This window comes from Pseudomonas sp. PDM22, from assembly GCF_014851965.1.
Taxonomy (GTDB): Bacteria; Pseudomonadota; Gammaproteobacteria; order Pseudomonadales; family Pseudomonadaceae; genus Pseudomonas.
Genome location: NZ_JACVAR010000011.1, coordinates 1 through 54079, shown reverse-complemented (window position 1 = coordinate 54079; position 54079 = coordinate 1). Strand labels below are relative to the sequence as shown.

At 65.9% G+C, this 54079-nt stretch carries 61 protein-coding genes and 1 tRNA gene (1 of these 62 cut by a window edge); 27 read left to right on the top strand and 35 right to left on the bottom strand.

Annotated elements, in window-relative coordinates:
* Positions 1-171, bottom strand: the 5' portion of a protein-coding gene (locus IB255_RS28885; RefSeq protein WP_081520074.1) for a carbon starvation CstA family protein. 1896 nt of this gene lie to the left of the window's left edge; 171 of the gene's 2067 nt are visible here — the first part of the coding sequence; it begins with the start codon at positions 169-171; its stop codon lies beyond the left edge, outside the window.
* A gap of 185 nt (positions 172-356) precedes the next feature.
* Complete coding sequence (locus tag IB255_RS28880; protein ID WP_081520073.1) at positions 357-866, bottom strand: DUF3015 domain-containing protein; 510 nt, start codon at positions 864-866, stop codon at positions 357-359.
* Positions 867-1045: 179 nt separating this feature from the next.
* Here IB255_RS28880 and IB255_RS28875 point away from each other — a divergent pair, with 179 nt between their 5' ends.
* Positions 1046-1414 carry a PilZ domain-containing protein gene (locus tag IB255_RS28875; protein ID WP_081520072.1) on the top strand — a complete coding sequence of 123 codons (369 nt, stop codon included), beginning with the start codon at positions 1046-1048 and terminating at the stop codon, positions 1412-1414.
* 68 nt (positions 1415-1482) lie between these two features.
* On the opposite strand, the gene radA is transcribed toward IB255_RS28875, so the two are convergent.
* From radA to IB255_RS28860, 3 genes are all read right to left on the bottom strand, one after another.
* Positions 1483-2862, bottom strand: a complete 1380-nt coding sequence (gene radA, locus IB255_RS28870; RefSeq protein ID WP_081520071.1) for a DNA repair protein RadA — start codon at positions 2860-2862, stop codon at positions 1483-1485.
* A 199-nt stretch (positions 2863-3061) separates the two neighbouring features.
* Positions 3062-3304: a hypothetical protein gene (locus IB255_RS28865; RefSeq protein WP_081520070.1), complete on the bottom strand. Its 243-nt coding sequence runs from the start codon at positions 3302-3304 to the stop codon at positions 3062-3064.
* A gap of 76 nt (positions 3305-3380) precedes the next feature.
* Entirely contained in the window at positions 3381-3623 is a 243-nt protein-coding gene (locus tag IB255_RS28860; RefSeq protein WP_081520069.1) for a YdcH family protein, read from the bottom strand.
* A 182-nt stretch (positions 3624-3805) separates the two neighbouring features.
* Here IB255_RS28860 and mscL point away from each other — a divergent pair, with 182 nt between their 5' ends.
* Positions 3806-4222: a large-conductance mechanosensitive channel protein MscL gene (gene mscL, locus IB255_RS28855; protein WP_045216609.1), complete on the top strand. Its 417-nt coding sequence runs from the start codon at positions 3806-3808 to the stop codon at positions 4220-4222.
* 36 nt (positions 4223-4258) lie between these two features.
* Here the strand turns inward: mscL and IB255_RS28850 are convergent, their stop codons facing one another.
* From IB255_RS28850 to IB255_RS28840, 3 genes are all read right to left on the bottom strand, one after another.
* Positions 4259-5809, bottom strand: a complete 1551-nt coding sequence (locus IB255_RS28850) for a TerC family protein (protein WP_192211220.1) — start codon at positions 5807-5809, stop codon at positions 4259-4261.
* A gap of 229 nt (positions 5810-6038) precedes the next feature.
* A complete protein-coding gene (locus IB255_RS28845) occupies positions 6039-6815 on the bottom strand; it encodes a ferredoxin--NADP reductase (protein ID WP_081520067.1) in 777 nt (258 codons plus the stop codon).
* A gap of 120 nt (positions 6816-6935) precedes the next feature.
* Positions 6936-7928 (bottom strand): TRAP transporter substrate-binding protein, encoded by a 993-nt coding sequence (locus IB255_RS28840; protein ID WP_081520066.1) that lies wholly within the window; start codon positions 7926-7928, stop codon positions 6936-6938.
* A 337-nt stretch (positions 7929-8265) separates the two neighbouring features.
* On the opposite strand from IB255_RS28840, the gene IB255_RS28835 reads away from it, so the two are divergent.
* Positions 8266-9390, top strand: a complete 1125-nt coding sequence (locus IB255_RS28835) for a methyltransferase (protein WP_081520065.1) — start codon at positions 8266-8268, stop codon at positions 9388-9390.
* Between the two features lie 65 nt (positions 9391-9455).
* The gene (locus tag IB255_RS28830; protein WP_081520064.1) at positions 9456-10316 is read left to right on the top strand and encodes an alpha/beta fold hydrolase; all 861 of its coding nucleotides are present in this window, start codon (positions 9456-9458) and stop codon (positions 10314-10316) included.
* 100 nt (positions 10317-10416) lie between these two features.
* Here IB255_RS28830 and IB255_RS28825 read toward each other — a convergent pair whose 3' ends face one another.
* Genes IB255_RS28825 through IB255_RS28805 form a run of 5 tightly spaced genes read right to left on the bottom strand, consistent with a single transcriptional unit; the run spans position 10417 to position 16532 of the window.
* Entirely contained in the window at positions 10417-10983 is a 567-nt protein-coding gene (locus IB255_RS28825) for an NTP transferase domain-containing protein (RefSeq protein ID WP_192211219.1), read from the bottom strand.
* Positions 10980-11951 (bottom strand): XdhC family protein, encoded by a 972-nt coding sequence (locus IB255_RS28820; RefSeq protein WP_192211218.1) that lies wholly within the window; start codon positions 11949-11951, stop codon positions 10980-10982. The genes IB255_RS28825 and IB255_RS28820 overlap by 4 nt, the downstream gene beginning before the upstream one ends.
* Before the next feature lie 3 nt (positions 11952-11954).
* A complete protein-coding gene (locus IB255_RS28815) occupies positions 11955-13166 on the bottom strand; it encodes a cytochrome c (protein WP_192211217.1) in 1212 nt (403 codons plus the stop codon).
* A gap of 2 nt (positions 13167-13168) precedes the next feature.
* Positions 13169-13708: a (2Fe-2S)-binding protein gene (locus IB255_RS28810; protein WP_192211216.1), complete on the bottom strand. Its 540-nt coding sequence runs from the start codon at positions 13706-13708 to the stop codon at positions 13169-13171.
* Positions 13701-16532, bottom strand: a complete 2832-nt coding sequence (locus IB255_RS28805) for a xanthine dehydrogenase family protein molybdopterin-binding subunit (protein WP_192211215.1) — start codon at positions 16530-16532, stop codon at positions 13701-13703. The genes IB255_RS28810 and IB255_RS28805 overlap by 8 nt, the downstream gene beginning before the upstream one ends.
* Before the next feature lie 321 nt (positions 16533-16853).
* Here IB255_RS28805 and IB255_RS28800 point away from each other — a divergent pair, with 321 nt between their 5' ends.
* On the top strand, positions 16854-18065 hold the full coding sequence (locus IB255_RS28800; RefSeq protein WP_151188407.1) for an MFS transporter: 1212 nt from the start codon (positions 16854-16856) through the stop codon (positions 18063-18065).
* Between the two features lie 83 nt (positions 18066-18148).
* Here IB255_RS28800 and IB255_RS28795 read toward each other — a convergent pair whose 3' ends face one another.
* Genes IB255_RS28795 through IB255_RS28785 form a run of 3 tightly spaced genes read right to left on the bottom strand, consistent with a single transcriptional unit; the run spans position 18149 to position 20757 of the window.
* Positions 18149-18298, bottom strand: a complete 150-nt coding sequence (locus tag IB255_RS28795; RefSeq protein WP_081520058.1) for a DUF2474 domain-containing protein — start codon at positions 18296-18298, stop codon at positions 18149-18151.
* Between the two features lie 11 nt (positions 18299-18309).
* Positions 18310-19317, bottom strand: coding sequence for a cytochrome d ubiquinol oxidase subunit II (cydB, locus tag IB255_RS28790; protein WP_138214178.1), 1008 nt, complete (start codon positions 19315-19317; stop codon positions 18310-18312).
* 3 nt (positions 19318-19320) lie between these two features.
* Positions 19321-20757 (bottom strand): cytochrome ubiquinol oxidase subunit I, encoded by a 1437-nt coding sequence (locus IB255_RS28785; protein WP_081520056.1) that lies wholly within the window; start codon positions 20755-20757, stop codon positions 19321-19323.
* A 477-nt stretch (positions 20758-21234) separates the two neighbouring features.
* On the opposite strand from IB255_RS28785, the gene IB255_RS28780 reads away from it, so the two are divergent.
* From IB255_RS28780 to IB255_RS28770, 3 genes are all read left to right on the top strand, one after another.
* Positions 21235-22014, top strand: a complete 780-nt coding sequence (locus tag IB255_RS28780; RefSeq protein WP_081520055.1) for a MetQ/NlpA family ABC transporter substrate-binding protein — start codon at positions 21235-21237, stop codon at positions 22012-22014.
* A 118-nt stretch (positions 22015-22132) separates the two neighbouring features.
* Positions 22133-23323, top strand: coding sequence for a trans-sulfuration enzyme family protein (locus IB255_RS28775; RefSeq protein ID WP_192211214.1), 1191 nt, complete (start codon positions 22133-22135; stop codon positions 23321-23323).
* A 19-nt stretch (positions 23324-23342) separates the two neighbouring features.
* Complete coding sequence (locus tag IB255_RS28770) at positions 23343-24320, top strand: sigma 54-interacting transcriptional regulator (protein WP_192211213.1); 978 nt, start codon at positions 23343-23345, stop codon at positions 24318-24320.
* 68 nt (positions 24321-24388) lie between these two features.
* Here IB255_RS28770 and IB255_RS28765 read toward each other — a convergent pair whose 3' ends face one another.
* Entirely contained in the window at positions 24389-24724 is a 336-nt protein-coding gene (locus IB255_RS28765; protein ID WP_015478994.1) for a hypothetical protein, read from the bottom strand.
* 772 nt (positions 24725-25496) lie between these two features.
* Here IB255_RS28765 and betT point away from each other — a divergent pair.
* Positions 25497-27455 carry a choline BCCT transporter BetT gene (gene betT, locus IB255_RS28760; RefSeq protein ID WP_139791660.1) on the top strand — a complete coding sequence of 653 codons (1959 nt, stop codon included), beginning with the start codon at positions 25497-25499 and terminating at the stop codon, positions 27453-27455.
* Positions 27456-27720: 265 nt separating this feature from the next.
* Here betT and IB255_RS28755 read toward each other — a convergent pair whose 3' ends face one another.
* The 9 genes from IB255_RS28755 to yedA form a co-directional block, all read right to left on the bottom strand.
* The gene (locus IB255_RS28755) at positions 27721-28086 is read right to left on the bottom strand and encodes a type II toxin-antitoxin system VapC family toxin (RefSeq protein WP_081520051.1); all 366 of its coding nucleotides are present in this window, start codon (positions 28084-28086) and stop codon (positions 27721-27723) included.
* Positions 28080-28295 carry a ribbon-helix-helix protein, CopG family gene (locus IB255_RS28750; RefSeq protein ID WP_081520050.1) on the bottom strand — a complete coding sequence of 72 codons (216 nt, stop codon included), beginning with the start codon at positions 28293-28295 and terminating at the stop codon, positions 28080-28082. Before IB255_RS28750 ends, IB255_RS28755 begins: the two co-directional genes overlap by 7 nt.
* A 133-nt stretch (positions 28296-28428) precedes the next feature.
* Positions 28429-30468, bottom strand: coding sequence for an OPT family oligopeptide transporter (locus IB255_RS28745; RefSeq protein WP_081520345.1), 2040 nt, complete (start codon positions 30466-30468; stop codon positions 28429-28431).
* Positions 30469-30704: 236 nt separating this feature from the next.
* A complete protein-coding gene (tauD, locus tag IB255_RS28740) occupies positions 30705-31541 on the bottom strand; it encodes a taurine dioxygenase (RefSeq protein WP_081520049.1) in 837 nt (278 codons plus the stop codon).
* Between the two features lie 85 nt (positions 31542-31626).
* Positions 31627-32445: an ABC transporter permease subunit gene (locus IB255_RS28735; RefSeq protein ID WP_081520048.1), complete on the bottom strand. Its 819-nt coding sequence runs from the start codon at positions 32443-32445 to the stop codon at positions 31627-31629.
* Positions 32435-33238 carry a taurine ABC transporter ATP-binding protein gene (locus IB255_RS28730; RefSeq protein WP_081520047.1) on the bottom strand — a complete coding sequence of 268 codons (804 nt, stop codon included), beginning with the start codon at positions 33236-33238 and terminating at the stop codon, positions 32435-32437. The genes IB255_RS28735 and IB255_RS28730 overlap by 11 nt, the downstream gene beginning before the upstream one ends.
* 113 nt (positions 33239-33351) lie before the next feature.
* The gene (gene tauA, locus IB255_RS28725) at positions 33352-34371 is read right to left on the bottom strand and encodes a taurine ABC transporter substrate-binding protein (RefSeq protein ID WP_081520046.1); all 1020 of its coding nucleotides are present in this window, start codon (positions 34369-34371) and stop codon (positions 33352-33354) included.
* A 205-nt stretch (positions 34372-34576) separates the two neighbouring features.
* On the bottom strand, positions 34577-35479 hold the full coding sequence (locus IB255_RS28720) for an acyl-CoA dehydrogenase family protein (protein WP_081520045.1): 903 nt from the start codon (positions 35477-35479) through the stop codon (positions 34577-34579).
* A gap of 171 nt (positions 35480-35650) precedes the next feature.
* Entirely contained in the window at positions 35651-36538 is an 888-nt protein-coding gene (gene yedA, locus IB255_RS28715) for a drug/metabolite exporter YedA (RefSeq protein ID WP_081520344.1), read from the bottom strand.
* Between the two features lie 165 nt (positions 36539-36703).
* Here yedA and IB255_RS28710 point away from each other — a divergent pair, with 165 nt between their 5' ends.
* On the top strand, positions 36704-37150 hold the full coding sequence (locus IB255_RS28710) for an Lrp/AsnC family transcriptional regulator (RefSeq protein WP_081520044.1): 447 nt from the start codon (positions 36704-36706) through the stop codon (positions 37148-37150).
* 332 nt (positions 37151-37482) lie between these two features.
* On the opposite strand, the gene IB255_RS28705 is transcribed toward IB255_RS28710, so the two are convergent.
* Positions 37483-38760 carry an acetyl-CoA C-acetyltransferase gene (locus IB255_RS28705; RefSeq protein ID WP_192211212.1) on the bottom strand — a complete coding sequence of 426 codons (1278 nt, stop codon included), beginning with the start codon at positions 38758-38760 and terminating at the stop codon, positions 37483-37485.
* 166 nt (positions 38761-38926) lie between these two features.
* Between IB255_RS28705 and IB255_RS28700 the strand changes: the two genes are divergently transcribed.
* Positions 38927-40282, top strand: a complete 1356-nt coding sequence (locus IB255_RS28700) for a 3-oxoacyl-ACP reductase (protein WP_081520042.1) — start codon at positions 38927-38929, stop codon at positions 40280-40282.
* Positions 40283-40416: 134 nt separating this feature from the next.
* Here the strand turns inward: IB255_RS28700 and IB255_RS28695 are convergent, their stop codons facing one another.
* Both IB255_RS28695 and IB255_RS28690 read right to left on the bottom strand, forming a co-directional pair.
* Positions 40417-40821 carry an EF-hand domain-containing protein gene (locus IB255_RS28695; protein ID WP_081520041.1) on the bottom strand — a complete coding sequence of 135 codons (405 nt, stop codon included), beginning with the start codon at positions 40819-40821 and terminating at the stop codon, positions 40417-40419.
* 64 nt (positions 40822-40885) lie between these two features.
* Positions 40886-41893, bottom strand: coding sequence for an AraC family transcriptional regulator (locus IB255_RS28690; protein WP_081520040.1), 1008 nt, complete (start codon positions 41891-41893; stop codon positions 40886-40888).
* Between the two features lie 205 nt (positions 41894-42098).
* Between IB255_RS28690 and IB255_RS28685 the strand changes: the two genes are divergently transcribed.
* The 4 genes from IB255_RS28685 to IB255_RS28670 are packed head-to-tail and all read left to right on the top strand — an operon-like array spanning position 42099 to position 44722.
* Positions 42099-42956: a MaoC family dehydratase gene (locus tag IB255_RS28685; protein WP_081520039.1), complete on the top strand. Its 858-nt coding sequence runs from the start codon at positions 42099-42101 to the stop codon at positions 42954-42956.
* Positions 42957-43002: 46 nt separating this feature from the next.
* Positions 43003-43320 (top strand): nucleotide pyrophosphohydrolase, encoded by a 318-nt coding sequence (locus tag IB255_RS28680; RefSeq protein WP_017520638.1) that lies wholly within the window; start codon positions 43003-43005, stop codon positions 43318-43320.
* Positions 43317-44087 carry a methyltransferase domain-containing protein gene (locus IB255_RS28675; RefSeq protein WP_192211211.1) on the top strand — a complete coding sequence of 257 codons (771 nt, stop codon included), beginning with the start codon at positions 43317-43319 and terminating at the stop codon, positions 44085-44087. Before IB255_RS28680 ends, IB255_RS28675 begins: the two co-directional genes overlap by 4 nt.
* 53 nt (positions 44088-44140) lie before the next feature.
* Complete coding sequence (locus tag IB255_RS28670; protein WP_192211210.1) at positions 44141-44722, top strand: DUF4136 domain-containing protein; 582 nt, start codon at positions 44141-44143, stop codon at positions 44720-44722.
* Here the strand turns inward: IB255_RS28670 and IB255_RS28665 are convergent.
* Complete coding sequence (locus IB255_RS28665) at positions 44707-45633, bottom strand: glycerophosphodiester phosphodiesterase family protein (RefSeq protein WP_192211209.1); 927 nt, start codon at positions 45631-45633, stop codon at positions 44707-44709. The two genes, IB255_RS28670 and IB255_RS28665, sit on opposite strands and share 16 nt — an antisense overlap.
* A gap of 144 nt (positions 45634-45777) precedes the next feature.
* On the opposite strand from IB255_RS28665, the gene IB255_RS28660 reads away from it, so the two are divergent.
* Genes IB255_RS28660 through IB255_RS28640 form a run of 5 tightly spaced genes read left to right on the top strand, consistent with a single transcriptional unit; the run spans position 45778 to position 48360 of the window.
* On the top strand, positions 45778-46338 hold the full coding sequence (locus IB255_RS28660; RefSeq protein ID WP_412548099.1) for a DUF4136 domain-containing protein: 561 nt from the start codon (positions 45778-45780) through the stop codon (positions 46336-46338).
* A gap of 28 nt (positions 46339-46366) precedes the next feature.
* Complete coding sequence (locus IB255_RS28655) at positions 46367-46861, top strand: GNAT family N-acetyltransferase (protein WP_081515753.1); 495 nt, start codon at positions 46367-46369, stop codon at positions 46859-46861.
* Complete coding sequence (locus tag IB255_RS28650) at positions 46848-47222, top strand: DsrE family protein (RefSeq protein WP_081515751.1); 375 nt, start codon at positions 46848-46850, stop codon at positions 47220-47222. Before IB255_RS28655 ends, IB255_RS28650 begins: the two co-directional genes overlap by 14 nt.
* Complete coding sequence (locus IB255_RS28645) at positions 47219-47680, top strand: glycine cleavage system protein H (protein WP_151188423.1); 462 nt, start codon at positions 47219-47221, stop codon at positions 47678-47680. Before IB255_RS28650 ends, IB255_RS28645 begins: the two co-directional genes overlap by 4 nt.
* Positions 47677-48360: a M15 family metallopeptidase gene (locus tag IB255_RS28640; RefSeq protein WP_192211208.1), complete on the top strand. Its 684-nt coding sequence runs from the start codon at positions 47677-47679 to the stop codon at positions 48358-48360. Before IB255_RS28645 ends, IB255_RS28640 begins: the two co-directional genes overlap by 4 nt.
* A gap of 30 nt (positions 48361-48390) precedes the next feature.
* Here the strand turns inward: IB255_RS28640 and IB255_RS28635 are convergent, their stop codons facing one another.
* The gene (locus IB255_RS28635) at positions 48391-48816 is read right to left on the bottom strand and encodes a hypothetical protein (protein WP_192211207.1); all 426 of its coding nucleotides are present in this window, start codon (positions 48814-48816) and stop codon (positions 48391-48393) included.
* A 179-nt stretch (positions 48817-48995) separates the two neighbouring features.
* Between IB255_RS28635 and IB255_RS28630 the strand changes: the two genes are divergently transcribed.
* The 5 genes from IB255_RS28630 to IB255_RS28610 all read left to right on the top strand — a co-directional run bounded on the left by IB255_RS28630 (position 48996) and on the right by IB255_RS28610 (position 51307).
* Complete coding sequence (locus IB255_RS28630; protein ID WP_151188425.1) at positions 48996-49412, top strand: anti-virulence regulator CigR family protein; 417 nt, start codon at positions 48996-48998, stop codon at positions 49410-49412.
* A gap of 274 nt (positions 49413-49686) precedes the next feature.
* The gene (locus tag IB255_RS28625; RefSeq protein WP_192211206.1) at positions 49687-50310 is read left to right on the top strand and encodes a GrpB family protein; all 624 of its coding nucleotides are present in this window, start codon (positions 49687-49689) and stop codon (positions 50308-50310) included.
* A gap of 71 nt (positions 50311-50381) precedes the next feature.
* Positions 50382-50585, top strand: a complete 204-nt coding sequence (locus IB255_RS28620) for a hypothetical protein (RefSeq protein WP_045216516.1) — start codon at positions 50382-50384, stop codon at positions 50583-50585.
* An 83-nt stretch (positions 50586-50668) separates the two neighbouring features.
* A complete protein-coding gene (locus IB255_RS28615) occupies positions 50669-50884 on the top strand; it encodes a DUF6434 domain-containing protein (RefSeq protein ID WP_081515737.1) in 216 nt (71 codons plus the stop codon).
* Positions 50885-51307 carry a hypothetical protein gene (locus IB255_RS28610; protein ID WP_192211205.1) on the top strand — a complete coding sequence of 141 codons (423 nt, stop codon included), beginning with the start codon at positions 50885-50887 and terminating at the stop codon, positions 51305-51307. It abuts the gene before it with no gap.
* Here IB255_RS28610 and IB255_RS28605 read toward each other — a convergent pair.
* From IB255_RS28605 to IB255_RS28595, 3 genes are all read right to left on the bottom strand, one after another.
* Positions 51269-51706 carry a hypothetical protein gene (locus IB255_RS28605; RefSeq protein ID WP_192211204.1) on the bottom strand — a complete coding sequence of 146 codons (438 nt, stop codon included), beginning with the start codon at positions 51704-51706 and terminating at the stop codon, positions 51269-51271. The two genes, IB255_RS28610 and IB255_RS28605, sit on opposite strands and share 39 nt — an antisense overlap.
* 62 nt (positions 51707-51768) lie before the next feature.
* Positions 51769-52011: a DNA-binding protein gene (locus IB255_RS28600; RefSeq protein WP_192211203.1), complete on the bottom strand. Its 243-nt coding sequence runs from the start codon at positions 52009-52011 to the stop codon at positions 51769-51771.
* 13 nt (positions 52012-52024) lie between these two features.
* Complete coding sequence (locus tag IB255_RS28595; protein ID WP_192211202.1) at positions 52025-52447, bottom strand: Arc family DNA-binding protein; 423 nt, start codon at positions 52445-52447, stop codon at positions 52025-52027.
* Between the two features lie 373 nt (positions 52448-52820).
* On the opposite strand from IB255_RS28595, the gene IB255_RS28590 reads away from it, so the two are divergent.
* A complete protein-coding gene (locus tag IB255_RS28590; RefSeq protein ID WP_192211201.1) occupies positions 52821-53117 on the top strand; it encodes a hypothetical protein in 297 nt (98 codons plus the stop codon).
* A gap of 133 nt (positions 53118-53250) precedes the next feature.
* Here the strand turns inward: IB255_RS28590 and IB255_RS28585 are convergent.
* Positions 53251-53346, bottom strand: a tRNA-Sec gene (locus tag IB255_RS28585).
* A gap of 145 nt (positions 53347-53491) precedes the next feature.
* On the opposite strand from IB255_RS28585, the gene IB255_RS28580 reads away from it, so the two are divergent.
* Complete coding sequence (locus IB255_RS28580) at positions 53492-53710, top strand: carbon storage regulator (protein ID WP_081515725.1); 219 nt, start codon at positions 53492-53494, stop codon at positions 53708-53710.
* Positions 53711-54079: the final 369 nt, after the last annotated feature.

Here is a 54079-nt window from a genome sequence, read left to right as displayed (position 1 = left end):
CAGGCTGTAGTAGCGGTAGGCGACCAGGTAGATGGCAACCGCCGCGACGACGATCCACAGTGCGTTGATGGCTTCGCCGCGACGTAGTGCCACGACTCCCAAGGCAAATGCACCGACTATCGCCACCGCCAGCCAGGCGAGGTGACGTAGCAGGCTGTTGTTATTGTTCATAGCGAGGCTTCCGACAGTTTGAAGGCGAGAATTCGCAGAAAAATTCTAGTCTTTTCCGGCGACCCATTCATACGACCTTAGTCTAGGGCGGTTACGCGCTTATTGCCGGAGGTCAACGCGCTCGACCGCAGGGTCAGGAAATGAAAAGGCCCGCCTGGGGCGGGCCTTTTGCGGCGTAGCGGTCGTCAGGCCGGCTGCTTGGCGTACTGTGCCAGGGTCTGGTCACGGCTCATCACCGCCAGGGTGTTGTTGAGCACCTGCTCGCCGGTGGCGTCCTTGGACGTGAAGATCTCACCGAAGTGCTGCTGGGTGACCTGGGCGAAGTGCGCGCGGTCCTGGGTCGGGATGCCGAGCAGGACGGCGTAGGCGTCCAGCGCCTCGCCGTGGCCCTGGGCCATGTTCTCGGCGATGTTGTCGAGCATGCCGTTCATGGCGAAGATCGAGCGGCCGCCGTAGGAAATGCGCTGGCTGGCGTCACAGCCGTTGGTGCCGGAGGTCAGGCCGAAGGTTGCGTTGCCCGAGGTGCCGTTGGTGGTGGTGGCCAGCAGGTGCGGGAACAGGCCGCGCTGACCGTCGAAGACCATGTTGCCCCAACCGCAGCCCTTGCCGCTCTGCCCGGCTTCATCTGCGTGCGCCGCCAGACTGGCAACGCTGATAACCCCAAAAATCAGACCCTTGATCACTTTATTGTCCATGCTCTGCACTCCGCAGTTGTAGTGGTTAAACGCACATGGAGCTTTGGCGAGGGTCTGCAGGCTGTCAAACCCGTGCGGGCTGTGTCTGACGGACGAAACATCAGCAATCGGTGTACGACGCGTCGGCAATGGCTTGCGTCTATAGTGAGGCGAAGCAGAAACGGCCGGAGAGCCACGACATGACTGACGATCACGACGAGCGCCGGCGCTTCCAGCGCATCGCCTTCGACGCCGGCACCGAGATCAGCCAGGGCGACCAGCGCTGGAAGGTGACGCTGCTCGACCTGTCCCTGCAGGGCCTGCTGGTGCAGCGGCCGGAACACTGGAGCATCGTCGCGCAGGAACCGGTGCAGGTGCGCATCTACCTGGGCTTCGACGTCAACGTCTATATGGAGGCCGACCTCGCCTGGGAGCGCGAAGGCCTGCTGGGCTTCAACTGCCGGCACATCGACCTGGATTCCATCAGCCACCTGCGGCGCCTGGTGGAGCTGAACCTGGGTGACGAGTCACTGCTGGAGCGGGAGCTGACGCTGCTCAGCGAACACTGAAACTCCCTGCAGGAGCGCCTCATGGGCGTGAACGCGGGCTTGGCCCGCTCCTGCAGGAGCACGACGATCTATTCGAACAACGCATCCAGCGCCTGCTCCAGGCGCGTCACGGCGATCACCTGCAGGCCGGGCGGCGATTCCTTCGGCGCGTTGCCCTTGGGCACGATCGCGCGCTTGAAGCCGTGCTTGGCCGCTTCCTTCAGACGTTCCTGGCCGCTGGGCACCGGGCGCACCTCGCCGGACAGGCCGACCTCGCCGAACACCAGCAACTGGTGATCCAGCGGGCGGTTGCGCAGGCTGGACATCACCGCCGCCATCAGCGCCAGGTCCGACGCCGTCTCCAGAACCTTCACACCGCCGACCACGTTGAGGAACACATCCTGGTCGTAGGTCGGGATGCCGCCGTGGCGGTGCAGCACCGCCAGCAGCATGGCCAGCCGATTCTGGTCCAGGCCCAGGGTCACGCGGCGCGGGTTGGCCAGGTGACTGGTGTCCACCAGCGCCTGCACCTCCACCAGCATCGGCCGCGAGCCTTCCCAGGTGGCCATGACCACGCTGCCCGGCACCGATTCCTGGGCGCGGGTGAGGAAGATGGCCGACGGGTTGGAAACCTCCTTCAGACCACGGTCGGTCATGGCGAACACGCCCAGCTCGTTCACCGCGCCGAAGCGGTTCTTCACCGCCCGCAGCAGGCGCAGGCGGCCGTCGGATTCACCCTCGAAATACAGCACGGTATCGACCATGTGCTCCAGCACACGCGGGCCGGCCAGGGAGCCTTCCTTGGTGACGTGGCCGACCAGGAAGATCGCCGTGCCGCTCTGCTTGGCGAAACGCACCAGCAGCGCCGCACTTTCGCGCACCTGAGCGACGCCGCCGGGTGCGGATTGCAGCTGTTCGGTGAAGATGGTCTGGATCGAGTCGATCACCATTACCTTGGGCTGCTCCTGGCGCGCCGTGGCGATGATGGTCTCGATGCAGGTCTCGGTCATGACCTTGAGCTTGTCCTCGGGCAGGCCCAGGCGGCGGGCGCGCATGGCGACCTGCTGCTGGGATTCCTCACCCGTGACATAGAGCGCCGGCAGGCGCGTCGCGATGTTGCAGAGGGTCTGCAGGAGGATGGTGGACTTGCCGATGCCGGGGTCGCCGCCGATCAGCACCACCGAGCCGTCGACCAGGCCGCCGCCCAGGGCGCGGTCCAGCTCCGCCGAGGCGGTGGAGAAGCGCGGCATTTCCTCGACGCTGACTTCGGCGAGGGTCTTGATGTTGGCCTGCTGGCCGGCCCAGCCGCCACGGCCGGAGGAGCTGCTGGCCGAGCCGCCGGTGGGGGTGGTGTCGATGACGGTTTCGACCAGGGTGTTCCAGGCGCCGCAATCAGGGCATTGACCGGCCCATTTCGGGTAGGTGGCGCCGCACTCGGTGCAGCCGTACATGCGCTTGGCCTTGGCCATGGGGGACTTCCGTCGAATGCAAAGTCCCCATCATAAGCCAATCGGGTGGAGCGGTTCAGAACCTATTTACGGTCTCGCGAGCTAGAGCAGAAGTGCGCTGAAATCGGTTGAGGGAGCGGAGTTTACACGCAGTAAATGAGCCCCCCGAGGCCGATTTCAGCGCGGTTCTGCCGACGCGCAGCAGGCCGTAGACAGGTTCTTAGCTCGCCAGGCGGCGATACTGACTTTCCATATCGTGCTTGAGGCTTTCGCGGCGCATCAGCAGCGAGGCCAGGGTGCAGTCGGGGCGTTCGATGCCCTCTTCCACACGACCGATGCGCTGGTCCAGCAGCTCGTACTGCAGCTTCAGGCGGACCAGGCGCTCCTGGGCGCGCAGGGCTTCGGCGTTGCGTTTGGGGAGCTTGGTGACGGACTTGCCAGAGGACGAAAGGGCTTTACGCATGGCGGTGGCACCGGTTGGAAAGAGATGACGGGAGCCTACGCCTCGCGCAGGCGGCCACCCTTGACTCTGGTCAAGCTCAACCGGATCGCTTGAGCAGGTCGGAAATCTCGTCCTTCAGCGCCACGCGCTGCAGCTTGAGGGAGTTGAGGGCGAGGTCGTCCATCGCCTGGCGGCCGTCCTCGATGTCGTAGATCTTCTTGTCCAGCTCCTCGTAGCTGGCGGCCATGCGGGTGAAGTTCGCGTCCTTCCCGTGCAAGCGGGTCATCAGGGCCTTCTGGTCGGGGAATTCGCGGGACAGGGGATGATGCTCGAGCGGCATGGCGGGCCTCCTTGTTGGATGCGTTGGAGTGGATGGCTTGCCCGATAAGCCTAGACCACGGCGCGATGCCGCCCACCGCCGCCGGTCATACCGTTGGAATTGACCGCGCACGGGGTGTTCAGACGGCGACGGGCCGCTAAACTGCGCCTGTCCCCTCTTTTTGCGTAACAAGGAGTCTGTGCATGAGTCTGCTCAACGAATTCAAGGCCTTCGCGGTCAAGGGCAACGTGGTCGACATGGCCGTCGGTATCATCATCGGCGCGGCGTTCGGCAAGATCGTCTCGTCCTTCGTCGGTGACGTGATCATGCCGCCCATTGGCCTGCTGATCGGTGGCATGGACTTCTCCGACCTCGCGATCACGCTCAAGGCCGCCGAGGGCCAGACGCCGGCGGTGATGCTGGCCTACGGCAAATTCATTCAGACCTGCCTGGACTTCATCATCGTGGCCTTCGCCATCTTCATGGGCGTGAAGGCCATCAACAAACTCAAGCGTGAAGAGGCCGTGGAGCCCAGCGCCCCGCCGGTGCCGAGCGCTGAGGAAACCCTGCTGACCGAGATCCGCGACCTGCTCAAGCAGCAGAACAACCGCGCTCCTTGAGCAGATCGCTGACCGGGCCGGGGGCGGCCCCTGACGTCAGTCCGGCGGCGTCAGCAGCACGCGGCCAATGCGCCGCTCGCTGACGTCCGTCACTTCCAGGCGCCAGCCGCCCAGCTCCAGCGTGTCACCCATGGCCGGCAAGCGGCCAAGGTGCTTGAGCGCCAGCCCGCCGAGGGTCTGGTACTCCGCCGTCGGGCGGGCGTGGAAGCCGACCCGCTCGGCCAGCGCCGACAGCGTTACGGCACCGTCCACCCGATAAGCGCCCTCCTCCGCCTCGATGTCCGTACCGGACACCTCGCTGGCGTCCGGCAGTTCACCGGCAATCGCCTCCAGCACGTCGGTCATGCTCAGCATGCCCTCGAAGCCACCGAACTCGTTGACCACGAAGGCCAGGTGGGTCGAGGCCTCACGCATCAGCTCCAGCGCGCCCAGCACCGTACTGCTGTCCGGCAGGCTCAGCGGCTCGCGCAGCAGCGGCAGGATGTCCAGCTCACGGCCCTGCAACAGGGCAGAGAACAGCTCCTTCTTGTGCACATAGCCCAGCGGCTCGTCGATGTTGCCTTCGCGGATCACCAGCAGGCGCGAGTAAGGCGACTCCAGCAGCGCGCGGCGGATGTTCTCCGGGCTGTCGGCTACGTCCACGCGGTGTACGCGCTGGCGGTCGATCATCACGGCCTTGACCGGACGCTCGGCCAGGCCCAGCACACCGCTGATCATCACCCGCTCACGGCGGTGGAACGGCGCGTCGCCGCCATCGTCCGGGCCCACCAGGTCGGCGATGTCTTCGCCCACTTCGTCGGCATCAACCTTGCCGCCCATCAGGCGCAGCACGGCGTGGGCGGTCCGCTGGCGCAGGCCACGCTGGCCGCGCTGGCTCTTCTGGCGCTTCCAGCGCACCAGTTGGTTGGCCATCTCGATCAGCAGGCTGAAGCCGATGGCGGCGTACAGGTAGCCTTTCGGGATGTGGAAGCCCAGGCCTTCGGCCGTCAGGCTGAAACCGATCATCAACAGGAAGCCCAGGCACAGCATGATCACCGTCGGGTGTTCGTTGACGAAGCGGGTCAGCGGCTTGCTGGCCACCATCATCAGGCCGATGGAGAAGATGACCGCGATCATCATCACTTCCAGCTGCTCGACCATGCCCACGGCGGTGATCACCGCGTCGAGGGAGAACACCGCGTCCAGCACCACGATCTGCGCGACCACCGGCCAGAAGGCGGCGTAGACACGCTTGCCGTTGGAGGTGTGCACGCGGCCTTCGAGGCGTTCATGCAGCTCCAGCGTCGCCTTGAACAACAGGAACAGACCACCGAACAGCATGATCAGGTCGCGGCCGGAGAAGGACTTGCCAAACACCTCGATCAGCGGCTCGGTGAGCGTGACCAGCCAGGAAATGCTCGCCAGCAGGCCCAGGCGCATCAGCAGCGCCAGCGACAGGCCGATCAGCCGCGCGCGGTCGCGCAGGTGCGGCGGCAGCTTGTCCGCGAGGATCGCGATGAAGACCAGGTTATCGATGCCGAGCACCAGCTCGAGCAGGATCAGGGTGAGCAGGCCGAGCCAGGCCGTGGGGTCCATCAACCATTCCATGTCGAACGACCTCGCTGGGCGCGCGCCATGACAGGCTGGGAAGGCTTATCCGCGAACGCGGGTGCCGGGGGAGGTTCGCCGAACGCCGGCTCTACAGGGGTAGCGACCGGGGCCGGCGTTGTACTTTGACTGTCCATAAGGTCCGAAAAAAGGGAAACGGACGCTTATCCTAAGGGCAAAGCCCTGCGGCCCTAAGGGGACAATCTTTTCAAAATCTATCGGGCCGAACTTACCAATAGTTTTCCACGGCGATCTGGCCGGGCTTGCGCGTCAGCGCCAGGCTCATGCCACGTGCCTTCAGCACGGCACGAGTGTCCTCGATCATCTGCGGGTTGCCGCAGAGCATCACCCGCGAATGTTCCGGGGTGAGCTCCAGACCGGCGGCGCGCTCCAGCTCGCCGTTCTCGATCAGCGTGGTGATCCGCGCGTTCAGGCAACCGGGCACCTGTTCGCGGGTGACCACCGGGATGAACTGCAGCTTGTGGATATGTTCGGCCAGATGCTCCATCGCGCCGAAGCTGGCGATCAGCTCGCGGTAGGCCAGTTCCTTTTCCTCGCGGGCGCTGTAGACCAGCTTGATGGTCTCAAAGCGTTCCCACACCTCGAAGTCCTGCAGGATCGACAGGAACGGCGCCAGGCCGGTGCCGGTGGAGAGCAGCCAGAGGTCGCGGCCATCGGGGAAACGGTCGAGGGTGAGGAAGCCGAAGGCCTGGCGATCCACCAGCAACTGGTCGCCGACGCGCAGGCGACTGAGCTCGCTGGTGAATTCACCGCCGGGAACGACGATGGAGAAGAACTCGAGGAAGTCGTCGTGGGGCGCCGAAACCATCGAGTAGGCGCGCCAGACGATGCTGCCGCTGGGCTTGTACACGCCCAGGCGGGCGAACTGCCCGGCGCGGAAGCGGTAGCCGCTGTCGCGGGTGGTGCGCAGGGTGAACAGGCTCGGGGTGAGCGTCTGCACCTCCACCAGGGTCTGGCGGGTGAACTTCTCTTCGCTGGCGGTCATCGTCCGCTCCTTTGCAGGCAACGACCCATTTTCCCGTATTCCCGGCGCGAGAAACACCCGCAAGGCTTGTGGCTATCCGGGGAGATCGCCACAAGCCTGCTCTGGATCAGTCCCTGTGGATCAATGCTTGCGGTTCACCACCTGGGCGGCGCGCAGCACGTCGGTGCCGATCTCACCCTCGAACTGCTTCCACAGCGGCTGCATGGCGGTGCGCCAGGCTTCGCGCTCGGCCGGGGTCAGGGCGACGATGCGCGCCTTGCCGTTAGCGACGACGTGCTCGCGCTCCTTCTGGTTCAGCGCTTCGGCGTCCTTGTTCACCTCGACGGTGACTTCTTCGATGATGCTTTCCAGCTGGGTGCGCACCGGGTAGGGCATGCTGTTCCAGAACTTCTGGTTGCTGATCACCATGTAGCTGAGCACACCGTGGTTGGTCTCGGTGATGAACGGCTGGGCGCTGTCGAGCTTCTGGCTGCCGATGTTCGACCAGGTGTTCTCGGTGCCCTGCACCTTGCCGTCCTGCAGCGCCTTGAGGGTCTCGGCGAAGGGCATCTTCACCGCCGTGGCATCGAGCAGGCCGAACTGGGCGTTGATCACCGAAGACGGCTGGATGCGGAAGGCCAGGCCCTTGGCATCGGCCGGCGCGCGCAGTTCGCGGTTGGCCGAGAGCTGCTTCATGCCATTGTTCCAGTAGGCCAGGCCGTAGATGCCCGAGCGCGCCATGGAGTGCAGCAGTTCGCGGCTCTTGTCGCGCTTCTGGAAGCGCTTCACCGCTTCCAGGTCGTCGAACAGGAACGGCAGGTCAAAGACTTCCAGCTGCTTGGTGTAGCCCTCGAACTTCGACAGCGACGGCGCCAGCATCTGCACCTTGCCGTCCTGCAGCGCCTGCAGTTCGTCGGCATCGCCGAACAGCGTGGAGTTGGGGAACACCTCGACCTTCACCTGGCCGGCCAGGCGCTCTTCCACCAGTTTCTTGAACAGCAGCGCGCCACGGCCCTTGGGCGTTTCATCGGCGACGACGTGGGAGAACTTGATGACGATGGGCTCTTCGGCGAAGGCCGGTTGAGCCACGAGGAAAAGGGCGGACAAGGCCACCCCGAGCAACGACTGGTACATCGATATCCTTATGCAATGGCAATAGCCCGGCGCGCGAACGACTGTCGCGTGTCGAGGATTCGTGAAGACTTGGAAGAGTGGCCGTCGGTCGGCGGAGCGCAGCTCCGGGATCGGGCCCTACCGGGTCGCATGGACCGCCCGGTTATTATTGGGAAGCCGCCGCGCAGACGAAGGCGGGGCGGATAGGTCATAATTTTTCGGTATAACGCTGGCCCGCACAAGCCATTGCGAGTCAACCACGTCTCAATTTAATGACAAAATCGTTGCAATAGGCCACCACTCATTGCCAACGAAGCAGCACCTCTATCTCAGCCATTTCCGTCGTTTCGAGAGTCCCATGCCCGTCCTCGCCAGCCCCTTCGCCCAGCTCGACCTGGTCCGCCACCCCGAACAGCGCGAAGACCCGCTGCAGGCCTTCGATGCGGCCGACGAGTACCTGCTCGCGCATCTCCACGAGCAAGGCGTCGGCGCGGACAGCCGCGTGCTAGTGATCAACGACAGCTTCGGCGCCCTCGCCGCCAGCCTCGCGCCCCATGTGCGCCTGACCAGCAGCGGCGACTCGCACCTGGGCTTTATCGCCCTCGAGCGCAACCTCGAACGCAACGGCCTCACCGACGCGCCGCTGAGCTTCGTGCCCGCCAGCGAGACGCCGCAAGGCCCGTTCGATCACGTACTGATCCGCGTGCCCAAGACCCTCGCGCTGCTGGAGGAACAGCTGATCCGTCTGCACGACCAGCTCGCGCCGGGCGCCAAAGTCGTCGCTGCCGGCATGATCAAGCACCTGCCGCGTGCCGCCGGCGACCTGCTGGAAAAGTACATCGGCCCGATGCAGGCTTCGCTCGCCGTGAAGAAAGCCCGCCTGCTGGTGGCGACGGCCGAAGCGCGCCCCACGCCCTCCTCGCCCTACCCGAGTCGCTACCGCCTGGACAAACCGGCGCTGACGCTGCTGAACCACGCCAACGTGTTCTGCCGTGAAGGCCTGGACATCGGCACCCGCGCCTTCCTCCCGCACCTGCCGCAAGTGCACCACGCAGTGCGCGCGGCGGACCTGGGCTGCGGCAACGGCGTGCTGGGCATCGCCTTCGCCCTGCTCAATCCGCAGGCCGAGCTGACGCTGGTGGACGAGTCGTACATGGCCGTGCAGTCCGCGCGGGAGAACTGGCAGGCCGCCCTGGGCGACCGCTCGGTGGACATCCACCCCGACGATGGCCTCGCCAGCCAGGCCACCGACTCTCTGGACCTGATCCTGTGCAACCCGCCCTTCCACCAGCAGCAGGTGGTCGGTGACTTCCTCGCCTGGCGCATGTTCCAGCAGGCCCGCGCCGCGCTGGTCACCGGCGGCGAGCTGTGGATCGTCGGCAACCGCCACCTGGGCTACCACGCCAAGCTCAAGCGCCTGTTCCGCGGCGTCGAGCAGGTGGCGGCAAATCCGAAATTCGTGGTGCTGAAAGCGACCAAATAAGCTGTCGGGATTGCTCCGGCCCGCGCGCCGGAGCAGCATGGATCGCCCCCACACGGAAGCGCGCCATGACCGCACAAGAAGCCGCCCTCCTCCCGGAATTGATCCGTACCGCCGACGGCGTCGATCTCGCCTTGCGCCGAGTCGGCCCGGCAGATGGCATTCCCGTCGTGCTGACCCACGGCACCTTCTCCAACCACCGCAGTTGCCTGGGCCTGGCCAACTATCTGGGCAGCCAGGGCATCGCCTGCTGGCTGTTCGATTGGCGCGGCCATGGCGACAGCGGACGCAACGACTTTGTGCACAGCTTCGACGACGTGGCCGAGCAAGACGTGCCGGCGATTCTCGATGCGGTAAGCCAGCGCACAGGGCAAACGGCGCTGCACTGGGTGGGCCACTCCGGCGGCGGGCTGATCGTCTCGATGTGGGCGGCGCGCCATCCTGAACTGGCGCAACGACGGTTGCGCTCGCTGGTGCTGATCGGTTCGCAGGCCACGGCGGCGGGAGCCAGCCTGCGGCACTGGCTGGCGCTCCAGGCGTTTGACTGGATGCTGCGCTGGAGACGCATCGCGCCCAGCCGCGCTAAGAGCGTCGGCCCCGAGGCGGAAAGCGCCCGGCTGATGCGCCAGTGGTGCCAGTGGAATTTCCGCCGGCGATTCGATTCGCTGGAAGGCTTCGACTATCTCGCTGGGTTAGGCAGCGTCGAGCTGCCGGTGCTGGGCGTGGCGGGCAGCGGCGATACCTTCATCGCGCCGCTCGCGGGTTGTGAGGCGCTGGTGCAGGCCTTTGGAGGGGCAGAAGCGAAGCTGGAGCTGTTCGGGCTGGCAACCGGTGCGCGGGAGGATTACAGCCATAACCGCCTACTGCTGTCGCGCAATGCCAGCCTGGAAGTCTGGCCGCGCATCGGGCAGTGGTTGGCGCAGCACTGAGAGCTGTCGCTTGGGTGTCGCAGGGGTTCGCGAGCAAGCTCGCTCCTACAGTCTGACGCCGGCGTTTCCCCTGTAGGAGCGAGCTTGCTCGCGAACCAGGTCAGGAACGCAGGGCGGCCGGCGTGTCGACGTCGCGCAGCACGCCTGCGTCAGTAACTTCCAGGGTGATGCCACGCTCGCGGTGCGCCTGAACCACGGTGCGCGCGCCCTCATCGCCAGAGAGACGTGAAAGTTCAGGCCAGAATTCACGGCCGAACAGCACGGGATGACCACGCTGGCCTTCGTGAAGCGGGAAGAGAATGGTCGAGGCGCTCGCCGCGTCGGATAACGCCCGCAGCGTTTGCGCAGCAATCCACGGCATGTCGCCGAGCAGGATGGCCACGGCCTCAGCCCGAGAGTCACTCAGCGATGCCGCCCCAGCCGCCAGACTGTGCCCCATGCCCAACGCTGCGTCCGGGCTGTGGATAACCCGGCAGCCGGCGGGCAGGCCGAAATCCTCCGCCCGCTCGCCGTCACGCAGTACCACCCGTACTTCATCGAACACCACCTGCGCACGTTCGACGCTATGCGCCAGCAGGCTGCGCCCGTCGGGCAAGGTCGCGCGGCGCTTGTCCGCGCCAAAGCGCGAGCCCTGGCCGGCGGCCAGGACCAGCGCCACGACCGTCACAGCGCCTCGCGGGCGATGCCGCTGCGGGTGCGCAGGATGTCGGCGAGCACGGCCAGGGCGATTTCCGCCGGGGTCTTGCTGCCGAGGTTGAGGCCGATGGGGGCATGCACGCGCGCCAGGTCGGCGTCGCTCAGGCCACCGATGCGGTGCAGGCGCTCGCGGCGCTTGTCGGACGTGGTGCGCGAGCCCATCACGCCGATGTAGAAGGCCTCGGTGCGCACGGCTTCGAGCATCGCCAGGTCGTCGATCTTCGGGTCATGGGTCAGGGCGACCACCGCGGTGTCCGCGTGGCAGCCGCCGTTGGCGATGAAGATCGACGGCAGCTCGCGGCGGATTTCGATGCCGTCCAGCACCACGCCATCCAGCGCCTCTTCGCGGGGATCACAGAGAATCACCTCGAAGCCCAGGCCCTTGCCGAATTCCGCGCAGAAGTGCGCGACGCTGGAGTAACCCGCCAGCAGCAAGCGCTGCGCAGCACCGACGCGCAGACGCACGCGGGCTTCGTCGCGTTCGACCCGCGGGCCGTGCTCGTAGTCATCGCTCAGGCGGCGACTGCCGTCCTGCAGGTTCACTTCGCGCAGCAGGCGGCGCTGGCCGAGCAGCGCCGATTCCAGTTCGCGCAGGTGGGCCTGCACGTCGCAATCGGGCGCGAGGTTCTCCACCAGTACGTCGAGAATGCCGCCGCAGGGCAGGCGGATGTTCGTGCGGGTGTCGGTGCCGTCGCCGTAGCGCACGACGACTACCGGCTCGCTGAACTCGCCCTCGGCGACGCGTTCGAGGAAGTCATCCTCGACGCAGCCCCCGGAGAGCGAACCCACCCACTGGCCGCTGGCGTTGACCGCCAGCAGCGAGCCCGGCGCGCGGGGCGCCGAGCCGTAGGTGAAGAGCACGCTGCACAGCCACACGCGCTGCCCGGCGTTGGACCACTGGAGCGCCTGCCGGACTACTTGCAGATCGAGATGCTGCACGACTCACTCCGCCTTGAGTTGAGCGACCTGTTGTACGCCCATGTCACCCGGCAAGCCACCCCAGGCCTGACGCAGGTAGTTGATCAGGTCGGTGAGCTGCTCGTCATTGAGCTTGTCAGCGAAGCCCGGCATCGGTTGCATGCGCTCGAAGCCGGTGAACTGCTGCTCGCGGATGCCCTCGACAATGACCTTGGCCAGGTTGCGCGAATCGGCCAGGCGCAGGGTGGTGTTGCCCTGCATGGCCACTGCGATGTGCGGCTTGCCCTCGCCGTCGTTGCCGTGACAGCCGGCGCAGACGTTGAGGTACTGCTGGCGGCCGCGCTTGGCGCTGTCGCTGAGCTTGTCCTCGGTCACGGCCTGGACCACCTTGGCCTGCGGCGGCTGTTCGCCGAGCAGGTAGGCGGACATGGCAGCGAGGTCCTCGTCAGCCAGGTGCTGGGTGCTCAGGTGCATCACCGGGAACATCTCGTTGAACATGCTGCCCTGCGGGCTCATGCCGTGCTTGAGGAAGCCGGTGAGGTCGGCACTGGTCCAGCCGCGCTCGGCCAGGTCCTGGGCCAGCAGGCTCGGGGCGCTGTAGCCGTTGAGCAGGCCGCCGGTGAGGCGCTTGTCCTGCTGCAGGGCGCCGATCTGGTTACGCGGGGTGTGGCACTCGCCACAGTGGCCGAGCACTTCCACCAGGTATTGCCCGCGCTGGTACGCCGCGCTCTTGCCCTCGGCATTCTCCAGCTGGACGCTCTTGCCGTAGAGCATGTTCCAGCCCGACAGCCCCATGCGCACGTTGAACGGGAAGCTCAGGCTGGTTTCGGGCGCGGCGCGGTGCACTGGCGTCTGGCTCATCAGGTAGGCATAGAGGGCGTCGCTGTCCTCGCGCTTGATGAGGTGGTACGAGGTGTAGGGCATGGCCGGGTAGAGATTGGCCCCATCCTTGCGCTTGCCTTGGGTGACGGCGGCGAAGAAGTCGTCGGCGCTGTAGTTGCCGATGCCGAACTCCTTGTCCGGGGTGATGTTGCTGCCGTAGATGGTGCCGAACGGCGAGTGGATCGGCAGGCCGCCGGCGAACGGCGCGCCGCCTTCGGCAGTGTGGCAGGCCATGCAGTCGGCGGCGCGGGAGACGTACTCGCCGCGCTTGATCAGGTCCTGGTCAGCCGCCTGGGCAGCGACCGCAAGGCCGAGGCCGGCAGCCAGCGTGAGGCCGGAAAGAATGCGCTGCATGCTTAGCCCTCCCTGACCAGGCCGAGATCGGTCAGCACTTCACGGGTAGCGTCGTAGTAACGCACGTACCCGGTGCAGCGACAGATGTGGTGGCCGAGGCTCGCCTCGATGGTCGATTCCAGTTCGCTCTTCTTCAGCGGCTGGCGCTGGGCCTTTTCCACCAGCACGGTGGCGGCGTTGACGAAGCCCGGTGCGCAGTAGCTGCACTGGAAGGCGAAGCGGTCGACGAACTTCTGCTGGATCGGGTTCAGTTCCTTCACCGAACCGTCTTCCTCACGCTTGGCGTGGCCCTCGATAGTGCGCACCTTCTTGCCTTCGAAGTAGTGCGCGCCGGTGATGCAGGTGCGCACTTCCTCGCTGGTGCCGTCGGGGTTGTCGACGATCACCACGCAGGCATGGCAGATGCCCTGGCCGCAGCCCAGGCGCGAACCGGTGAGGTTCTGGTATTCGTGCAGGTAGTCGATCATCGGCAGGTCCTCGGGAACCTCGACCGGGCCGACGGTTTGACCATTCAAGGTCAGGTTGAGCGGACGGTTAGCCATGGAGGGCCTCCTTGATGCGAGCGGGGGTGATGGGCAGGTCGCGGACACGCTTGCCGATGGCATGGGCCACGGCGTTGCTGATGGCGCCGACCACCGGGATCATCACCACTTCGGCGATGCCCTTGGACGGGTCGCTGGGCGAGAGCGGCGGAAGGATTTCCGAGCTCTGCTGCCAGACGGCCACGTCCTTCGCTTTCGGGAGACGGTAGCGGTTGAAGTTCCAGTCGCCCTCGCCCGGGCCACCCTCGTACAGCGGCATGTCTTCGAGCAGCGCATGGCCGATGCCCATGGCGGTGCCGCCTTCGATCTGCCCTTTCACCAGTTCCGGCACCAGCACGCGGCCGCACTCGATCCAGCTGTGGTGGTTGAGTACGCTGACTTCGCCGTTGCCCTTGTTCACCTTCAGTTCGACGATGGTCGCCACCGGGCTGTAGTAGGTCACCGCGGCGTTGTTCAACTGCACCGGCGGATAGGCCACGTTCTGGCGGTCCAGCAGGTGGAAGCCGGCGCTGTTCATCTGCGCCTTCTTCACGCCGGGAGCGCCGTCGCCGTATTTCACCGCCAGGGCGTCCAGCGGCAGGCGGTCGCGCACGCCGTCGATGACGTAATCGCACTCCGCCCAGCTCCAGCGGTTGAAGCCGTGGACGGTGGCACCGGTGACCAGGCCCTTGTCGTGGGCCACCTGGGCCAGTTCGGCGAACGACAGCGGCTGCAGGCCGTTGGCGGTGAGCTTGCCGTCGACCCAGTGGGCATCTTCGCGGCGCACCACCAGCGGGTTGGCCGCGCCGTTGAACGGGCCGCGACGCCAGATTTCCAGGGCCGCCGGCCACAGGCCGTGGTTGAACAGCACGCGCGCCGCTTCACGGGTGGCGTGGCTGAAGTAGTAGGCCGAGTTGGTCGCCGACGACGCCGAAGCGTACTTGCCGACCCAGCGCGGGTTGCGCAGCTTCTCGTCCTGAGTGGGCTGGCTCATGGTGTAGGGATCTTCGCCGCTGAGCAGCTGAAGTTCCGGCCACTCGGTCTCGGCGGTCTTCATCTCGTCCGCCGGTTTGCCGAGGAAGTCGGCCACCACCAGCGCCTGGGAGGTGGACATGCCGGTGCCGATCTCGATGCCGATATGGCGCATGTGCACCTTGCCCTGGGCATCGAACTCGATGCTCGCCATGGGCGCTTCGGAGCCGGTGCCGAAGTCCTTCTGGCAGATGGCGAAGCCAACGCCGTACCAGTGATCCGGGTCCTTGGTGTCCATCTCTTTCTTGCGCGCGTCGCGGGTCTTCCACCACTCGTGGGCGGCAGCCTTGTCGAGGATCTCGTGCAGGCGCAGGGCGCCGGCAGGAATCGCGCCCTGGGTGTTCTTCATGCCGGACTTGAGCGCGTTGACGCGGCGCAGCTCGATGGCGTCTACGCCCAGGCGACCAGCGATCTCGTCCACCATCATCTCGGTGGCGGCCATGCTCTGCAGGGTGCCGTAGCCACGCATGGAACCGGCCTCGACGGCGCGGGAATGGTAGGCGGTCACCTGCAGGTCGTTCTGCGGCATGTAGTAGATCGACTGCGCAGCGGTGGCGCCTACGGCGGCCACGGACGGGCTGTAGTTGATGCGGCCGCCGCCGTCCACGCTCATCTCGGTGCGGAAGATCTTGAAGGTCATGTCCTTCTTGTCCACCGCCAGCTGGTAGCGAATGTCGAACGGGTGACGCTTGATGCCGCTCTGGAACTGCTCGTAGCGGTCATTGGCCAGGCGCACCGGCACACCGTTGCCGTACAGCGCAGCCAGGGCCGCGTAGTAGACGAAGATGTTGTGGTCCTTGGAGCCATAACCCACGGTGTAGCCGGGGTGCATGTTCAGCTTGGCCAGGCCGAAGCGCGACGGGGCGATCATGTGCGCCGTCTCGAAGGCGGCTTCGAACGGGCACTGGGTGGCGACCACGAAGTGCAGCGTTTTGCTCGCCGGGTCGTACCAGCCGTTGCCGTTGTCCGGCTCCATGGCGGCCGGCTCGATGGAGGGGGTCTTGTAGCGTTCGTCGAAGACCAGCCAGTTCTCCGGCGGGTTGTCGATCTGCTCCTTGATCTTCTGCGCGTAGAACAGGCCCTGCTCGGTGAGATCACCGTGCTGGTTGGGCTGCTGGTTCCACACCGGTTTGCGCTCGCGGATCATCGGGAAGAGGATCGAGTCCTTGAGGCTGGAGAACTCGTCCGGATCGGCCGAGGTTGCGCCGCCGACGCGCACATAGCGGAAGCTGCCGTAGGGATCGCCCTGGTACAGCGGGGCCTGCGCGCCGTAGCGGATCGCCTTGTCGTTGAACTTCATCTTCAGCTTGGCCTGACGGAAGCGCTCGAAGTCATTCCAGATCAGGATGGCCACCGGGTGGCCGATGAACATCGGCACCTTGCCGCGCGGCAGCAGCGGGTCCGGGGCGTGGGCTTCGGGGAAGACGATGCCGTCCTTGTCCAGGTCCTCGGCGGTGACGATGCGGTCGGGCTGCAACTCGGCGCCCAGCCAGGCAAGGTCGATGCCGTCGAAGATGCGGTCGGCCTTGATGGTCTTGAGCAGCATGGCGTGGCCCTGCTGCTGCGGCCAGCCGGGCATGTCCTTGGAACGGATGTCGCGGGCGAACACCTTGTTGCCGCAGACCTTGGACAGCGCGTCGTTACGGAAACGCGCCTTGCCGTCGTGGCCCATCCACTGCTGGGGGGAGACGGTGACGGAGTTTTCCATCAGGGCAGCGAAAGCCCGGCTGCCGAGCGGCGCCATGGTCACGCTGACACCGGCAATCAGCCCGCCTTGGAGGAAGGCGCGCCGGGAAATATCACGGTTGGACATGGTTCATCCTCTGGACGGTGAAGGCCCGCCCATGTCGTTTTTTCTGTGCTGGAGAGAGTTCGGAGGGCGCGGAATCGCGGGCGCCTCGAGGATGGCGCCGAAGGAAAGATCCTGCAGGAAAACCTGACTCTTCTGTCAACTTTAACGCACCTCAATAGTGCGAAGCAAAGTCAATCGGGCGGCTTGTCGCGGCGATGAAAATTTTAGTCGACCGGTCGAGACTATTCGCCAATTGCGGGTTTCGCCGACGACAGGCGCAAAAGTGTTACAGCGTGCTACGCTGCGCAGCCCTTGCTTAGCCCCCTAACGAAAGCACTTTCCATGACCGCCGAAGCCACGTCCCTGCTGCGTCACCGCCCCTTCCTCGCCTTCTGGCTCGCGCGCGTCTGCACCGCCAGCGCCTTCCAGATGATCACCGTGGCCATCGGCTGGCACATCTACGAGCTGACCCATAACGTGCTCGACCTGGGCCTGGTGGGCTTGGTGGAGTTCACCCCGCGGGTGCTGTTCATGCTGCACACCGGGCACGTCGCCGACCGCTACGACCGTCGGCGCATCGCCTCGCTGTGCCAGATCGGCCAGGGCCTGATCGCTGTCGCGCTGGTGATTGGCGCCAGCACCGACAACGTGACCCGCGAGATGATCTTCGTGATGGCCTTCCTGCTGGGCACCGCACGGGCCTTCGAGATGCCGACCACCCAGGCGCTGCTGCCGAACATCGTGCCCACCGCGCTGTTCCCCCGCGCCGTGGCGGCGTCCGCTTCGGCGATGCAGGCGGCGACCATCGCGGCTCCGGCCTTCGGCGGTTTCCTTTATGCCTTCGGCGCCTTCTGGGTCTACACGCCCACCGCGGTGCTGTACTTCATCGCCTGCGCCCTGGTGCTCACCCTGCCCAAGCGCCAGGCGCCGGCAGCTCAGGGCAAGGCGACCCTGGAATCGCTGCTGGCCGGCATTCGCTTCATCCGCAGCCGCCCGGACATCTTCGGCGCCATCTCCCTGGACCTGTTCGCCGTGCTGCTGGGCGGCGCCACCGCGCTGCTACCGGTGTTTGCCAAGGACATCCTGCTCACCGGTCCCTGGGGCCTGGGCCTGTTGCGTTCGGCCCCGGCGGTGGGTGCGCTGCTGATGTCGTTCTGGCTGGCGCGCTTCCCCATCGAGCGCAATGTCGGGCGGATCATGTTCCTCGCCGTCGGTATCTTCGGCGTCGCCACCATCGCCTTCGGCCTGTCGACCTCCTTCTGGCTTTCCCTGGCGGTGCTGGTGGTGCTGGGCGCGGCGGACATGATCAGCATGGTCATCCGTGGCGCCTTCGTGCAGCTGGAAACCCCGGACGAGATGCGCGGCCGGGTCAGCGCGGTAAACGGCCTGTTCATCGGTGCCTCGAACCAGCTGGGCGAGTTCGAGTCCGGCCTCACCGCCCACTGGCTCGGCACCGTGCCGGCGGTGGTGCTCGGCGGCGTCGGCACGCTGGTCGTCACCGGCGCATGGATGAAACTGTTCCCCACCCTGGCCAGGCGCGACAAATTGCACTGAAAAAAATCCCCCGCTGGAAGCACCAGCGAGGGATGTGGGAACGGGCGCTGCGAGCAGCGCCCGGATGGGATCGATTGCGCGAACTAGTGCGGTGTGCCCAGCCCCGCCGCGCTCATGAACAGGCGCATCAGCCAGGCCGCGATACCCAGGCCGGCGACGCTCAGCGCCCAGATCAGCACCAGCCAGCCCAGCCGCTTGCGCAGCGGCGCCTTCTGCGGTTCCTCGTGAGTCATGCTGCGCACCTCTAGTGGTAGCCGTCGCCGTGCTTCACCTTGCCGCGGAACACGTAGTAGCTCCACGCGGTGTAGACGAGGATGAAGGGGATGATGAACAACGCGCCCACCAGCATGAAGCCCAGGCTCTGCGGCGGCGCCGCGGCGTCCCAGATCGACATCGACGGCGGGATGATGTTCGGCCACAGGCTGATGCCCAGCCCGCTGTAGCCGAGGAAGATCAGCGCCAGGGTGAGCAGGAATGGCTTCACATGGTCATTGCGCGCCACCGAGCGCAGCAGGCCGTAGAAGGTCAGCAGCACCAGCAGCGGCACCGGCAGGAACCAGAACAGGTTCGGCAGGCTGAACCAGCGCTGGGCGATGTCCTCGTGGGCCAGCGGAGTCCACAGGCTGACGATGCCGATGATTGCGAGCAGCACCAGCGCCAGCGGTTTGGCCAGGTCATGCATGCGTTCCTGCAGGCGACCTTCGGTCTTCATGATCAGCCAGGTGCAGCCCAGGAGGGTGTAGGCCACCACCAGGCCGAGGCCGCAGAATAGCGGGAACGGCGCCAGCCAGTCCAGCGAGCCGCCGGCGAAGGCACGGTTTTCCACCGGGATACCTTCGATGAAAGCACCCAGCGCCACGCCCTGGAAGAAGGTCGCTACCAGCGAGCCGATGATGAACGACTTGTCCCACAGGTGACGCTTGTTCGCCCGCGCCTTGAAGCGGAACTCGAAGGCCACGCCGCGGAAGATCAGCCCGACGAGCATCAGGATCAGCGGCAGGTACAGCGCCGAGAGCACGGCCGAATAGGCCACCGGGAAGGCGCCGAACAACGCCGCGCCGCCCAGCACCAGCCAGGTCTCGTTGCCGTCCCAGACCGGCGCGACGGTGTTCATCATCACGTCGCGGTCGCCTTCGTCCTTGAAGAACGGGTAGAGCATGCCTATCCCCAGGTCGAACCCGTCCATCACCACGTACATCATCACGCCGAAGATGATGATGATCGCCCAGATCAGCGGAAGATCGATTCCCATGGCTCAGTTCCTCCCCGCGTCAGTGCTGTCATCGTCGTCAAACCCCTCTTCAGTGGCCGACAGCGGCCGCGCAGCGGTACGTTTCTGGCCGGCGCCGCCATGGCTGGTCTCGCGGCCTTCGTGGGTGACCGGGCCCTTGCGCACCAGGCGCATCATGTAGCCGATGCCCACGCCGAACAGGCTGAAGTACACCAGCACGAACATCACCAGGGTCAGGCTCATCTGCGCGACACTGTGGTTGGACACCGCGTCCGAGGTACGCATCAGCCCGTAGACGACCCAAGGCTGGCGACCAATCTCGGTGGTGAACCAGCCGGCGAGGATCGCGATCAGGCCGGACGGTCCCATCCACAACACCAGATGGAGGAACGCGCGGTTCTCGAACAGCCGCTTGCGCCAGCGCAGCCAGACGCTCCACAGGCCCACCAGGATCATCAGCAGCCCCAGGCCGACCATGATGCGGAACGACCAGAAGATGATGGTGGAGTTGGGCCGGTCGGCTTTCGGGAAGTCCTTCAGCGCCGGGATCGGCTCGGTCAGGCTGTGGTTCAGGATCAGGCTGCCGAGGACCGGGATTTCGATCTTGAAGCGGGTTTCCTCGCGCTCCATGTCCGGCCAGCCGACCAGTATCAGCGGCGTCGGGCCGCCTTCGCTGTTGTCCCAGTGGCCTTCGATGGCGGCGATCTTCGCCGGCTGGTGCTTGAGGGTGTTCAGGCCGTGGGCGTCGCCCACCATGGCCTGGATCGGCGCGACGATCAGCGCCATCCACATGGCCATCGAAAGCATCTTGCGGATCGCCGGGTTGTCGCGGCCGCGCAGCAGGTGCCAGGCCGCCGAGGCGCCGACGAAGAAGGCGGTGGCGACGAACGAGGCGATCGCCATGTGCAGCAGGCGATAGGGGAACGACGGGTTGAAGATGATCGCCAGCCAGTCCACCGGCACCACGATGCCGTTGACGATCTCGTGGCCCTGCGGGGTCTGCATCCAGCTGTTGGAGGCGAGAATCCAGAAGGTGGAGATCAGCGTGCCGATCGCCACCATCACCGTGGCGAAGAAGTGCAGGCCCGGGCCGACGCGGTGCCAGCCGAAGAGCATGACGCCGAGGAAGCCGGCTTCGAGGAAGAACGCCGTGAGCACCTCATAGGTCAGCAGCGGGCCGGTGACGCTCCCGGCGAAGGCCGAGAAGGCGCTCCAGTTGGTGCCGAACTGGTAGGCCATGACGAGGCCGGAGACCACGCCCATGCCGAAGTTGACGGCGAATATCTTCGACCAGAAGTGATAGAGGTCGCGGTAGACCTCCTCGTTGGTCTTCAGCCACAGGCCTTCGAGTACCGCCAGGTAGCTGGCGAGGCCGATGGTGATGGCGGGGAAGATGATGTGGAAGGACACGGTAAAGGCGAACTGGATCCGGGCCAGGTCGAGCGCCTCTAATCCGAACATGACGATTCCTCTTCAGGCTGACGCCAACCCCACGGAAGGGTCGGGCACCGTACCTTGCGCATGCGCAGGGCGTTCTTGCGTGATGTCTGTGTTTCCAATGACTCAGTTTCGAGCCACCGATCTGGCGTCGGTTCGGGTTCTTTTTGCCGCTCAATCAGAATGGACCACCATCTGCATTGACGCCGCTCAAGAAACTGCATCGATCTTACGCGCCTGGCGAACGGGGACTGGAGTGGTGGGTTGCCGCGCGACGGGGTGTCGCGCGACAGCTTGTCTCAGGTCTCGCCCGCGCAAGCCATATGAACAAAATCGAATATGAAAATGAAAAATTAATATTTTATTGGAATAACAAGACCGGGTACCTTTCGCTGCAACCGCTGCCGAGTGAGCCGCGGAAAAAGAATCCACCGCCCGTACGAAGGCCCCATCCCGGCCGGCCCGGACGCCAGCGGTCATCTGCCCCACAAGGACATCGCAATGAAAAAGCTGCTGCTTCTGACCGCCCTCGCCGCTGCCTTCAGCACCACTGCCTTCGCCAACGAAAAGCTGGTTGTCGCTGCCACGCCGATCCCCCACGCCGAGATCCTCGAGCTGATCAAGCCGACCCTGGCCAAGGAAGGCGTGGACCTGGAGATCAAAGTCTTCACTGACTACGTGCAGCCCAACGTGCAGGTCGCCGAGAAGCGCCTGGACGCCAACTACTTCCAGACCAAGCCGTACCTGGACAACTTCAACTCCGGCAAGGGCACCAACCTGGTCACCGTGACCGGCGTGCACGTCGAGCCCTTCGGCGGCTACTCGAAGAAGTACAAGTCCATCGACCAGCTGCCTGACGGCGCCACCGTCGCCATCCCCAACGAAGGCAGCAACAGCGGCCGCGCCCTACTCCTGCTGCAGAAGGCCGGCGTGATCAAGCTCAAGGACCCGAGCAACGCCCTGGCCACCCCGAAAGACATCGCCGAGAACCCCAAGCACCTGAAGTTCAAGGAACTGGAATCGGCCCTGCTGCCGCGCGTGCTGGACCAGGTCGACCTGGACCTGATCAACACCAACTACGCGCTGGAAGCCAAGCTCAACCCGGTGAAGGACGCCCTGATCCTCGAAGACCGCAACTCGCCCTACGTGAACTATCTGGTGGCGCGTCCGGACAACAAGGACAGCGATGCCCTGAAGAAACTCTCCGCCGCCCTGACCAGCCCGGAAGTCAAAGCCTTCATCGAGAAGAAGTACAACGGCGCCGTGGTGCCGGCCTTCTGATCCGTCGCCCGGCCGCTGGCCGGGCGCAACGACTCCCACGCTGGGCGCGCCTTGAGCGCACCCGCTTCGACGCCGGTGGGCAGGTTCCACCGGCGTTTTTCTTATCCCAGGACTTGCCATGAGCGACCACGCCAAAGGCCCCTCCACCCGCGCCGTGCATGCCGGCCACGATGCCGACCGGCGCATGGTCACCCGCTCCAAGAGCCAGCCGATCTACCAGAGCTCGGTGTTCGTCTACGACTCGCTGGAACAGGTCGACGACTTCCTCGCCGGCAACCCCGACAACTACATGTACACGCGCATCGGCAACCCCAACCACAGCGCCGTGGAAGAGCTGCTGCGCGAACTGGAAGGCGGCGAGGACGCGCTGTTCTCCGCTTCCGGCATGGCGGCCATTTCCGCCGCGCTGCTGGGCGTGCTCGGCGCCGGCGATCACCTGATCGCCAGCCGCGAGCTGTACGGCACCACCCAGAGCCTGATCGAGAAGGAGCTGACGCGCTTCGGCATCGCCTCCAGCCTGCTCGACCTCAACGACCTGGCGGCAGTGGAAGCGGCGATCACCCCGACCACGAAGCTGATCTACACCGAAACCGCCTCCAACCCGCTGGTCCGCGTCAGCAACATCCCGGCGCTGGCCGAGCTTGCCCACCGCCACGGTCTCAAGCTGCTGGTGGACAACACCTTCCTCTCGCCAGTGCTCTACCAGCCGCTGCGCGATGGCGCCGACCTGGTGATCCACAGCACCACCAAGTACCTCAATGGCCACAGCGACGCCATGGGCGGCGCACTGGTCGGCGATGCGCAGTGGATCGCCGCCGCGCGGCGCTTCCAGATCAACGCCGGCGGCAGCGCCAGCCCCTTCGAGAGCTGGCTGAATTTCCGCGGTGCCAAGACCCTGGCCCTGCGCATGAAGGCCCACTCGCAGAACGCCCAGGCGCTGGCCGAAGCCCTCGAAGCGCACCCGCAGGTGGCCCGCGTGTTCTATCCCGGCCTGCCCTCGCATCCGGACTTCGAGCTGGCGCAGAGGCTGTTCCACAAGGGCCACTCGGGCATGTTGAGCTTCACCCTGAAGGGCGGTCTCGACCAGGTCGACGCATTGATCGGCGAGCTGCAACTGGCCGCTTTCGCGCCGTCGCTGGCCGGCGTCGCCAGCAGCATCACCCACCCCGGCAAGACCTCGCACCGCGCGCTGTCCGCCGAGGCCCTGACCGCGCTGGACATCCACGCCGGCACCATCCGTGTGTCGGTGGGCATCGAGGACAGCGAGGACATCGTCCGTGACTTCCTGCAGGCGCTGGACGCGCTGTAAGAGCAGAAGGAGATACCCCATGAATGCACCCCACGCGCCGCTGCCGCTGCTGACCTTCCCCGACGCCGACAAGAGCCCGCTGAGCATCCGCGCCAAGGCGCTGGTGTTCTTCGACCCGCGCTCCCATGAAGTGCGCGACGAGGTGGAGCGCCTGGCGCCGTTGCCGCAACCGGTGCTGATCCACGGCGAGACCGGCACCGGCAAGGAGCTGCTGGCCCGCCACATCCACCGCGCCAGCGAGCGCCCCGGCCTGTTCGTCGCGGTAAGTTGCAGCGCCCTGAGCCGCAACTACGCCGACGCCGAGCTGTTCGGTTACGCGCCGGGCGCGCACAACGGCCCGGTGGGCAGCCGCGCCGGCTGGTTCGGCTCGGCCAACGGCGGCACGCTGTACCTGGACGAGATCGCCGACCTGCCGCTGTCGCTGCAACAGAAACTGCTGCGCGTGCTGCAGGAGCGCGAAGTGCTGCGCGTCGGCGCGCGCGAGCCGGTGCCAGTGGACGTGCGCCTGGTCGCCGCCACCAGCATCGACCTGGGGCAGGCGGTGAAAGCGGGGAAATTCCTCGAAGGGCTGCAGCAGTACCTGCACGACGGCAACCTCACGCTGCCGCCGCTGCGCGAACGCATCGGCGATATCCAGCCGCTGGCCGAGTACTTCCTCGGCGTGCATGCGCAACGTCTGGAACTACCGGTGCCGCAGATCGCCACGGATACGCAGCGGGCACTGGAAGGCTATTCGTGGCCGGGGAATATCCGCGAACTGGAGAACGTCATCCACTTCGCCCTGCTGGTCAGCCCGGACGAGGAGATACGCCCGGAGCACCTGAACTTTTCAGGCGGCGTAGCGGGGTCAGGCGGCGTAGCAGGGTCAGGCGGCGCGGCCGGAACTGGCGGGGAAACGCAGGTAAGCGAAGAGGCGCTGGGGCGTCTGCTGCGCCAGCCCGGCGTCGAAGCGCAGCTGCGTGCGCTATTGCAACGCCTGGAGCACGAGCGCGGCTGAGTCGCCGCGCTGTAGTCGCCAGCGCGACCCGAAGGGCCGCGCACGGGCGACTGCATGCAACTGGGGTGTTACTTGGTAGCGGTGTTCGAGTGAGCGACCACCGGGGTGCACGACGGGTTGGTCAGCTTGGCCGGATCGGTCAGCAGGCCCGGCATCATGCGCGAGGTGCAGTTGAACACGCGGCCTTTGGTGGTGGTGGCGACGTAGGAGAGTTCCTGGCCACCCAGAGCGTCCGGCTGACCGGCTTTGACGTCGCTGACAACCAGCTCGTCGGAGGAAGCCAGACCGATCATCTGGGCGGTAGCGGCTTGCAGCGGAACGATGGCCTGGTTGGTGGTCATGGTCTGGCAACCGGCCAGCGAAGCGAAGAGTGCAGTGGCAATGGCGATGCGTTTGAAGTCCATCTCGAGATGCTCCCTGTTGGTGGTTTTTTGTCCTGCCGGGGGAGACTAACGGAATCAGCAAGTCAATCGCCATAGCCGTTTCACATGTTTTTCACGAAAAATTGCACACCCGTTCAAGTTTCCGGACTGGAACCCGCTCTATTCCGGTAACTGTGCTATGCGGAGAACTGTTTCACCGGCCTGACAGCCGGTAAACGTGGCAAAGCCACGAGTGGCGCTGAACCGTTTCACCTTTCGCGACGAACGGTCGCAGTGAAAGGCTTTGCCGAGTTGCAGGTCGGCAGGAGGGAATCCTGAGCAAAGAGTCAAAATAAGGTCGATTCCCCGCAAATATCGAAAAAAGCAGTCCCATCGACCAGATCAATACCCCTCATCAAGACCATTCACTTCTTTTCGTCACAATCTTCAGGGAAAATGGCTATCAGGCGGTCGGGACCCATTTTCCCCGGCGCCATTGGAGACTATCGTGACCAGCTTTGCCGCTCTTGCTAACTTCTTCGCCGCCACCGCTTTCCTGACCGCGCCCGCGAAGGCCGACCCGGAACGCCGTGAGATCCGTGAGGCGAAAAAGAACCGCCGCAAGTAAAGCAGTACCCGCTCCGCTCGGCCCTCGACCAGGGCCGGCGGCGGGACCACCGGTCCCGCTGATTGGCCTTTCAGGGCTCAATCGTGTTTTCATTGAATGCTTGTTCAAGGAAAATTTCGAGGGACCCCGCCCGTTTTGTCCGTTGCACAATCCTCCCCGTCCGTAACGCCCTCCCCCGCCATGCGCATGAACCCACCGGTCTTCTACGGTGCGGCCGCGCTGATCCTCATCTTCGCCCTCACCGTCATCGCCCAGCCACAACGGGCCGGTGAATGGCTGCTCGCCGCGCAGTCCTGGGCCGCCGACAGCGTCGGCTGGTACTACCTGCTGGCGATGACGCTGTACCTGATCTTCGTGGTGGTCACCGCGCTTTCCGGCTACGGAAAGATCAAGCTCGGTGCCGACCACGACGAGCCGGAATTCAGCTACCTGTCCTGGGCCGGCATGCTGTTCGCCGCCGGCATCAGCATCACCCTGTTCTTCTTCTGCGTGTCCGAGCCGCTGACCCACTTCGCCCAGCCGCCCCAGGGCGAGGCCGGCACGCCGGAAGCGGCGCGCCAGGCCATGCAGCTGCTGTTCCTGCACTGGGGCCTGCACGGCTGGGGCGTGTTCGCCCTGGTAGCAATGGCGCTGGCCTACTTCGCCTACCGTCACAACCTGCCGCTGGCGCTGCGTTCCGCGCTCTACCCGCTGATCGGCAAGCGCATCAATGGCCCCATCGGCTACACCGTGGATTGCTTCGGCATCATCGCCACGGTTTTCGGCCTGGGTGCGGACATGGGCTTCGGCGTGCTGCAGCTCAACGCCGGCCTCGACTTCCTGTTCGGCATCGCCCACAGCCACCCGGTGCAGATGACGCTGATCGCGCTGATGATGGGCGCAGCCATCCTGGTCGCCGTGTCGGGCGTCGACAAGGGCATCCGCCTGCTGTCGGACATCAACATGCTGCTGGCCTGCGCGCTGCTGCTCTTCGTGCTGTTCGCCGGCCCTACGCAACACCTGCTCAACACCCTGGTGCAGAACATCGGCGACTACCTCGGCGCCCTGCCGACCAAGAGCTTCGACCTCTACGCCTACGGCAAGGATGGCAGCGACTGGCTGGGTGGCTGGACGGTGTTCTACTGGGCCTGGTGGATCGCCTGGGCGCCCTTCGTCGGCCTGTTCATCGCGCGCATCTCGCGTGGGCGGACGATTCGCGAGTTCGTCTTCGGCGTGCTGTTCATTCCGCTGGGCTTCACCCTGGCGTGGATGTCGATCTTCGGCAACAGCGCCCTGGACCAGGTGCTCAACCATGGCTTCAGCGAGCTGGGCCGCGTTGCCATCAGCGATCCGTCCATGGCGCTCTACCAGATGCTGCAGAATTATCCGGCCAGCCGCGTGGTGATCGCGGTGACGGTGCTGGTCAGCTTCGTCTTCTTCGTCACCTCGGCGGACTCCGGCACCGTGGTGCTCTCCACCCTCTCCGCCCACGGCGGCAGCGCCGACGACGACGGCCCGAAGTGGCTGCGGGTGTTCTGGGGCGTAGCCACCGCGCTGGTGACCGGCGGCCTGCTGTTCGCCGGCAGCATCGATGCGCTCAAGTCAGCGGTGGTGCTGACTTCGCTGCCCTTCTCGCTGATCCTGCTGCTGATGATGTGGGGCCTGCACAAGGCGTTCTACCTGGAGTCCCAGCGTCAGCGCGCGCGCACCCACTCGCTGGCGCCGCCGCCCTCGGCCAAGCCCGGCGGCTGGAAGCGGCGCATTTCCCAGGCGGTGCACTTCCCTACCCGCGACGAGGTGTACCGCTACATGGTCGACGTGGTCAGCCCGGCGATCGCCGAAGTTTCCGAAGTGTTCCGCGAGAAGGGCCTGCAGGTCGATTCCGACCTGGACCTGAGCAACCTGGAAATCGGCCTGGAGATCGGCCACGGCGCGCAGCATCCGTTCCTCTACCAGGTCTCGATGCGCGGCTACTTCACCCCGTCCTTCGCCCGCGCCGGCATGGGCGGCCTGCACCTGAAGAACCGCCGCTATTTCCGCGCCGAAGTGCACCTTTCCGAAGGCAGCCAGGACTACGACCTGATGGGGTACAGCAAGGAGCAGATCATCAACGACATGCTCGACCAGTACGAGCGGCACCTGCAGTTCCTGCACCTGGTGCGCTGAACTCGGAGCCCCTTGTACGAGCAACTGTCTTTCCCTGGTAGTTCGGTGTTTGTGCTTTCCCCCTCACCCCAGCCCTCTCCCTCAGGGAGAGGGAGCAAATCGTACCGGCTGACGCTGTGGTTTCATCCGGCACCGAACGGTCCCCTCTCCCTCTGAGCGGGGCGCGCAGCCAGGGTTAGGGTGAGGGCCGATCCGCGCACAGATCTATCCGGTAGCGGGCCATGCCCGCGATCGCGCCCATGGGGCGCTCCTACAGGGGGGCTCGTTACAACTGATAAGGCAACCGCACTCCCGGCTCACGCTCGTCGAAATCCTTCACGTTGCGCGTCACCAGCAGCCGGCCTTCGACTTCCGCCGAGGCCTTGATGACCGCGTCCGGCAGCTTCACCCGCAGACGCTGGCGCACCTCCACCGCCCGCTGGGCGATGCGCTCGTCCAGCGCCAGCAGCGTGAAGCTGGAGAGAAAGGCGCGAGTGGCCGCTTCGGTCTGCGGCGTGGCGCCGATCAGTACTTCCATCCAGGTGATGATGCTGATGGCGCGGTCGCTGTAGAGCGCCAGCTCATCGCGGGCCTGCACATGGCCGTTGAGATAGTCGATAAGGATGTTGGTGTCGAACAGGACCTTCACCATTCCTCGCGCACCTTCTCCTGATACGCCAGGCCGTCCACCTGATTCTCCTGCCACAGGCCGAAAGCCGCGTCAGCGTCCGCCTGCGCGTGGTTGACCAGGTACTCGGCGATGGCCTCGCGAATGACCGAGGCACGGGATTGCTGCTGGCGTTCGCTGATGTCATTCAGGCGTTCCAGGTATTCAACAGGGATATCCACCAGGATGCGCATGAGAGCCTCCGAAATCTGATATCAGCATCATATATCATCCGACCAAACGAGATGCCGTCCGGCGACGAACAAGCGAAAGCTCCGACAACGAAAAAGGCGCCCGCAGGCGCCTTTTTCGCATCATGGCGAAGGATCAGCCGCGGGTGCCGGTCAACACCTTGCGGTAGAACAGCACGCAGATCGCCACGAACACCACCAGGCCCAGCCACTGCGCAGTGTCCTCGAAGCCGTCGCCGACCAGCGCCAGCGGCGTGGCGGAACCGGTGGTGCCGATGATGGCGGCGAGCAGGATGCCCATCAGGCTCTCGCCGACGATCAGGCCCGAAGCCAGCAGTACACCCCGGCGCTTGGGCTCGTCGGAGAACTTCTCCACATCCTTGCCGGCGGCTACCGCGCGCTTGGCCAGGGCGGTTTCCAGCAACCAGCCGATCACGGCGCCGACCACCAGGGTCATGCCGATGGTCGGCGGCAGGTAGATGCCCAGGCCGACGGCGAGCACCGGCAGGCTGGCCTTGCCGGTGCGGCGCAACAGCACGTCCACCAGGATCAGCGCGATGCCCAGCGCCACGCCGATGAGGATCATGTTCCAGTTCAGCGCATTGTGGAAAATCCCGCTGGCAATCGCCGTCATCAGCGTCGCCTGCGGCGCGGCCAGCGCGGCGTTCGGGTCCATGCCCTCGCGCGGCAGGGCGCCGGTGAAGCCGTAGGCGTTGAACAGCAGCTCCAGCACCGGCGGGATCACCAGGGCGCCGACCAGACAGCCGACGATCAGCGCCACCTGCTGGCGCCACGGGGTCGCGCCGACCAGGTAACCGGTCTTCAGGTCCTGCAGGTTGTCGTTGGAAATCGCCGCGATGGCGATCACCACCGAGGTGGTGAACAGCGCCAGGGCGATGGCCAGCTTGCCGCCCTGCTGGTCGAGGAAGCCGGTTTCCAGCGAGCCAACGCCGAGGATCAGCAACGACACCAGGATCACCGCGATGATGCCGATACCGGAGATCGGGCTGCTCGACGAGCCCACCAGGCCGGCCATGTAGCCGCAGGCAGCGGCAATCAGGAAGCCGAAGAAGAAGGCGAAGATCACGCAGACCGCCACCAGGCCCCAGAAGCCGAAGCCGTGCAGGTCCGGCGCGGCCTCGCCGAGGAAGTAGGAGAACACCACGAACAGCGCCAGCAACAGCACACCGGCGATGGTAACGATCCACTTCGCCGACAGGTCCTGCTCGGTGCGCAGGTCGCTCACCTCACCACGCCCGCGCACGGCACTGAGCGACGACCAGACGCCCTGCACCATGGGCTTGAACAGCGTGGCCAGGGTCCACAGCGCGGCAATACCGATGGTGCCGGCGCCGAGGAAGCGCACCTGGCTGCTCCACAGTTTGGTGGCCAGCTCCGGCAGGCTCTGCCCGGCGGCCAGCACGCTGTTCACCGAGAGCAGCGGCACGGCCACCCCCCAGGCGATGACCACGCCGATCAGGATGGCGATGCCGGCGGTAATGCCCATCAGGTAGCCGGCGCCCACCAGCGCCAGGGAGAAGCCGGTGGACAGGCGGAACGCCGCCTGCCCGGCGGTGAGCCAGAAGCTGAAGCCTTCGGCGAGCACCTTGAAACCGCTGCTGAGCAGGCTGAACGCGGCAGCGACCACGCCACCGGCGAGGATGTCACGCAGGCCCGGGCCACCGGCTTTCGCGGGCTTGCCAGCCTTTTCCTCTTCCTCGTCCTGGCTGCCGACGCGCAGGATCTCCGCCGCCGCCACGCCCTCGGGGTACGGCAGGTTGCTCTGCACCACCATCACCCGACGCAGCGGGATGGTGTAGAGCACGCCGAGAATGCCGCCGATGGAGCAGATGGCGGCGGTCTGCCAGAACGGGAAGCCGCTCCAGTAGCCGATCATCAAGAGGCCGGGAAGGATGAAGATGATCGAGGACAGGGTGCCGGCCGCCGAGGCCTGGGTCTGCACCATGTTGTTCTCGAGAATGTTGGAGCCGGAGAAGTAGCGCAGCACGGCCATGGAAATGACCGCCGCGGGGATCGACGAGGCGAAGGTCAGGCCGACCTTGAGGCCGAGGTACACATTGGAAGCGGTGAACACCACGGTAATCAGCGCGCCGAGGATCAGGCCTCGAACCGTCAGCTCGGCGAGGTTGGACTCGTCCGGAATCCGTTCTTGCATGTAGGCAGTCTCATACATAAACACGACCGCCAAAGCGTAGGACAGTGCGCCATCCACCGCGACCCAGAATGGCGACGAATGCGGTCTGCGGTGCGGCTTTGTTGCCGCAAGTCACGGGGATCGTAGGAAATTCCGAGCCGACACCGAGCCCGTAGGGCGCATAACGCCTACAGCGTTATCCGCCATTGCGGCGGATAACCCGTTCCGGGTTATTCGCCCTACCGGAACAAAGTCCGTCAGAACGGCTTGTCGCCGAGAATCGTCGCGCGGTGCATCACCCGGCGCTGCGGGCGGTAGTCGTCCACCGCGTAATGCTGGGTCACGCGGTTGTCCCAGAAGGCCACGTCGTTCTCCTTCCAGCGCCAGCGAACGGTGAACTCGGGGCGGGCGAAGTGGGCGAACAGCAGGTCGAGAATGGCGCGGCTTTCCGCCGGCTCCAGCTCGTTGATGCGGGTGGTGAAGCCATCGCTGACGAACAGCGCCTTGCGCCCGGTGACCGGATGCGTGCGGATCACCGGGTGGCTGCGCGGTGGGTTCTTCTTGCGCGCTTCTTCCAGGCGAGCCAGGTCCGCGTCGGTGGCGCCGAAGCGCTCCTGGGGGAAGGACTTGCTGATGTCGTGAGTCGCGGTTAGGCCGTCGAGCAACTGCTGCAGCGGCTTGGACAGCGCTTCGAACGCCGCGATGCCGCTGGCCCACAGGGTGTCGCCACCGTAGGGCGGCAGCTGCTTGGCGGCCAGTACGGCGCCCAGCGCCGGAGTCTCCAGGAAGGTCACGTCGGTGTGCCAGATGGCGTTGTCGCGCACGTCGGTGACGGCGGTGTCGAGGACGATGACTTCGCGCTGTTCGGGCGAACTGGGGTAGATCGGGTGGATGTGCAGGTCGCCGAAGCGCGCGGCGAAGTTCGCCTGCTGGGTCGGCGTCAGCGGCTGGTCGCGGAAGAACAGCACGTGATGATCGAGCAGGGCCTGCTCGATCTGGCGCTGCGCCGCGTCCCCCAGCGGGTCGGCCAGGCGTACGCCGGAAACGATGGCGCCCAGGGCCGGGCTGATGGGTTCGATACTCAGGGTGGTCATGTTCGTGTTCTCTCATGAGGTTCACGGGAAGAGCCACGCTCTCCCCTGCCCCTCGCCGGCATGGCGAGGGCGTCGAATCGGTTTGTTATTCCCAGGAAGCGAAGCGCTTCTGCAGCCAGCGCAGGCCCAGTTCGAAGCTCAGCGCGATGGCGGCGATCAGCAGGATTCCCAGCACCACCACATCGGTGGCGAGGAACTGCGCGGCGGACTGCACCATGAAGCCCAGGCCACGGTTGGCGGCGATCAGCTCGGCGGCGACCAGGGTCGACCAGCCCACGCCCAGGGCGATGCGCAGGCCGGTGAGGACGTCCGGCAGCGCGCTCGGCAGGATCACGTGGCGGACCACCTGCAGGCGGCTGGCGCCCAGGCAGCGCACGGCCTGGATGCGCGACTTGTCCACGCGGCGCACGCCAGCGGCGGTGGCGATCAGCAACGGTGCGAACAGCGCGAGGTAGATCAGCAGCACCTTGGACAGCTCGCCGATGCCGAACCAGATGACGATCAGCGGCAGGTAGGCCAGCGGCGGCACCGGGCGGTAGAACTCCACCAGCGGATCGAACGCCGCGCCCACCAGCGGGTTGAGGCCCATCAGGATGCCCAGTGGAATGGCCGTCAGCACCGCCGCGCCCAGCGCCAGCAGTACGCGCAGCAGGCTGGTGCCGATGTGCTGCCACAGCGACGCATCGACGTAGCCCTCGGCGAGCAGGCGCTGGAAGGCTTCCACCAGTTGCTCCGGCGCAGGCAGGAATAGCGTGTCGACCCAGCCCAGGTGCGTGGCCAGCCACCAGAGCACGAAGATCGAACCGACGCTGCCGGCGGCGGCCCAGCGGCGGTAGTCGCGCGGCACACTGCGGGCATTAGGCACGGCGGCGGGGAGTTTGCCGGCGAGGGTATCAGTGGGCATGTTCGGCCTCCGGTTCCTCAAGCGTCTCTTCCAAAAAAAGATCCAGAAGGAGTTGGCGCAGGCGCGCGAATTCCGGGTCGGACTTGATCGAGCGCACCGCCTCGCCAGCGGCGTAGCGGCGGGCGAAGTCCAGCGGCAAGCGCTTGACGATGCGCGCCGGCGGGCCGTCCATCACCACCAGGTCGGTGGCGAGGAACAGCGCTTCGTCGACGCTGTGGGTGATCAGGAACAGGCCCTTGCCGGTCTTGCGCCACAGGTCGAGGGTCAGCACCTGCATGCGCTCGCGGGTCAGTGCGTCGAGGGCGCCGAAGGGTTCGTCGAGCAGCAGGAAATCCGGCTCCACCGCCAGCGCGCGGGCCAAACCCAGGCGTTGCCGCTGGCCACCGGAAAGCTGCGAGATGCGGTAGTCCGCGTGCTCGCCCAGGCCCACCAGCTTGAGGACTTCATGGGCGCGGGCGTTGCGCCCGGCAGCGCCAACGCCACGGATACGCAGACCCAGCGCGACGTTATCCAGCGCGCTCAGCCAGGGCATCAGCGCGTCGTCCTGGAACACCACGCCGCGCTCGCCGCCGGGGCCACTGAGGGTGCGGCCGTCGATCTGCACGCGGCCGTTGTCCGGCGCCTGGAAGCCCGCCAGCACGTTGAGCAGGCTGGACTTGCCGCAGCCGGAAGGGCCGAGCACCACCAGAGATTCGCCCTTGGCCAGGCTGAGAGTGAGGTCCTGCAGCACGACGCGCTCGCGCCCGCGCTGCTGGAAAGTGAGGCTGACTGCCTCGGCCGTCAGACGGCTCATGTTCTGCCCTCCGTAGGGTGAGAAGGATTACGTAGAAGCTCCCTGTAGGAGCGGGCCATGCACGCGATTCGCGCGCGTGGCGCACTCCTACAGGTTGAGTCCGTCGTTGCGCCTCAGCGCTGCCCGACCTGCACGCTCTCCGCCTGGCGCACGTAATCGGCGCTGACGTAGGGCGAGTAGTCCTTGAGCACCGAAGGCACGCGCTTCTGCTCTTTCAGGAAGGCGGCGGTGCCGGCGATGTCCTTGGCGGTGCCGCCACCCAGCAGGGCGGACGACAGCTGCGCCTGGGATTCGGGGAAGGCAGAACCGGCCAGCAGCTCGGGCACGTCCTTCGGATCGGCGCCGGTCAGCCGGGCGATCTTCTTCACCTGCTCGGAATCGGCGGTCCACTGCGCCTTGTGCGCGTTGTAGTCAGCGAAGGAGTCCAGGCTCACACGGGCGAACTTGGCGATGACTTCCGGGTGCTTCTCAGCGAAGTCCTTGCGGGCCACCCAGACTTCGAAGGTCGGTGCACCCCACTGGCCGACTTCGGCGGCGTCGGTCAGGACCTTGCCGGACTTCTTGATCTCGCCCAGGGCGGGTGACCAGACGAAGGCGCCATCGATGTCACCACGGCGCCAGGCGGCAGCGATCTCGGTGGGGTTGAGGTTGACGATCTTCACCTTGGTCGGGTCGATCTGCCAGTGCTTGAGCGCGCCCAGCAGGCTGTAGTGCGAGGTGGAAACGAAGGGCGTGGCGATGGTCTTGCCGATCAGGTCTTCGGGCTTCTCGATCTTGCTGCCGTTGCGCACCACCAGGGCCTCGGCGGCATTGATCTGCGCGGAGACGATGAAGGCCACGATCGGCAGGCCGCGCGAAGTGGCGGCGGCCAGCGGGCTGGAACCGAGATTGCCCAGTTGCACATCGCCCGAGGCGATGGCGGCGACCACTTCCGGGCCGCTGTTGAAACGGCGCCAGTCGAGCTTCTCGCCGATGACCTTTTCATAGGTGCCATCGGCTTGCGGAACCTTGGTCGGGTCGATGCCGGTCTGGTAGCCCAGGACGATGTCGGCGAACGCGGCGCTCTGGAAGGTCAGGGCAGCCGCCACAGCGACGCCGGCCACGGCACGGCGTACGAAACGAGGTTTGTTCATGGTGTTTCCTCTGAAGGTAACGGCGGTGCCGGCCTCACAGAGGGGACGGACCACGGGACGGGGTTCGATGGATGAAACAGGTGTCCGGCGGTCCGGTAGAGCTAGATTACCGATATAAAAAACTTCGAATAAATAATTTTTAGTTCTTAACTTATGAGCACCAGCGCTTGTCTCGATTCGGCTACAGGCCCCGTGCTACGGCGCCTCAGGTGGCGCCGGCGAGCACACGGGCGCGAGTGCCCTCCTGGCGCAAGCCGACCTGCACCGCGTGCTGCGCCACTGCTGCGGTTTCCGCCACCAGGGTCGCGAGCGCCGCGCTGCGGCTGAAGCTCAGGCTGTTGCCCGCCGCCTGGGCGGACTCGAAGGCCACTGCCGACTGCTCGGACAGCCGAAGCCCCAGCGCCAGCAGCCGCTGCAATCCCCCCGCCGCCGCCCGCGCCGGCAGGTTCTCGAAGGCCTGCACGGCAAGGCCCAGGGCAATGTTCGCCTGCAACAATGCGGAGAGGCTGCCGCGCAGTTGCGCACGGGGCGTCCACGGCAGGCCGGGCGGCAGCAGGATGTCCTCGGGATGCAGGCGCACTTCGTGGCAATGCAGCAGGCCGCCGCCGCTGGGTTCGAAACGATCCAGCCCGCTGCGATCCGCCGGCAGCGCGGCGATCAGCAAACCCTCGCTGGGCGCATGGCGCGCCGAGATCAGCAGCCAGTCCACCGCCTCGGCGCCGAAGCAGTCATGGCGCCCGCCCTGCAACAGGAAACCACCGCGCCGATGCTCGCGCGCCAGCAAGCGGCTTTCCTGGTGATTCACCGCCTCGCCCCACAGCCATTCGCGCTCCACGCTGAGCGGCAGCAGGCGCTCGCGCTGCTCGGCGCTGCCCAGCAGCAACACGCTGGCCAGTTGCAGGTGATGCAGGGCGAACAGCCGCGCCAGGGTGCCGTCGCGCTCGGAGAGATCGCGCAGGGTCTGCAGCACCTCGTCCCAGCCGGCACCACGGCCGCCGTACTCGCGCGGCACGGACAGGGCCAGCAGGCTGGACGCGCGCAGGGCATCGCTCCAGCGCTGGGTGGGAGGCAATTCGGAAAGCGTGGAAAACGGCACCACCAGGCTCATGCACACCTCGGCTCGAAGGGTGGATCAGTGGCCTGGGCGTATGGCGCGCGGGTGTACTGAAAGGGAGGAAAGAAACAAAGAAGAACGGCCTCCGAACGGAGGCCGTTGCATACCCTAGCGAATCGCGCGAGACGCGCGAAATAACCTTTCGGGCTTAGCTCATGCCGCGACTCAGATGGCTTCCTTGCGCCGCCACTGCGGCAGGCCGATCAGCACCACCGCGCTGATGATCACCGCCATTGCCAGGGATTCCGCCAGGCCGATGTGCTCGCCGGCGAATACCACGCCGAGCATCACTGCCACCGCCGGGTTGACGTAGGCGTAGCTGGTGGCCGCCGCCGGGCGCACGTTGGCCAGCAGGTACATGTAAGCGCTGAAGGCAATGATCGAGCCGAACACCACCAGGTAAGCCAGCGCGCCCCAGCCGGCAGCGGTGGGCATCTGCTCCAGGCGCTCGCCAGTGAGGAAGCTGCCCAGCAGCAGCACGCCGCCGCCCACCAGCATTTCCACCGCGCTGGCCATGGCGCCGCCGGGCAGGTCCAGGCGCCGGCTCCACACCGAACCGAAGGCCCAGGTCGCCGCCGCGAAGAGGATCAGCGCCGCGCCCGCCGGGCTGCCCTGCAGGTTCGAGCCGAGGTTGAGCAGCACGATACCGAACAGGCCCAGAGCGATGCCGGCCCATTCCAGCGCGTTGGTACGGTTGCCGAAGAAACGCCCGAACACCAGGGTGAACAGCGGCACGGTCGCCACCGCCAGCGCCGCCACGCCCGAGGCCACGCCCCAGTGCTCGGCCACCGTCACCCCACCATTGCCGCAGCTGAGCAGGAGGATGCCAATGGCGCCCGCCGACAGGCACTGCCTGAGCGTCGGCAAGGGTGCGCCGCGGGTGAGCATCCAGACGAACAGGATCGCCCCGGCGATGATGAAGCGGCAGCCGGCCATCAGCATCGGCGGCCAGGATTCCACGCCGATGCGGATCACCAGGTAGGTCGAGCCCCAGATGAAGTAGAGGGCGAAGAAGGCAGCAATCAGGGTCAGTGAGACGCGGGCTCTGGGCATGGGCATCGTGGTCATGGGTGGGGCTCGACAAGGCAGGCGGAGCGCTTCATTTTATGCAGGTCAACCGCCCCGGATAAGGCACAGACAACGCCATTACGGGCATAACACTTTTCATTCGATGGATTTTCGCGAGCCTTGCCGTCGAATCAAAACCGGAGTCTTCGCATGGACAAGTACGACCGCGCCCTGCTCGCCGCCCTGCTGGAAGACGGCCGGCTGTCCTTCGCCGAACTGGCCCGGCGGATCAACCTCTCCCCGCCCGCCGTGGCCGACCGCGTGGCGCGCCTGGAGGCCGAAGGAGTGATTACCGGGTACCACGCCAGCGTAGACCTGTCGAAGATGGGCCGCTCGATCCAGTGCCTGATCGAGATGCGCCTGAACGACCACCGCAGCAAGAGCATGCTCGACCCGCTGCTGGAGATCCCGCAGATCATCGACTGCTACCGCATCACCGGCGAGGCCTGCGTGATGCTCAAGGTGGCGGTCAGTTGCACCCAGGAGCTGGAAGAGCTGATCGACCGCCTCGCCCAGTTCGGCACCAGCAAGACCTCGCTGGTGCTTTCCACCCCGTTCTCGCGGCGAATCCATCCGGGAATGTTGCAGGGCGGTTGAGCCGCCTATCTAGAAGGAAATTGCGCCCCCGCCAAACGACGGCCGCAGCCTGTAGGAGCGAGGGGGACGCCTGGTTCTTGCTCGCAAACACCGGCCGATTCCGAAGCCAATCCCGTAGGGCGCATAACGCGCCAGCGTTATCCGCCGCTCCCTTGCCGGCGGATAACCTGTCCCAGGTTATGCGCCCTACGCGTTGCTCTTCGTAGGAGCGAGCTTGCTCGCTCCTATAGATCCGGCGGATAAAAAAAGGCGGCGCCGCTCGCGCGGTGCCGCCTGAAGTCACGGAGTTGCTACATCGCGGGACCGAAAAACATCGGTCCCGCTGTATTGGATTACCGTTCGATGATCGCGGTCACACCTTGACCGCCTGCCGCACAGATGGAAATCAGCCCGCGCCCCTTGCCAGCGCCATCCAGCAGCTTGGCGAGGTTGGCGACGATGCGCCCACCGGTGGCCGCGAACGGGTGGCCGGCGGCCAGCGAGCTGCCCTTCACGTTGAGCTTGCTTCGATCGATCGAGCCCAATGGTGCGTCGAGGCCAAGGCGGGTCTTGCAGTAGTCCGCGTCCTCCCAGGCCTTGAGCGTGCACAGCACCTGCGCGGCAAAGGCTTCGTGGATTTCGTAGAAGTCGAAGTCCTGCAGGGTCAGGCCGTTGCGCGCCAGCAGGCGCGGCACCGCGTAGACCGGCGCCATCAGCAGGCCCTCGTGTCCGCCGACGAAATCCACCGCCGCCGCTTCGCCATCCTTGAAGTACGCCAGGATCGGCAGGCCGCGCTCCTTCGCCCACTCCTCGCTGGCCAGCAGCACTACCGAGGCGCCATCGGTCAGCGGCGTGGAGTTGGCCGCCGTCAGGGTGCCGCGCGAGCCGCGCTCGAACACCGGCTTCAAGGTGCCGATCTTCTCCAGGTTGATGTCCGGGCGTAGATTCTGGTCGCGTACCAGGCCGCGGAAGGGCGTCATCAGGTCGTTCTGCCAGCCTTCGTCGTAGGCAGCAGCCAGCTTGTGATGACTCTCGAAGGCCAGCTTGTCCTGCTCATCGCGCGGGATGGCCCAGGTCTGCGCCATCAGTTCGCAGTGCTCGCCCATCGACAGCCCGGTACGCGGCTCGCCGTTTTTCGGGATGTGCGGCATCAGGTGGCGCGGGCGAATCTTCAGCAGGCTCCTGATCTTCTCGCCGTTGGACTTGCCGCGGTTGGCTTCCAGCAGGATCTTGCGCAGCCCTTCGTTGACGCCGATGGGCGCATCGGAGGTGGTGTCCACGCCGCCGGCAATGCCGCAGTCGATCTGCCCGAGGGCGATCTTGTTGGCCACCAGGATCGCCGCTTCCAGGCCGGTGCCGCAGGCCTGCTGGATGTCATAGGCCGGGGTTTCCGGCGCCAGGCGCGTGCCCAGCACGCACTCGCGGGTCAGGTTGAAGTCGCGCGAATGCTTGAGCACCGCGCCGGCGACGACCTCGCCCAGGCGCTCGCCGTGCAGCTTGTAGCGCTCGATCAGCCCGTCCAGCGCGGAGGTCAGCATCTCCTGGTTGCTCGCCGTGGCGTACACGGTGTTGGAGCGGGCGAAGGGAATACGGTTGCCGCCGACGATGGCGACCCGGCGCAATTGGGTCATGCAGGGCTCCTGAGAATGAGCGTTGAAGTGCGGTCAAGGCTAACCTTAGCCGCTTGTGTCGCATTGGCCGCCCCGCCGTTGCGCAGGTCAGCGCGGTCAATTGCGCCGAACCCGCCGCTGCGTAGAGTGGTCAGCACTTTAGAGACCCTGTGCAGGAGCCCGTTCCATGACCGATCGCTACATCGCCTTCGCCAACTCCAACGTCGGCCGCCGCCTGGTCGGAGCCCTCGGCCTGCCTGCGCCGGTCCGCCTGGAGCGCTGGAGCGCCGGGCGCACGCGGCCGGTGGACGGGGCGCTGCTGCTCGGCGGCGAGGGCAACCTGAACGAGGCGGTGCTGCCCTTCGCCGAGCGCCTGACCGATGCGGTGTTCTCCTTCAGCGACGGCCAGTACGGCCTGCCACGCTGGACTGCCGAGCATGGGCCGAAGCTCAAGGCCATCGTCTTCGACGCCAGCGGCCTGACCCGTTTCGAGCAGACTCTCGAGCTGCGCACCTTCTTCCAGGGCGCCCTCAAGGGCCTGGACAAATGCCCGCATGTGGTGATCCTCGGCCGCGCGCCGGAATCGGTCAAAGACCCCATCGCCGCCAGCGTGCAGCGCAGCCTGGAAGGCTTCAGCCGCTCGCTGGGCAAGGAAATCCGCCGCGGCGGCAACGTCCAACTGGTGTACGTCGGCAAGGGCGCCGAGGACCAGCTCGAAGGCGCGCTGCGCTTCTTCCTCTCGCCCAAGAGCGCCTACGTGTCGGGGCAGGTGGTGCGCCTGTCCGCCTACGACAAGCAGGTACAGGACTGGAGCCGCCCGCTGGTGGGCAAGCGCGCGCTGGTAACCGGCGCCGCCCGTGGCATCGGCGCAGCCATCGCCGAGACCCTCGCCCGTGATGGCGCCGACGTGGTGCTGCTGGACGTGCCGCCGGCGAAGGACGCCCTCGATGCGCTGGCCGCGCGCCTGGGCGGGCGTGGCGTGGCACTGGACATCTGCGCCGCCGACGCCGGTGCTCAGCTGGTGGCAGCACTGCCCGATGGCGTGGACATCGTGGTGCACAACGCCGGCATCACCCGTGACAAGACCGTCGCCAAGATGAGCGAAGCCTTCTGGAATTCGGTGATCGACGTGAACCTCAAGGCCCCGCAGGTGCTGACCCAGGCCCTGCTGGACGCCGGCAAGCTGCACGACGACGGCCGCGTGGTGCTGCTCGCCTCCATCAGCGGCATCGCCGGCAACATGGGCCAGACCAACTATGCGGTGAGCAAGGCCGGCCTTATCGGCCTGGCGCAGGCCTGGGCGCCGGCGCTGGGCAAGAAGGGCATCAGCATCAACGCGGTGGCGCCGGGGTTCATCGAAACCCAGATGACCGCCGCCATCCCGCTGACCATCCGCGAGGCCGGCCGGCGCATGAACTCCATGGGCCAGGGCGGCCTGCCGCAGGACGTTGCCGAAGCCGTGGCGTGGTTTGCTCAGCCGGGTTCAGGCGCGGTAAGCGGGCAAGTGCTGCGGGTTTGTGGGCAGAGCCTGTTGGGCGCCTGATCCGGCATGGCCAGCTTGTACAACAGCTCCGTACCTCGATCTTCGGTGTAGGGCGCATAACGCCTACGGCGTTATCCGCCGTCTTGGCGGATAACCCGTTCCGGGTTATTCGCCCTACGGGTGCCAGCGCTCAATCACCCCCGCGCCGCCACCAGTTCGCGGAACTCTTCCGCACTCACCCGGTGATCGCCATCGCGGTCCGCGCGCACGATCAGCGCCGGCTCCTGGGTCATGAACTCCGCCTGGCTGACCTTGCCGTCGCCATCCCGGTCCGGCCAGGCAATGGCGTTGGGGGAGACGTTCACGCTGGGGTTGGGCGGGGTCACTTCCTCGCGGGTGAGCAGTCCGTCCTGGTTGCGATCCAGCCGGTGGAACATGCGCACGCGCATGGCGGACAGGTCATCGGCCTCGATGAAGCCGCTGCCGTCGCGGTCCAGGCGGGCGAACGCCGTCTGCTCCATTTCCCCCGCCATGGCGTGCTCAGCGCTCAGCAGCAGGACGGTGGACAGCAACAGGGTCTGGCGGATTCGGCTTTGCATCGGGCGTACCTTGGCGGAAATTGACCGGCAAAGCCTAGCCAGAGGCGGACTCGAAACGGTTCGATCACTCCGCCGGCGGTTGCGGGCGGCCGCGGCGGCGGAACTCCACCGGGGTCTCGCCGACCCAGCGCTTGAAGGCGCGGTAGAAGGTGCTCGGCTCGGAGAAGCCGGTGCGTTCGACGATCACCTCGATGCGCTCGTCGGTCTTGAGCAGCAGCTCCTTGGCCAGGCGGCAGCGGTAGTCGGTGACCAGGTCGTTGAAGCGCACCCCGGCCATGGCCAGGCGCTCACGCAGACGGCGGGCGGGCATGTCGAGACGGGCGGCGACCTGCTCCAGCGTCGCGCCGCCATCCACCAGCAGCACGCCGATCAGTTCGCGTACCTTGCGCACCAGGTCCAGCCGCTCCACTTCCGCCAGTTGCCGGCGCGCCAGGGACTCGTGCATGCGCAGCAGTTCCGGCGCGGCATGGCGTGAGGGCTTCTCCAGCACTTCGGCGTCGAACACCAGCGCATAGCGATCAGCGCCCAGCACCGCCGGGCAGCCGTAGACCTCGCGGTAACGCTCGGCGGGCGCGCCTTCCTCGTGCATCAGTTGCACTTGCTGGGGCTTGAAGTCGCCCTCGGTGAGCGCGTGGAACAGGCGAACCACCGCACCGGCGAGCATTTCGGGGAAGTGGCGGTTGGTCCCGGCGGTGTGGCCGAGCAGCAGCACGGCCTTCTCGCCCTCTACTTCCAGGCGGGCGTTGAGGGTGTCGGAGAGCAGGCGCACGTAACGCAGGGCATGACGCAGGCCTTCGCCGAAGGTGGCGCTGGAAAGGAACAGGTACTCCAGCAGCAGGCCATGGAACGCGGGAAGGTGGCCGGCCAGATAGAGGCCGACGTGCTCTTCGCCGCACTCTTCGGCGGCCGCCTTCCAGAACAGGTTCTGTGCGCTGTGGGGGAATCGTCCGGCAGGCAGGCTGCCGGCCGGCAGGCCGACGCGAGCCAGCACGCGGTCGGGGTCGGTACCGCTGGCGCGCAGGGCGTCGATCACCGGGCGCATCAGCGCCACATCGTCGGTCAGATCACGCATGGTGTTTTTTCTAGTTATCCATGAGGCGGGCCCATCTTAGGCAGCTTTCCTATCGCCCCTCAAGAGAATCAGGAACAAGCGTGCGGGAAATATCCGGGCAATCGGACGGTCACATTGACTTGCCTGCCGCGCGCCGCGTTGCCACGGCCAATGCCCGCCGGTGACCGGCGGCTAAGCTGAGTGAATATTCGTCAGGAGATACCCGATGCCCCGCGATTGGCTTGACCTGTCCGCCCCACCCGCCCTCACCGGCCTGTTCGCCCGCGCCGCCGTGCGCCGCGGCGTGCGTGGCCGCAGCCTGCCGACCCGCGGCTTGCGCTGCCCGGTCACGGTCGACCCGAAGCACCTGGAGCGTTATCGCAAGGTCTGTGGCTTCGCCGACAACCACCTGCTGCCGCCCACCTACCCGCACATCCTCGCCTTCGGCCTGCAGATGGGCCTGCTGACGGACGCGCGCTTCCCCTTCCCGCTGCTGGGCCTGGTCCACCTGGAAAACCGTATCAGCGTGTTGCGTCCGCTCGGCGGCCTGGGGCCGTTCAACGTCAGCGTGCGGGTGGACGACCTGCAGCCCCATGAGAAAGGCGTGACCTTCAGCATCATCACCCAGCTGCACGACCAGCTCGGGCTGCTCTGGGAGGGTGACAGCCGCATCCTGTTCCGCGGCATGCGCCTGGACGGCACGCCGCCGGCCCGCGAAGAGGTGGCCGAGCTGCCGCTGGAGCAGATCGACGCCTGGAACTGCCCGGCGGACATCGGCCGGCGCTACGCCCGCGTGGCCGGCGACTACAACCCGATCCACCTGTCCGCCGCCAGCGCCAAGCTGTTCGGTTTCCCCCGCGCCATCGCCCATGGCTTGTGGAACAAGGCGCGCAGCCTGGCCGCCCTGGGCGAGCGCCTGCCGATGGCCGGCTATCGGGTCGACGTGCGCTTCCAGAAGCCGGTGCTGCTGCCGTCCCAGGTCAACCTGCTGGCCAGCGAGCCGGCGCCTTCCGGGCAGTTCAGCCTGCGCGGCAAGGACGGCCTGCCGCACATGGCCGGCAGCTGGAGCCCGCTGGACGTTTGACGCGCCAGGCTTGAAGCTATGGGGCTCACGTTGGAGCCCCATCTGCATGAACCTCGAAGCCATCACCGCGCGCCTGCACGCCATCCGCGACCACAACGACTGGAGTCGCTTCCACAGCCCGAAGAACCTGGCCATGGCGGCCAGCGTGGAAATGGCCGAGCTGGTGGAAATCTTCCAGTGGCTGCGCGAGGACGAATCGCGCCAGCTGCCGCCGGAGAAACTCGCCCACGCCGGGCAGGAAGTCGGTGACATCGTCCTTTACCTGCTGCTGATGTGCGCGGAACTGGGCATCGACATGGACCAGGCCGTGCTCGCCAAGCTGGCCGACAGCGAGCGGCGCTTCATCGAGGGGGGCGCCAAGTGAGCGATTCCCCGAAGACCGGCGACCGCCATTTCGACGAACTGGCCACGCGCTTCGCCGAAAAGATCTATGGCGGCGCCAAGGGTGCCATTCGCCTTGCCGTGCTGCAGGCCGACCTCGCCGAGGCGCTGCCCGACCGCCCGCTGCGCGTGCTGGATATCGGCGCGGGGCTGGGCCACATGTCGCTGTGGCTGGCCGGGCGCGGCCACGACGTCACCCTCGCCGAGCCCGCCGCGCCGATGCTCGAAGGCGCACGCCAGCGCTTCGATGAAGCCGGCCTGCAGGCCACCTTCATCGCCGCGCCCTGGCAGGACCTGCTCGGCCAGCTCAATGAACCCTATGACCTGGTGATCTGCCACGCCGTGCTGGAATGGCTGGCCGAACCGCTGGCGATCCTGCCCGTGCTGCACCAGCTGACCCGTGCCGATGGCTGGCTGTCTCTGGCCTTCTACAACCGCGACGCGCTGATCTACCGCAACCTGCTCAAGGGCCACTTCCGCAAGCTGCGCAAGAACCGTTTCTCCGGCGAGGGCCAGAGCCTGACCCCGCAGGAACCGCTCGACCCACGCGTACTCGAAGGCGCCATGGCCGGCCACTGGAGCATCGAGGCGCGCAGCGGCGTGCGGGTGTTCCACGACTACATGCCGGTGGAGTTCCAGCACAAGGCCGAGCCTTTGGACCTGGTGGAGATGGAACTGCAATACCGTCGACATCCCGCCTTCGCCGGCCTCGGCCGCTACCTGCACTGGCTGTGCCGGCCGCAGGATTAGGTGCATAGTTGCCACTGCGCACGCCTTACCAAACCGGTGTGCCGGAGTCCGTCATGCCGCGTTACCTGTTGATCCTGCCGCTGCTCAGCGCCCTGGCTGCCTGCCAGGGCCAGAACCCCTACAGCAACACCTCGCTGCCGATCCCGCCCGCCCTCGCGCAGGCCGCCAACCCCGGCCTCGACCCCGGCAGCTACCCGGCCCCGCCGCTGGACTACGGGCGCTACCGCTCGTGGAGCTGGATGGACGGCAGCGGTTTCGGTGGCCCGCTGCAGGACGCCGTCAGCGAAGCCCTCGACCAGCGCGGCCTGCGCCCGGCACGCTCGAATACCCCGGCGGACCTGACCGTCAGCGCGCACCTGTCCAGCGAGCAACGCACCCGGCAGACCACCGACTATTACGGCGGCGGCTACTACGGCGGCTGGAACGACCCCTGGTACGGCGGCGCTTCCTACCCCGTCACCCGCACCTACGTGGTCACCGTCAGCGTGGTGCGCATCGCCCTGTACGACGCCCATAACCACCAGGAAATCTGGAGTGGCAGCGCCGAATACGAAAACGCCAGCAGCCAGACCGACCAGGCCCGCGCCCTGCGCGAAGCCGCGCGCAAGGCCATGGACGGTTACCCGCCGGGCTGAAGCCCGGCGCGCCGGTAGGCAGGCACGCTCGCCGGCGAGTCCACCATCACCGCATCCGCTCCCAATTCGCGCGCCGCGCCATAGGCGGCTGCGGAATTGATGCCGAACATCACCACCTTCGTCCCCTTGGCGCGGCGCACGCAGGCCATCGCCTGCGGCGTCCACAGCTTCGCGGGCTTCACCGGGTAGGACGACGAGCCGAGGGTGAATTGCTCCGTCACCGTCAGATCGCGCTCCAGCTCGATGCCCATCCAGGCGCCATCGGCCGGTGGCGAACAACGGCCGGCCAGCGCCAGATCGACCAGCCGGTTACGCGTGGCGTCGCGGCTCTCGAAGCGCCGCGCGCGGTCGCCGTAGTGCTGTGCCAGGTAATCGCTGGCATCACGCTCGGTGGAGTAGAAACGCACCCGCGACCACGCCTGTTGCTGATCCAGCGTGCGGGCCACCGCGTCGATGACCTCGCCCACCGGTTGCGCCTTGATATCGAGGAACACCGGCACTGTCGGTGCAATGGCCTGCAGTGCCTCGGCCAGTGTCGGGATAGCCTGCGGCTGCGCGCGGTATGGGTAATTGCCCGCCGTATCCTTGAACTGATAACCCGCATTCACCGGGCGCAGCTGTTCCAGCGACTTCGAACCCACGGCGCCCTGGGCATCGGTCAATGCCGCAAGGTCCGCCGGCCGGTACAGCATCGCAACACCATCGGCGGAAACCTGAACAGACAGCCAGAGCGCATCGCTGTGGTTGGCCAGCGCCTTGCCTATCGCCAGCAGCGTGTTCTCAGGCGCATCCGCCGTGCCGGCTCGATGCGCCACCACCTCGGGTTGTGGCAGCGCCGGCCGCACGCTGTCGAAGCTGCATCCCGCAAGCAGCAGCATCCCCAGTGTCGTCACGGGCAGCCCATGCTTCATGTCCTTCTCCATTCCTTGAACGAGCGACGACTCTAGCAACCGGAAGCGCCGCGCTAGACGCGGAACATTCCCCGCTTGCCAATCCTTCTGCCTTGCGCTTGGATGGAATTCTCTGACAGGAGTATTGCGATCATGATCCGCCGTTTGCTGTCCCGTTCACTGCTGCTGAGCCTGATGCTCGGCCTCGCCGCCTGCGAAACCACCAGCGTCAGCCGCGACTACGACACCACCCGCGACTTTTCCCGCTACCTGACCTGGAGCTGGGCGCAGCCGGCCTTCGAGTACCGCCCGGATGATCCGCGCATCAAGAGCGACCTCACCGAGCAGCGCATCAGCGATGCGATTGCCGGCGAGTTCGACCAGCGCGGCCTGCGCCAGGCACAGGGCGGCAACCCCGGCGACGTGAAACTGCGCGCCTACCTGATCGTCGACCAGCGCCAGGACCAGGTCACCACCTACAGCGGCGGCTACTGGGGCGGTTACTGGGGAGGCTACTGGGGCCCGCCGCCCATGGCCGAGAGCCGCACCGTGACCTACAAGGTCGCCACCATCCAGGTCGACATGTTCGACGGCAAGGACGGCAAGCTGGTCTGGCGCGGCAGCGGCGAGCAGATCATGCGCAGCAGCCCGCCGACGCCCGCCGAGCGCGAAGCGGCGATCCGCGAGACGGTGCAGAAGATCATCGCCCAGTACCCGCCGCACTGATCGGCCCGACCATGACACGGGAGACCGCGTGAACCAGCCCGCCCTGCAACACCGCCCCGCCCTCGCCGACGACCTCGGCGAGGTGGTCGGCTTTCCCCAGGACGCCGACGAACTCTTCTACTGCTACCCCAAGGCGAGCTGGCCGCTGACCATCGGCCAGCTCGCTGCCGCCATCGCCGAACGGCGCGGAAGCACCGTGGCGCTGCAGGGTGGCCGGGTCGCCGGCTTCGCCAACTTCTACCAGTGGCAACCCCACGAATTCTGCGCGCTGGGCAACATGATGGTCGCGCCCTGGGCGCGGCGGCACGGCGTCGCGCAGTACCTGATCGAGGTCATGGAGAATCTCGCCCGCGACCAGTACAAGGCGCAGGTCATGAAGGTGTCCTGCTTCAACGCCAACGCCGCCGGCCTGCTGCTTTATGCACGCCTGGGCTACAAGCCACAGGGCATCGTCGAGCGCGCCGACCCGCAGGGCCGGCGCATCGCCCTGGTCCAACTGGAGAAAGCCCTTGTCCACGCCTGAGCCCCAGCGTGTGCTGATCATCGTCAGCAGCGGCCCGAGCACCCCGGCGCGCTGCGCCGCGCCCTTCTACACCGCCACCCTGCTGGCGTGCATGGATGCCAAGGTCACCCTCTTCCTCAGCGGCGAAGGCACACGCCTGGCCTTCCAGGACATCGCCGACACGCTCTATGCCGCCGAAGACGGAGAGCCCATCAGCCACTTCATCCAGCAGGCCAAGGAAGCCGGCGCCCGCCTGCTGATGTGCCGCGCACCGGGCGTGGCCATCGACGAAAGCCGGCTGATCGAGGAAGTCGACGAGATCGCCAGCGGCGGCGAGCTGGCGCGCATGATCCTCGAGTACGACCGGGTGCTGACGCTGTGAAGCTGCACGGCCTGGAGTTCCCGGACGACCTGCTCTACGCGCCCGACTACAACCTCTGGCTGCGCGAGGAGGAAGGCGGCGCCGTCACCCTCGGGCTCACCGCCTACGGCTGCGCGGTCTACGGGCAGATATTCGCCTTCACCCCCAAGCGCGACGGCTGGCACATCGACTGCGACCGCAGCTTCGGCGTGGTGGAATTCGCCAAGGCCGCCTCGTCGGCGCGCAGCCCGCTGGACGGCACCGTCCTCGCCAGCAACGAAGCCGTGGTGCGCAGGCCAGGGCTGATCAACCAGGACTGCTATGGCGAAGGCTGGATGGTGCGCCTGAAGCCCGACGACTGGAGCGCCGCCCGCGCTCGCTTCCTCCAGGGCGAAGCCGCACTGGAGGCCTTCGCCCAGCGCATGCACCTGGACAACTTCGACCCCGACGACGACGGGGTCCAGGCCCTGCGCCCATGAGCCGGGCAGGCGCGCAGTTCACGCTGCTGCTCTGCCTGCTCATCAGCCCGCCGCTACGCGCCGACCAGCCCACCCAGGACGGCTTCGTCTATCTCGACCAGGTGCTGAAGACCGCGCGCTATGACGTGCGCTACGCCGGCACCGACAACTTCGTCGGCGAGCCCATCGACGGTTACCAGAAGGCGCGGATCATCCTCACCCGCGAAGCCGCCACCGCCTTGGCTGCCGTGGAAAAGGACGTTGCCCTGAGCGGCCTGGCGCTGAAGATCTTCGATGGCTATCGCCCGCAGCGCGCAGTGGAAGACTTCCGTCGCTGGGCCGCCGACCCGCACGACATCCGCCAGAAGGCCCGCTACTACCCACAGCTGGACAAGCCAGCGCTGTTCCGCGACGGCTACATCGCCAAGCACTCCGGGCACTCGCGCGGCAGTACTGTCGACCTCACGCTGGTGGATTCGAAAACCGGGGAGGAGTTGGACATGGGCAGCCCGTTCGACTTCTTCGGGCCCATCTCCCATCACGGCACGGCGCTGGTCAGCGTGCAGCAGACGCGCAACCGCGAGACGCTGCGCCAGGCCATGCTGCGGCACGGCTTCGAGCCTTACAGCGCCGAGTGGTGGCACTACACCCTGAAGGCCGAGCCTTACCCGCAGACCTACTTCGACTTCCCGGTGCAGTGAAGGACAGCGGCCGTCCCTGGCCGTGCTGGATCAGTTGTCGCGCTGGGTGCTCTTGTGGGCCGGCTTGGTGGCGGAGATCGCCGCAGCCTTGGTCTTGCCCTGGGTATCCCTGGAGTGCGCCACGGCGGACGTCGCCTGCCCATGGCCCTTGCTGTCGTTCTTCTCGCTGCCGTAGTGATTGCCGCTCAGGCCATGGTCGCGGGTGGCCTTGCCGGCGTGCTCGCCACCGTCGTTCGCGCCATTGCTGTTGCTGCCGTGGTTACCGCCGGCATCGCCCTTGCCACCACCGTGGCCACCGCCATTACCACCACCGCTTCCGCCGCCATTGCCACCACCGTGACCGCCACCATCGCCCTTGGCATAGGCCGAACCGATGGGCGAGAAGTCGGCAGGCAGCAAGGCTGTCGTGCCGAGTGCGACTGCACAGGCTACTGCAACAACCAGGGACATTTTCATCTTGTTATCGCCTCCATGGGCGGGTCTTGGGATACCTCTATGACCCTGGCGCAGGCCCCGCCGTTCGCGGCCTGCCGACGAAGTGCCAGCACGCATGTGCCAACTTGGCCGCCACCGGAGTGTTGCGGCAACGGCTACGCTCACCGGCACAGGAGTCTCACCATGGAGGCAACACGGACATGTCCAGAATCAATACCCTTCTGGCGGCAGCCATCGGCGTCGCCCTGCTGGGCACCAGCCCCCTGCTGATGGCCGATCCGGGCAAGAACAAAGGACACGACAAAGGCGGCCAGCACGGCAATCAGGGCAACAACTGGCAAGGCGGCCCGAGCATCGACATCGGCGGCGTGCAGGTCATCCTCAACGACAATCGCAACTACTGGAGCCCCGGCGCGGCGCTGCCGCCCGGCATCCAGAAGAACCTGGCCCGCGGCAAGCCGCTGCCGCCGGGCATCGCCAAGAAGCTCGACGGCCGCCTGGTCGGCCGTCTGCCCCACTACGACGGCTACGAATGGCAGCAGGCCGGCACCGACCTGCTGCTGGTGACCATCGCCACCGGCGTCATCTACGAAGTGCTGCAGAACGTGCTGGATTGACGCTGCTTCCCCTGTAGGAGCAACTGTCTTTTCTCGGTGCTTGACCGCTGGCACCCGTAGGGCGAATAACCCGGAACGGGTTATCCGCCAGGACGGCGGATAACGCCATAGGCGTTATGCGCCCTACAGGGGATAGCGAGGCATGGAGCTGTTGCAGGAGCGGGCCATGCCCGCGATCGCGCCCATGGTGCGCTCCTACAGGATTACGCGGAACTCCGCCCACCGGATCAACCTCCAACCCTCGCCCCCACCGCCCCACCGCTGGAGTTACCGCATGACCCCGCAAGCCCCCGAATTCGACGGCCAGCGCTGGAGCAACGCCGAAGAAGACCGCATCGAAGTTGTCGCCGCCGATCCCCGCTGGCCCCAGCGCTTCGCCGAAGAAGCCGACGCCATCGCCCGTGCCGCCGACCTTCCCGGCCTCGGCATCGAGCACATCGGCAGCACCGCCGTGCCGGGGCTGGACGCCAAGCCGATCATCGACATCCTCCTGCTGCCGCCACCGGGCAGCGACCCGCACCAACTGATCGAACCGCTGCAAGAGCTGGGCTACCAGTACTGGGCCGAAAACCCCGACACCTCGCGGATGTTCTTCGTCAAAGGCATGCCGCCGCTGGGCAGCGGACGCAGCCACCACGTCCACGTCATGGACCTGAGCGACGCCTCGCGCCGCCTGCTGTTCCGCGACTGGCTGCGCACCCACCCCGACGACGCACAGCGCTACGCCCAGGTGAAGCACGAACTGGCGAAGCGCTTCCCCACCGACCGCGACGCCTACACCGAAGGCAAGGACGAAGTCGTCGCGCAGATACTCGGCCGCGCGCTCAACCCGCTCGAGCACCACCGCGACGGAGAAGCAGCCCACGGCGGCGAAATCCAGGGGCCGGACAGCCGCTGAAGAACGCTGCGCGTTAATCCGCCGTTAATCCAGCCGGCCGAAGCTCGGGGCTCCCCTCAGGAGGAAGTCCCATGCTCAAGCTCTCCGTGGTCACCTTCGCCTGCTTCACCCTGGTCGGCTGCGCCGACTCCCCGCACTTCAGCCACTTCAGCGCCATCGAATCGCCCGTGCGCGAATCCTTCGGCGAAGACAACCTCGAACGCCAGCCCACCCGCGTGCGCCTGCAAAGCGACGATTACTCGGCGCAGCAACAGCGGATGATGTGGGGCCAGTGACGCCGCAACACCTCGGCAGACCGCGCCAGCGGCTGCCGATTGCGTTATAACGGGTGCTCCCCCAAGGCACAGGAACGGACACCATGGCCTTCGACTGGCACAGCGACCCGATCACCCGCCAGACCCCGCTCGACGCCCACTACCGCAACACCCAGAACGTCCGCCGCTTCATGACCCAGCACTGCGGCGACGGCTTCCATTTCGACCGCGCGTTCATGGCCTGGGTACGCAGCGGCGCGCCAGCGGACATGGGCGCAGTGGTGGATGAGTGGCGCCGCCGCAAGCAAGGGAAGTGCTGAATGCACCAACCGACATTCACACCCGAGGAGGTATGCCATCGCACTGGCCTCGGCAAGCAAGACAAACTTGTGCGCCAATGGCTCGTCGGTATTCCGCTTGCCGACAGGACAGAATTCCTCAGGCAGCTCTGGCTGCTGAACTACCGGTACGCGCTCGATCTCTTCCAGGCCGCTCAGCTTCCCGCCAATGAGAACAGGCAACTGGTGCGGCATTGGCTTCGCTCGGGCCATCACAATGCAGCACAGGCGCTTATCCAGCGGGCGACTCCTGTCCTGGGAGAGAAGACGTTCTGGCGGATAGCCTCAGAGGAAACGCTGACTTCTGCCATGCGTGACTTTCTGAACTACCACGGCGGCAATCTTCTGGACGAGGCGCGCCTGACGTCAACAGCCGCCAGCGTTGACTCCAGCTCCCAGCCATAGCGTGAAGCTGCCATCGCGAATCGGCATCGCCTGCCGCACCACGCCGTAGCGCAGCGGCAGCACACCGCCGGTGCTGACCTTCAAACGGTCAGCCAATGCCAGCACCTCCTCGAAGGAAGCCTCCGGCAGGTACTTGTTGAAGGAATAACTGTCGCAGCCAATCAGCACCTGCACCGCGTACACGTCCTGCCCGACCGGATCGTAGACCAGCAGTCCCTGCAACTCGATGCCCGCCGGCAGCCGGAACAGCGCCCGCACCAGCAGCAACGAAACACCGGGCGCCACCTCCGCCGCCGTGGCCAGCGGCACCAGGAACGCATCCTCGCGAACGCCGTCCTGCCAGCGCCACAGGTCGCTCAGTTCCAGATGGTCTTCGGTGAATTGGTCCAGTCTGACCATGGCTCGCCTCATCCTTGCGGAAATGCCTGCCGCGACCTCAGGACAGCGTGTTTACTAGGGCCCTAGCTATCCACGTCCGGGGCTATTTGCCCACGCGCAGCGTCCGTTTCGCCCTTCCACAGCCAAAGCTCGTATTCCGGAAACGCGGCGATCACTTGCTCGAGGTCTTCCGCTCGCGTTTTGGTCTTCAGGTCCGTGGCGACCGTCTGCCAGCGGCGACGATTTTTGATAGTGGTCATTTTGGCCAAATGCGACGGACCAAGATGACGGACAAGAATTCGGAGACGCTCTTCAACTTTCCCCATTGCCACGACTACCTCAGAAGCGAATCAGAATCGCCGATGCACCATCCCACGCCACTTCATATCCCGCAGCTTCAAGCTCTTGAGTTAAGGGCAGGGTCAACTCTGAACGTTCATCTGCCGACAGTCCTTCCGCCAGCGAGAGATCATGCAGAGAAACGCTGGCCACGCTGTGTCCCAGCGACACCGCCCGATTGATCGCGATGATGGCTCGATTTCTGATGATCGTTGGAAGCGCCTCATGAGCGAGCGCCATCAACTCCCGCGCCCTCGCGGCAGGAACCAATGTCTCGCCGGGCGTTGAGGTGAGGAAGCTCGCTTCTAACCGTGCAACCAGTTCGGAGTTTAGGGATCGCCCAAAATCGAGCGCAGCCTGATCGAGCTGCAAACGCAGCTCAATCGGCATCCGGAGTTTGAATTGGGGGTCATCTCTGCTCATCGGCGGATGATGGACCACGGTGGTCTTGACAACAATGGAACCACCGTGATCCCATCAAAATCAAATGGATCACGGTGGTCCGAATGACTTCCGGAGAGCATCATGGAACCGGATCACACGCACTCCAACGCGCCTCCGAATAGTCGCCAGGACTTGGAAACCATCGAGCACTGGTCGGAACGAAACGGTATCGAGTTTCAGCTCGCCCTTGCGTGGGCAGTGAATGGGCAGCTCCCTACTGTGCACATCGGTGATCGACGCATGATCAACAGCGCTCTTTTGAGGCGCTGGCTACTGACACAGAAATGGACCAGTTGAAGTTCAGCAATTTCACACATGGAAAGCCAGCGACTCGCCCTCAGGAGAATTCCCCATGTACCAATACGGTTCAGCGAATCCCGTTTCCCTGCTCGGCCAATACGCATTGGTATCCACCACCTGCGACGCCGACCCAACCCCGGAACTGCACTGCATCCAGATCGTCGGCGTGGTGCCTCCGCTGGATCAGATCATCAGCCGCCCCTACTTCCTGGTGATGGACCAAACGCTCCGCCGTCCCTACCCGCAGGAGATGTTCTGGCACAACATCCAGTCGCTGAAGGTGCTCGAACCGGAAGAGGTCGAAGCCTGCAAAGACCTGATTCCCCAGGACGGGATCATGATGTGCTGAAGCGGCCTGCCAGAGACCTTTTGATCGCGGGCGTAACATCGGCGCCTGCGGCACCCGCAGACAAAAAGTACTTTGAATCGCTCCGCAATCGAGTACGAGCGCGACAAACCGCGCGGACCGAAGCAAAGGAAATTGGCGGAAGGCAGTGAGAGTCGAACTCACCCAGGAACGGCTGCCGTCCCCCACCGGGTTTGAAGCCCGGCCACGCCACCGGGCGTGATTGCCTTCCCTGGTTAGAAGCCGGCTGCACGAAGGCAGCGGCGAAAGCGGGAGCCCGGATGTTGCCATCATTGCCATGATCGATGCCAGCGCAGCGATGCCGCAGCAGCCAATCCATCACCCAACCCCACCCGCCACCGAGCAAGCGAGTCCTCATGGGAAACCTGCTGTTGAGCCGCAACATCTTCGAAGCCATTCACCTCTTCGTCGACCCGGAATGCTCCGACGAAGAACTCATCCGCCAGCTGCGCAGCCAAAAGCTGGTGATCCGAATCGGCAGAGTGCAGGACCAGCAAGTGCGACTCGTCATCGCCGCGCCGCCCTGCGTCCGAGTTCTGCGCGAAGAACTGTTGCCGGACGACACGCATCAGTAATGCCGCCCGCAGATACATCCCGTGAGGGGCCGAGTGCTCTCCTGAACACCCACCTTCGACGTAGCGTATTTACCTGTAGAAAGCGAAGATCCAGACAGGAATGACACTAGCTTTCTTTCCGCGAAAGCCGCTCATACGAGCACATCGCGACGCTCCGAAAAAATAGTATCAAGGGTTCGACTCTCTCTGCCTGGAAGGTCCACACCAATCCTAAGTGGACCGCAACCTCGGGCAGCTATCGACCCAGGCTGTGTGAAAACGTCGTCCTCGCCTAGAGTTGCTGGAGCAACGTCAGCGGGGGCGGCGTATGAAGCGATTCATCGAAGAGGTGAGCCGAGCACAGGTCAGCTTGCTTCCCGAATGCCTGGA

Excerpts from the sequence above, each read along its gene's own strand:
- IB255_RS28880 (WP_081520073.1), bottom strand. The coding sequence starts at position 866 with ATGGACAATAAAGTGATCAAGGGTCTGATTTTTGGGGTTATCAGCGTT.
- IB255_RS28875 (WP_081520072.1), top strand. The coding sequence starts at position 1,046 with ATGACTGACGATCACGACGAGCGCCGGCGCTTCCAGCGCATCGCCTTC.
- radA (WP_081520071.1), bottom strand. The coding sequence starts at position 2,862 with ATGGCCAAGGCCAAGCGCATGTACGGCTGCACCGAGTGCGGCGCCACC.
- IB255_RS28865 (WP_081520070.1), bottom strand. The coding sequence starts at position 3,304 with ATGCGTAAAGCCCTTTCGTCCTCTGGCAAGTCCGTCACCAAGCTCCCC.
- IB255_RS28860 (WP_081520069.1), bottom strand. The coding sequence starts at position 3,623 with ATGCCGCTCGAGCATCATCCCCTGTCCCGCGAATTCCCCGACCAGAAG.
- mscL (WP_045216609.1), top strand. The coding sequence starts at position 3,806 with ATGAGTCTGCTCAACGAATTCAAGGCCTTCGCGGTCAAGGGCAACGTG.
- IB255_RS28850 (WP_192211220.1), bottom strand. The coding sequence starts at position 5,809 with ATGGAATGGTTGATGGACCCCACGGCCTGGCTCGGCCTGCTCACCCTG.
- IB255_RS28845 (WP_081520067.1), bottom strand. The coding sequence starts at position 6,815 with ATGACCGCCAGCGAAGAGAAGTTCACCCGCCAGACCCTGGTGGAGGTG.
- IB255_RS28840 (WP_081520066.1), bottom strand. The coding sequence starts at position 7,928 with ATGTACCAGTCGTTGCTCGGGGTGGCCTTGTCCGCCCTTTTCCTCGTG.
- IB255_RS28835 (WP_081520065.1), top strand. The coding sequence starts at position 8,266 with ATGCCCGTCCTCGCCAGCCCCTTCGCCCAGCTCGACCTGGTCCGCCAC.
- IB255_RS28830 (WP_081520064.1), top strand. The coding sequence starts at position 9,456 with ATGACCGCACAAGAAGCCGCCCTCCTCCCGGAATTGATCCGTACCGCC.
- IB255_RS28815 (WP_192211217.1), bottom strand. The coding sequence starts at position 13,166 with ATGCAGCGCATTCTTTCCGGCCTCACGCTGGCTGCCGGCCTCGGCCTT.
- IB255_RS28810 (WP_192211216.1), bottom strand. The coding sequence starts at position 13,708 with ATGGCTAACCGTCCGCTCAACCTGACCTTGAATGGTCAAACCGTCGGC.
- IB255_RS28805 (WP_192211215.1), bottom strand. The coding sequence starts at position 16,532 with ATGTCCAACCGTGATATTTCCCGGCGCGCCTTCCTCCAAGGCGGGCTG.
- IB255_RS28800 (WP_151188407.1), top strand. The coding sequence starts at position 16,854 with ATGACCGCCGAAGCCACGTCCCTGCTGCGTCACCGCCCCTTCCTCGCC.
- IB255_RS28795 (WP_081520058.1), bottom strand. The coding sequence starts at position 18,298 with ATGACTCACGAGGAACCGCAGAAGGCGCCGCTGCGCAAGCGGCTGGGC.
- cydB (WP_138214178.1), bottom strand. The coding sequence starts at position 19,317 with ATGGGAATCGATCTTCCGCTGATCTGGGCGATCATCATCATCTTCGGC.
- IB255_RS28785 (WP_081520056.1), bottom strand. The coding sequence starts at position 20,757 with ATGTTCGGATTAGAGGCGCTCGACCTGGCCCGGATCCAGTTCGCCTTT.
- IB255_RS28780 (WP_081520055.1), top strand. The coding sequence starts at position 21,235 with ATGAAAAAGCTGCTGCTTCTGACCGCCCTCGCCGCTGCCTTCAGCACC.
- IB255_RS28775 (WP_192211214.1), top strand. The coding sequence starts at position 22,133 with ATGAGCGACCACGCCAAAGGCCCCTCCACCCGCGCCGTGCATGCCGGC.
- IB255_RS28770 (WP_192211213.1), top strand. The coding sequence starts at position 23,343 with ATGAATGCACCCCACGCGCCGCTGCCGCTGCTGACCTTCCCCGACGCC.
- IB255_RS28765 (WP_015478994.1), bottom strand. The coding sequence starts at position 24,724 with ATGGACTTCAAACGCATCGCCATTGCCACTGCACTCTTCGCTTCGCTG.
- betT (WP_139791660.1), top strand. The coding sequence starts at position 25,497 with ATGAACCCACCGGTCTTCTACGGTGCGGCCGCGCTGATCCTCATCTTC.
- IB255_RS28755 (WP_081520051.1), bottom strand. The coding sequence starts at position 28,086 with ATGGTGAAGGTCCTGTTCGACACCAACATCCTTATCGACTATCTCAAC.
- IB255_RS28750 (WP_081520050.1), bottom strand. The coding sequence starts at position 28,295 with ATGCGCATCCTGGTGGATATCCCTGTTGAATACCTGGAACGCCTGAAT.
- IB255_RS28745 (WP_081520345.1), bottom strand. The coding sequence starts at position 30,468 with ATGCAAGAACGGATTCCGGACGAGTCCAACCTCGCCGAGCTGACGGTT.
- tauD (WP_081520049.1), bottom strand. The coding sequence starts at position 31,541 with ATGACCACCCTGAGTATCGAACCCATCAGCCCGGCCCTGGGCGCCATC.
- IB255_RS28735 (WP_081520048.1), bottom strand. The coding sequence starts at position 32,445 with ATGCCCACTGATACCCTCGCCGGCAAACTCCCCGCCGCCGTGCCTAAT.
- IB255_RS28730 (WP_081520047.1), bottom strand. The coding sequence starts at position 33,238 with ATGAGCCGTCTGACGGCCGAGGCAGTCAGCCTCACTTTCCAGCAGCGC.
- tauA (WP_081520046.1), bottom strand. The coding sequence starts at position 34,371 with ATGAACAAACCTCGTTTCGTACGCCGTGCCGTGGCCGGCGTCGCTGTG.
- IB255_RS28720 (WP_081520045.1), bottom strand. The coding sequence starts at position 35,479 with ATGAGCCTGGTGGTGCCGTTTTCCACGCTTTCCGAATTGCCTCCCACC.
- yedA (WP_081520344.1), bottom strand. The coding sequence starts at position 36,538 with ATGCCCAGAGCCCGCGTCTCACTGACCCTGATTGCTGCCTTCTTCGCC.
- IB255_RS28710 (WP_081520044.1), top strand. The coding sequence starts at position 36,704 with ATGGACAAGTACGACCGCGCCCTGCTCGCCGCCCTGCTGGAAGACGGC.
- IB255_RS28705 (WP_192211212.1), bottom strand. The coding sequence starts at position 38,760 with ATGACCCAATTGCGCCGGGTCGCCATCGTCGGCGGCAACCGTATTCCC.
- IB255_RS28700 (WP_081520042.1), top strand. The coding sequence starts at position 38,927 with ATGACCGATCGCTACATCGCCTTCGCCAACTCCAACGTCGGCCGCCGC.
- IB255_RS28695 (WP_081520041.1), bottom strand. The coding sequence starts at position 40,821 with ATGCAAAGCCGAATCCGCCAGACCCTGTTGCTGTCCACCGTCCTGCTG.
- IB255_RS28690 (WP_081520040.1), bottom strand. The coding sequence starts at position 41,893 with ATGCGTGATCTGACCGACGATGTGGCGCTGATGCGCCCGGTGATCGAC.
- IB255_RS28685 (WP_081520039.1), top strand. The coding sequence starts at position 42,099 with ATGCCCCGCGATTGGCTTGACCTGTCCGCCCCACCCGCCCTCACCGGC.
- IB255_RS28680 (WP_017520638.1), top strand. The coding sequence starts at position 43,003 with ATGAACCTCGAAGCCATCACCGCGCGCCTGCACGCCATCCGCGACCAC.
- IB255_RS28670 (WP_192211210.1), top strand. The coding sequence starts at position 44,141 with ATGCCGCGTTACCTGTTGATCCTGCCGCTGCTCAGCGCCCTGGCTGCC.
- IB255_RS28665 (WP_192211209.1), bottom strand. The coding sequence starts at position 45,633 with ATGAAGCATGGGCTGCCCGTGACGACACTGGGGATGCTGCTGCTTGCG.
- IB255_RS28640 (WP_192211208.1), top strand. The coding sequence starts at position 47,677 with ATGAGCCGGGCAGGCGCGCAGTTCACGCTGCTGCTCTGCCTGCTCATC.
- IB255_RS28635 (WP_192211207.1), bottom strand. The coding sequence starts at position 48,816 with ATGAAAATGTCCCTGGTTGTTGCAGTAGCCTGTGCAGTCGCACTCGGC.
- IB255_RS28630 (WP_151188425.1), top strand. The coding sequence starts at position 48,996 with ATGTCCAGAATCAATACCCTTCTGGCGGCAGCCATCGGCGTCGCCCTG.
- IB255_RS28625 (WP_192211206.1), top strand. The coding sequence starts at position 49,687 with ATGACCCCGCAAGCCCCCGAATTCGACGGCCAGCGCTGGAGCAACGCC.
- IB255_RS28620 (WP_045216516.1), top strand. The coding sequence starts at position 50,382 with ATGCTCAAGCTCTCCGTGGTCACCTTCGCCTGCTTCACCCTGGTCGGC.
- IB255_RS28615 (WP_081515737.1), top strand. The coding sequence starts at position 50,669 with ATGGCCTTCGACTGGCACAGCGACCCGATCACCCGCCAGACCCCGCTC.
- IB255_RS28610 (WP_192211205.1), top strand. The coding sequence starts at position 50,885 with ATGCACCAACCGACATTCACACCCGAGGAGGTATGCCATCGCACTGGC.
- IB255_RS28605 (WP_192211204.1), bottom strand. The coding sequence starts at position 51,706 with ATGGTCAGACTGGACCAATTCACCGAAGACCATCTGGAACTGAGCGAC.
- IB255_RS28600 (WP_192211203.1), bottom strand. The coding sequence starts at position 52,011 with ATGGGGAAAGTTGAAGAGCGTCTCCGAATTCTTGTCCGTCATCTTGGT.
- IB255_RS28595 (WP_192211202.1), bottom strand. The coding sequence starts at position 52,447 with ATGAGCAGAGATGACCCCCAATTCAAACTCCGGATGCCGATTGAGCTG.
- IB255_RS28590 (WP_192211201.1), top strand. The coding sequence starts at position 52,821 with ATGTACCAATACGGTTCAGCGAATCCCGTTTCCCTGCTCGGCCAATAC.
- IB255_RS28580 (WP_081515725.1), top strand. The coding sequence starts at position 53,492 with ATGGGAAACCTGCTGTTGAGCCGCAACATCTTCGAAGCCATTCACCTC.